Raw genomic sequence first — 54,490 nt, 5'->3', positions numbered from 1 at the left:
AGGTGGGGCCCCTGATGTCCGGTGGCCGCGTCAACGGCAAGCCATCCTGGCGTGGGCGGCTTGAGCAGATCCGCGTCGCGTCCATATAGGCGGCGTCATACACAAAGCGGTAATTGAAGCTGACCTGCTGCAGGGTTGCGATCATCTCGTCATTGCACGTTCGCAATGGCTGCGCCTCCAGGTCATCGAGGCTTTCTCGCAGTTGCCCGAACAGTTGCTCCAGGCGGGCCAGAAAGCGTGCGCCCTGGGCATTCATTTCGCGGCTTTCGTTTTGTTCGACCTGTTGGATGGCGACAAAGTAGCTGCCGGCCAGCAATAGGGAGGCGCTCAAGACAGCAGCCAGCATCGCCAGAAACCAGGGGCGATAGAACCAGCTACGGAACGTATCTCGAGCAGCGGCCATTATGGAATATCCGAAGGATTACCAATGAGTTATAGCTGCTGTTTGAGAAACCGCGTTGACCGTCGGGCGGGCGTCATTATTTTGTCTGATTGAGCACTTGCAGCAGTGCTGCCGTTTGCGCGTCCGGGGTGCCATCGAAGCGCGATGGCCTGAAGTGCATTTGAAAGGCGGCAATCACGTGACGGGTTGCTACATCCAGTTCGCCGGTTTGCGGGGTGTCATAGCCGAAGCGCGCGAGTTGAGTCTGAAACCAGCTGATGCTCGGCAGTTGTGCTTCGAATTGAGCTTGTTGCCGCGCTACCGCCTGTTCGTTCGGCCAGATGCCGATGCCTTCGTTCGCCAGGCGCTTCCATGGAAACAGCGGACCGGGATCAAGTTTGCGCAGCGGGGCGATGTCGCTGTGCCCGATGATGCTGCGAGGACTGATGGCGTGGCGCTTGCTGATGTCCTTGAGCAGGACGATCAGTGACTGGACCTGCGCTTCACTGTAGGGGTACCAGAGGCGTCCGGTTGGCGTGTCCTTAAAGCCAGGATTGACGATTTCAATGCCGATGGAGCTGGAGTTCAGCCAGGTTCGTCCTTGCCATTGGCTGTCACCGGCGTGCCAGGCGCGCTGGTTTTCATCCATCAGTTTGAAGATGGTCGCGTTCTTGTCGTCGCCGATCAGGTAGTGGCTACTGACTTCCCCGTGGGTGAGCAGTTGAAGCGAACGCTCCTGGGATGCATTGGTGTAATGCAGCACCACGAACTGAATTCTGCTGTCGTGGTTGGCGGAAGGGTGGCTGGTGTCGAAGCGGGGACCGCTGGCACAACCGGCCAACAGGATCAGCGACACGATAAGAGCGAAGTATTTCATGGCGGAGGGCGATACACGCAAGACAGTAATGCAACAGTGTAACGTACTGCCTTGCGCACGGAGACCCATCGGGCGTTTTTTAAATGATATGGAACAATTGTCCGTCAGCCCAGTTCCACCCGGTTTCGTCCTGCGTTTTTGGCGCGGTAGAGCGCCTGATCGGCTCTTTTGAGCACCAGGTCGCTATGTTCTCCCGGCCTGAACGCGGTCAGTCCCATGGAAATAGTGATCGTTACCCGTTCACCCTTGAAATGGAAAGGGCAGGCTTCAATGGAGGCGCGCAGGAGTTCCAGCAGCTTCATGCCGGCTGCCGGCACGGTGGATGGCATCAACAGGACAAACTCTTCTCCGCCGAAGCGTGCAATGAAGTCCGTGCTGCGCAAGCGCTTGCGCAGCACGCTGGCGATGAGTTTCAGTACTTTGTCGCCCGCCAGGTGGCCGTAGTTATCGTTGATGCGCTTGAAGTGATCGAGGTCCAGCATCGCCAGCATCAGCGTGTTGCCGTGGCGCTGCCAATGGCTGATTTCCTGGTCCAGGCGTTCGCTCCAGGCGGCGCGGTTGGGCAGGCCGGTCAGTGGGTCGATCAAGGCTTTCTGGCGTTGTTCTTCCAGGTGTTCGCGAAAGCCTTGGGCTTCCTGCTCCATGTGGGCCACCCGTTCGGCCAGGCTTTGCAGGCGGCCCGCCACTTCTTGCTCACGCTCATCGCGTTGCTTGCGGTGCTGGTCCATGGTGCCCAGCAGGCCTTCGAGATGGTTTTCCAGAACTCGCTTGAGGTCATCCAGGTCGGCCGCTTCATGCATGCTGCTTTGCAAGCCGTCGACTTGTTCGCGGATCTGCGTGTCCATGGCTTGCGCGGCAGAACGGTTGTCGGCATGACCGGCGCTGGCAGCCTGCAGATTGCTCTGGAACGATTCGAGTCGTTCGTTGAGTCTTTGCAGGTAAGCCTCGAATTCGTGCTGGCCGCTATCGGAGATCGCCAGCATCAAGGTGGCGAAATCGTCGAGGATCGGCAGTAACTCGTACCAGTTCAATCCATTTTTCAGGCGATCGCGCATCGATTCGGCTTGCGGACGGTGACGCTCGGGTAGCGTCAGGTCATCGAGCAGGCCCAGCAGTGTGTCTTCGATGTGTTTGGCGACCGAGCTGTACGATGGCTCGGGCGAGTCCGGCAGGGCATAGAGAATGTCGTCCTCGGATTGTTCGGGATCGATGGCCGCCAAGGCTTGGGCCATGGGCGCGGGAAGCGGCAGGGTGTCGAGAAACACCGTCGGGGTCAGCTCGTCGGGGTTGACCGCCTGTTCAGCCTCAACTGCTGGCGCGACGGCGAGAGTCACCGGGGTTTCGGGTGACGCTGAATCCGCTTGGGCCTGTGCCTCGGAAGGCAAGGCGGGCGCCTGTTGAGATCCAGGGGCTGGCGCAACAGCGGCGGTGGCCACAGGTGCTTCTTGCGTTGCGGGTAAGGCCTCGATTGCCTGTGCAGCGGTAATGGCTTGGGGCGGCGCGCAAAGCGCCTCGTGCGGCTCATCGACAGCTGGTGTGAGTTCCGCAGCGGCGGGAGGTGCGACGGAAACTGGCGCCGGGACGGCTTCGGCAGGCGATGCGATGGGAGCGTGCTCTGGGGCGGCCGCCGCTTCATCGGCTTCACGGTGGCCGAACAGCCGCTGCAGCAGGCCTGGGCGATCAGGTTCTGCCGGGGTCTCCAATTGACTCAAGGCTTTGCCCTGCAGGCCGCTGAGTTCACTGAGGAGCAAAGGGATTTCGCGGGCCTGGCTGACCCGGCTATCCAGTTGTTTGGCGAAATTCTTCAGGGGGCGCCGGACTTCTCGGGGCAGCGGCAACTTTTGCAGTTGAGTGACCAGGGCGGTCAGTGCGGCGCTGGTCTGGTTGACGCGTGTCTCCCGGCGCTGCTCGGAATCGAGCACGGCTTTTTCCAGGCGCGGGAGCAGGGCGGCCAGGCCGGCGTCCATGTCATCGGTGCGCACCACTTCGCGCATTTCCTTCATGCACTGGTCGACGGCGCGGTCGGTGCCTTCCGCCGCCAGGGTGCTTCGTACCAGGCCGCGACGCAGCAAGTCGAGCCGGGCGTCCCAGCGACGTTCGAGCTTTTCCTGTTGTTCGATGCTTTTGAGGTATTTCTCTTTCCAGCGCTGTGTTTCGTCGCTCATTCAAGGGATCCGCGAGGGGCAGGACTCAACGCGGGCAATGCATCGGCCGTGAGCGAACCCGGCAGACGAATCTCTACCGCGACCGGCAGGTGATCGGAAATGGGTTGGGCCAGCACCTCGACCTTTTCAAGGGTCAGGCTGGGGCTGAGCAGAATATGGTCCAGGCAGCGTTGCGGGCGCCAGCTGGGGAAGGTCGCTTCCAGTTGCGGGGCCAGCAGGCCGAGGTCACGCAATGGCGAGTTTTGCAGCAAGTCGCTGGCGTGGGTGTTCATATCACCCATCAGTACCTGGTGTTTATAGTCCCCGATCAGGTCGCGGATATAGGCCAGTTGCAGGCTGCGGGCGCGGGCGCCCAGTGCCAGATGCATCATGACCACCACCAGTGCTTCCGGACCTTCGCCGAAACGCACCAGAATCGCCCCGCGACCCTTGGGTCCCGGCAGCGGATGATCCTCAATCGCCCACGGGCGCAGCCGGCTTAGCACGCCATTGCTGTGCTGGCCGAGGCGACCGAGGTTTCGATTGAGTTGTTGATACCAGTAGGGGAAGGCGCCGAGCTGGGCCAGATGTTCGACTTGATTGACGTAGCCTGAACGCAGGCTGCCGCCATCGGCTTCCTGCAAGGCGACCAGGTCGAAGTCGCCGAGCAGGTTGCCGATTTTTTGCAGATTGTCGGCACGCCCGGGGTGCGGCAACAGATGTTGCCAGCCCCGGGTCAGGTAATGCCGGTAGCGCTCGGTACTGATGCCGACCTGGATATTGAAGCTGAGCAAGCGTAGACGGCTGTCTGCGGGCAAGCCCGTAGACTTCAGATGGTGCTCGTTGACCTGCGGATCATGCAGGCCAACGACGCGTTCAGTTCCCCAGCGGCGCATGGTGAGTACCGCGCTTAGTTGGCGGCAGCCTTGTTAGCCGCTCGCTCTTTGTCTACCAGTTTATCGGCCAGTTGCAGGGCTTGTTCGGCACCACCGGCAGAGCCCACGTCAAAGCGATACTTGCCATTGACGATCATGGTTGGAACGCCGGAGATTTCATATTTCTTGGCCAGTTCGCGGGCCTTGACGATCTGGCCCTTGATGGCGAAGGAGTCGAAAGTGGCCAGGAACTTGTCCTTGTCTACGCCTTGCGTGGCCAGGAAGTCGGCCATGTCATTCTTGTCGACGAGCTTCTTGTGTTCTTTCTGGATGGCATTGAACACCGCAGCGTGCACCTTGTGCTCAACGCCCATGGCTTCAAGGGTCAGGAACATTTGACCGTGGGCATCCCATGGGCCGCCGAACATGGCCGGGATACGCACGAAATTCACATCGGACGGCAGTTTTTCGACCCACGGATTGATCACCGGCTCGAATGCGTAGCAATGCGGGCAGCCGTACCAGAACAGCTCCACCACTTCGATCTTGCCAGGCACGGCAACCGGAACCGGATTAGTCAGTTCGACATAAGGGGCAGCGGGGGCTTCGGCGGCCTGGGCAGTCATGCCGAACAGGCTGGCAGCGACGAGTGCGGCGCTGATGATCAGATTACGCATGCTTTACTCCTGGACAAATTTATCGCCACGCGCGACCTGTTTTCAGACAGGTCCTGGCGGGCTTGAGTTCTGTAGTGTAACGGCAGCGGCCACAAAAAAGGGCGGCCAAAGCCACCCTTTTTATACTTGCCGCGACGGATTAATCGAGCGTTAACGTTGCAGTCGATGCAGCCCCTGCGCAGCGCCCGATTCACCGGCCTTAGTGCAGGCCCTGTATGTAGCTGGACACTGCGGCGATGTCTTCGTCGCTCAGCTTTTTGGCAATGCTCTGCATCGGTTTGGTATCGCCATCGTTGGTGCGACCACCTTCTTCCTTGCGGAATTCGGTCAGTTGCTTGGCGACGTATTGAGCGTGTTGGCCGCCCAGGTGCGGGAAGCCGGCTGCCGCATTGCCCGCGCCATTTGGCGAGTGGCAACCGGTGCAGGCTGGCAGGCCTTTAGCCAGGTCGCCGCCGCGGAACAGATTCTCGCCGCGCTTGACCAGTTTCTCATCGGCGGCACCGACACTGCCTTTCTGGCTGGAGAAATAGGCTGCGATATCGGCCAGGTCCTGATCACTCAGGTTGGTCAGCAGGCCCGTCATTTCCAGAACGGTGCGCTTGCCCGACTTGATGTCGTGCAATTGCTTGGTCAGGTAGCGTTCACCCTGGCCGGCCAGTTTTGGAAAGTTAGGCGCCATGCTGTTGCCATCCGGGCCATGACAGGCACCACATACGGCGGCTTTTGCCTGGCCTGCGGCGGCGTCACCAGGTTTTGCTGGCTCACCTGCAGCATGGGCAATGCCGGAGATCCCCACGGTCAACAGCAGACTCACGATCAATTTGTTCATCAGCTAATCCAACTACGGCTAAGGGTTAAAGAGTTATGGACCGGGATCACTCGCTCATCCAGTGGATGATGGCCTGGTAATCCTCGGCACTGCAGTCCATGCACAAACCACGCGGCGGCATCGCCTTGAAACCCTGGGTCACGTGTTGCACCAGCGTCCCCATACCTTTCGCCAACCTCGGCGTCCAAGCTGCCTGATCGCCCTTGCGGGGCGCCATGGGTAGTTGGCCGGAATGACAGGCACCACAAACACGGTTGTACACAGCTTCCGGATCCTGTGTAGCCTGAGCGCTGTAAAGTGGCATCAAGACACCGGCAACTAGCAGCCATTTCGTCATAAAACGACCTTTTCAGGGTTGAGAGCGTGTTGCGTTCTGATGCGCAATCAAGGTCTGTCGCTCTCATGAACTTCATCCTACGCTGGGACAAAGCGCACACAAAATCTGCGGCATTATATACTGGCGTCAGTGAAACGGAAGCGACACCGCTTGCCGCGCCCATTCCCGGCGCCGCCCACATCGGAAATCCCATGCAACTCAAGAATCCCATTCTCGGTCTGTGCCAACAGTCCACCTTCATGCTCAGCGCCGCCAAAGTCGACCAATGTCCGGATGACGAAGGCTTTGAAGTGGCCTTCGCCGGTCGTTCCAACGCCGGCAAGTCCAGTGCGCTTAACACCCTGACTCACGCAAGCCTGGCGCGGACCTCGAAAACGCCGGGTCGCACACAGTTGTTGAACTTCTTCAAGCTAGACGATGAACGCCGTCTGGTCGACCTGCCAGGCTACGGATACGCAAAAGTACCCATTCCGCTCAAGCAACACTGGCAGCGTCACCTGGAAGCGTACCTGGGCAGTCGCGAGAGTCTGAAGGGGCTGATTCTGATGATGGATATCCGTCATCCAATGACCGACTTCGACCTGCTGATGCTCGATTGGGCCGTGGCCAGCGGCATGCCCATGCATATCCTGCTGACCAAAGCGGACAAGCTCACCTACGGGGCAGCCAAGAACACGCTGCTCAAAGTGCAGTCGGAAATCCGCAAGGGTTGGGGCGATGCCGTGACCATTCAGCTTTTTTCGGCGCCAAAACGCATGGGCCTGGAAGACGCCTACACTGTATTGGCGGACTGGATGGAGCTGGCGGACAAGGGCGCCGAGGCGACCGAGTAAAGCTACAGGCAAAAAAAACCCCGGACATCTATGGGGAGGGGGAGGTCCGGGGTTCAAGTTCTAGACCGCTAGGGCGGGGTCCAGATATCTGCCAACACTTAACACAACATAGGAGCATCGAAGGGCTTCACCAGCCATTCAGTATCTCTGAGTGGTGTTTTGGCCGATTAGTTCAGAATTTTTTCGAATACCTTTGGAATAACCCTAAGCGCCTTCCGGAATAAATACCCTTCGCTTGCTCTGCTGCGGCACTACGCCGCAGCAGGAGAGCAGTGTCTCGTCAGACGGCTCAGTGAGCCTCATCCCAGTTGTTGCCTACGCCCACTTCCACCAGCAACGGAACATCCAGCTTCGCCGCGCCGCTCATGTGCAGGCGAATTTCATTGCTGACCTGATCGATCAGGTCTTCACGCACTTCCAGCACCAATTCATCGTGCACCTGCAGGATGACTTTGGCATCGAGGCCGGATGTGGCCAGCCAGTTATCCACCGCGACCATGGCTTTCTTGATGATGTCCGCCGCCGTGCCTTGCATCGGTGCGTTGATCGCCGTGCGTTCAGCGGCGGCGCGCTCCTGCGGTTTGTTGGAGTTGATCTCCGGCAGGTACAGCCGTCGCCCGAAGAACGTCTCCACATACCCTTGGTCCGCCGCCTGCGCACGGGTGCGGTCCATGTATTGGCGAACGCCGGGGTAACGGGCGAAGTAAGTATCGATGTAGGCCTTGGCGGTCTTGGTGTCCACGCCAATGTCCTTGCCGAGCTTTTGCGCGCCCATGCCGTAGATCAGACCGAAGTTGATCGCCTTGGCGCTACGGCGCTGGTCGGAAGTGACGTCGGCCAGTTCGACCTTGAACACCTCGGCGGCGGTCGCGGTGTGCACGTCCAGATTGTGACGGAAAGCGTTCATCAAGCCTTCATCACGGGACAGGTGAGCCATGATCCGCAACTCGATTTGCGAATAGTCGGCCGCCAGTAACTTGTAACCGGCCGGGGCCACGAAAGCCTGGCGGATGCGACGCCCTTCAGCGGTGCGCACCGGAATGTTCTGCAGGTTCGGATCGCTGGAGGACAGGCGTCCAGTGGATGCCACGGCCTGATGGTAAGACGTGTGGATGCGCCCGGTACGCGGGTTGATCTGCTCCGGCAAGCGGTCGGTGTAGGTGCTTTTCAGCTTGCTCATGGAACGGTATTCCATCAGCACTTTCGGCAGGCGATAGTCATCCTCGGCCAGTTTGGCCAGTACTTCTTCAGCAGTGGATGGCTGGCCCTTGGCGGTCTTCTTCAGCACCGGCAGACCGAGCTTCTCGTAGAGGATGGTCCCGAGCTGCTTGGGCGAGCCAAGGTTGAACTCCTCGCCGGCAATCTCGAAGGCTTCGCGCTCCAGCGCCACCATCTTGTCGCCCAATTCAATGCTCTGTACGCCCAGCAGCGCGGCATCGACAAAGGCGCCCTGGCGTTCGATACGCGCCAGCACGGGCACCAACGGTATTTCGATATCGGTCAGCACGCTGGCCAGGCTCGGGATGTCGTTGAGCTTCTCGAACAGCGCCTGGTGCAGACGCAATGTGATGTCGGCGTCCTCGGCGGCGTAAGGTCCGGCCTGCTCAAGGGCTATCTGGTCGAACGTCAGCTGCTTGGCACCTTTACCGGCAATGTCCTGGAAACTTACGGTGGTGTGATCCAGATACTTCAGTGCCAGGCTGTCCATGTCATGTCGGGTCGCCGTGGAGTTGAGCACGTAGGATTCAAGCATGGTGTCAAAGGCTACGCCGCGAACGGTGATGCCGTTGGCCTGATCGCCACCGATGGCGCAGTTGGCCAGGATATTCATGTCGAACTTGGCGTGCTGGCCGACCTTGAGTTTGTTCGGGTCTTCCAGAATCGGTTTGAGGGCGCGCAGGACGGTGTCGCGGTCCAGTTGCTCGGGCACACCGATGTAGGAGTGGGTCAGCGGGATGTAGGCCGCTTCGTTGGCCTGCACGGCGAACGACAGGCCCACCAGTTGCGCCTGTTGCGCGTCGATGCCGGTGGTCTCGGTGTCGAAGGCGATCAGTTTTGCGTTGTGCAGTTTCTCTAGCCAGACGTCGAACCGTGCTTGATCAAGAACGGTTTCGTAGCGGGTTTCAGAGCTGACCGCTGGCGCTTCGGCTTCGGCGGCGCTGAACAGATCGACGACCGGCGCTGGCTCGGCGGCAGCGCTCAGCTCGATGCGTTTGGCATCGCGTTGCAGATCGTTCAACCAGCTCTTGAATTCCAGCAGGGTGTAGAGCTCGTAGAGTTTTTCCGGATCTTCGGCCCCCATTCGCAGGTCATCGAGGCCGATGTCCAGCGGCACATCGACCTTGATGGTCGCCAACTGATAGGACAGGAACGCCATTTCCTTGTGCTCTTCGAGCTTGGCCGGCAGGGTCTTGGCGCCGCGGATCGGCAGGGTCGGCACGATATCGAGCTGCGCGTAGAGCTCGGTCAGCCCGCCATTCACACCGACCAGCAAGCCGGAAGCGGTTTTCGGACCGATGCCCGGAACCCCCGGAATGTTGTCGGAAGAATCGCCCATGAGCGCCAGATAATCGATGATCTGCTCGGGAGCGACGCCGAATTTCTCCTTCACGCCCTCTACGTCCATGCTGCTACCGGTCATGGTGTTGACCAAGGTAATGTGCCCGTCGACCAGTTGCGCCATGTCCTTGTCGCCGGTGGAGATGATCACCGGGCGATCGGCGGCCGCGCTGCTGCGGGCCAGGGTGCCGATCACGTCATCGGCTTCGACGCCTTCAACGCACAGGAGCGGGAAGCCCAGAGCGATCACGCTCTGATGCAGCGGCTCAATCTGTACGCGCATGTCGTCGGGCATGCTCGGACGGTTGGCCTTGTATTCGGCGTACATGTCATCGCGAAATGTCCCACCCTTGGCGTCGAACACCACGGCGAACGGGCTGTCCGGATATTGCTTGCGCAGACTCTTGAGCATGTTCAGTACGCCCTTGACCGCACCGGTCGGCAGGCCTTTGGACGTGGTCAGTGGCGGCAGCGCGTGAAAGGCGCGGTACAGGTACGAAGAACCGTCGACCAGGACGAGGGGGGCTTGGTTCATGAGCAGGATCAACCTTTTCGGCGGGTCCGGCGCTAGAATAGCGGGACCGTTGACGACAAAGGGACAAGGTTATCATGTGCACACTAAATCGCCTGTTGCTGGCTGGCTTGTTTGCAATTGCACCATTAGCCGCCATGGCGGCGGATGATGCACCGACACCGGAACCGCAAGTCACGATCCACACGGAAGGGGACAAAATTATTCAGGAGTACCGCCAAAACGGTTTCCTGTACGCGATCAAGGTCACGCCGAAGGTGGGTAAACCGTACTTTCTTGTACGCGCCGATGGCACCGATGCAAACTACATCCGCTCGGATCAGCCGGATATGCTGATACCGGCGTGGAAGATCTTTGAGTGGAAATAGTTTCTTAATTTCAATCGGCGCTGGCTCACTGGCGGCGCCCGTACTGGCAGTTCAAACATGTCTGTGTTCACTCCCCTGGCTCGGCCCGAGCTGGAAGCTTTTCTCGCCCCTTATGGCCTCGGCCGCCTGCTTGATTTCCAGGGGATCGCCGCCGGTAGCGAAAACACCAATTTCTTCATCAGCCTGGAGCAGGGTGAATTCGTCCTGACCCTGGTCGAGCGTGGTCCGGTTCAGGAGATGCCGTTCTTCATCGAACTGCTCGACGTGCTGCACGAAGCCGATCTGCCGGTGCCTTACGCCTTGCGCACCACCGATGGGGTTGCCTTGCGCGAACTGGCCGGCAAGCCAGCGCTGTTGCAACCACGCCTGGCCGGCAAGCACATCAAGGAAGCCAATGCGCAACATTGCGCGCAAGTCGGCGAATTGCTCGGTCATCTGCATCTGGCGACTCAGGCCAACATGATCAAGCGCAAAACCGATCGCGGCCTCGACTGGATGCTGGAAGAGGGCACTCAGTTTCTGTCGCACCTCGATGCCGGGCAGAAAGATCTGCTGCAACGGGCACTGGAAGAAATCACTCAGCAAAAAGAGAAAATTCTGGCGCTGCCGCGAGCCAACATCCACGCCGATCTGTTCCGCGACAACGCGATGTTCGAAGGGACACACCTGACCGGGTTGATCGACTTCTACAACGCTTGCTCGGGGCCGATGCTCTACGACGTGGCGATTGCCTTGAATGACTGGTGTTCGGACGAAGAGGGGTTGATCGATGGGCCTCGCGCCCGGGCCTTGTTGGGGGCTTATGCGGCCCTGCGGCCATTCACTGCTGCCGAAGCCGAGCTATGGCCGACCATGCTGCGGGTGGCTTGCGTACGGTTCTGGCTGTCACGCCTGATCGCTGCGGAGTCGTTCGCCGGGCAGGACGTGTTGATTCATGATCCGATGGAGTTTCAGCTGCGGTTGGCGCAGCGGCAGAAGGTCAATACGCCGTTGCCTTTCGCGCTCTAAGTTGTGGTGAGGGGCATGCCCCCTCACTACAGGTTTTGGGTCAGTTAAAGCGACTCCAGGCACCCTGCCAGATCATTGCCCAACTTTTCCAGTACTTGCTCATACCCCTGGGCCGTCGCTGGGGTGTACCCGCCCAGCGCATCCAGTTCCGCCAGTTTCACCGGCAAGCCGGCTACCAGGGTTTCCGCCAGGCGCGGACGCAGCGGCGGCTCGCTGAATACACAGGTCTTGCCCACTTCCTGCAGCCGCGCACGCATCGCCGCGACATGCTGGGCGCCAGGTTGCACCTCAGCTGCAACACTGAAAACGCCGGTGTGCTTGAGCCCGTAGGCGTCCTCGAAGTAATCGAAGGCTTCGTGGAACACGAAGTAAGGTTTGCCTTCAATGCCTGCCAGCCGTTTCTTCAGGCGCAGATCCAGCGCATCGAGACGTTCATCGAACGCCTTGAGATTGCTTTGATAGCGCGCGGCGTTGTCGGGATCGGCTGCGCTGAGGTCAGCCGCCATTTTCGTCGCGATGACGCGGGCGTTGATCGGCGACAGCCACAAATGCGCGTCCAGGCTACCCGGGCGATGATCGTGGTCATGCTCGTCGGCTTCTTCGGCGTGGGAGTGGCTATCTTCGGCGAAACGGCGCAGCTTCATGCCCGGCAGATCCTGCACGGCGACGCTCGGCAACGTCCGGCCATTGAGCACGCGGGGCAGGAAACCTTCCATGTCTGGACCGATCCAGTACAGCAAGTCCACCGATTGCACTTTCCGTACGTCGGAAGGGCGCAAGGCATAGTTATGCGGTGAGGCGCCCGGCGGCAACAGCACTTCCGGAATCGCCACGCCGTCCTGCACCGCAGCGGCAATCAATTGCAGCGGTTTGATGCTGGTGAGGACTTTGACTTCGGCGTGGGCCGAACCGGCCAGCAGAAAACTGGCGACAAATGCGACAAAAAAAGAAAAAAGTCGGGACACGATGACCACTCGAAGAGGCGAGAACGGGTAACATAATAACGTCTCTCACCATACGCGTCGCCGCTCATGTCTAAAACACCGATTGCCAGCCGTCCCCACGACCACTCTCATTGCGTTCACAGCGCTTTGTCCGAGGCCGATGCGCTGTGCGCGCGCCAGGGCCTGCGCTTGACCGCCTTGCGCCGTCGGGTGCTTGAACTGGTGTGGCAAAGCCACAAACCGCTGGGCGCGTACGACATTCTCGCGGTGCTGAGTGAGCAGGACGGCCGCCGCGCCGCACCGCCGACCGTGTACCGCGCGCTGGATTTTCTATTGGACAACGGCCTGGTTCATCGAATCTCTTCGCTCAACGCCTTCATCGGCTGCAATCATCCGGAGCACGCGCATCAGGGCCAGTTTCTGATTTGCCGAGATTGTCACGCGGCCATTGAGCTCGAACAGAAATCCATCAGCGACGCGATCATCGCCAGCGCTCAAGAGGTCGGGTTTGTCGTCGAAGGCCAGACCGTCGAAGTGATTGGTCTCTGCTCTGGTTGTCAGGGGGCTTGATGAGCAACGCGCTGATCCGCCTCGAGCAGGTTGCCGTCACGTTCGCCGGGCAAAGTGTGCTTGACAACATCGAGTTGAGCGTCGAACCGGGCCAGATCGTCACTTTGATCGGCCCCAATGGCGCGGGCAAGACGACGTTGGTGCGCGCCGTGCTCGGTCTGTTGAAGCCCGACAGCGGCAGCGTCTGGCGCAAACCCAAGCTGCGCATCGGCTACATGCCGCAAAAACTTCACGTTGATCCGACGCTGCCGCTCTCAGTCCTGCGATTCTTGCGTCTGGTGCCGGGTGTGGACCGTGCGATGGCCCTGGCGGCACTTAAGGAAGTGGGTGCCGAACAGGTGATCGACAGTCCGGTGCAAAGTGTTTCCGGCGGTGAAATGCAGCGTGTCCTGTTGGCGCGGGCCTTGTTGCGCGAACCGGAACTGCTGGTGCTCGACGAACCGGTGCAAGGTGTCGATGTGGCCGGTCAGGCCGAACTCTACAGTTTGATTACCCGTCTGCGTGACCGTCACGGTTGCGGTGTGTTGATGGTGTCGCACGACCTGCATCTGGTGATGAGCACCACCGACCAAGTGGTTTGCCTCAATCGCCACGTTTGCTGCTCCGGTCACCCTGAGCAGGTCAGCGGCGATCCGGCTTTCGTCGAGCTGTTCGGAAAAAACGCACAAAGCCTGGCGATTTATCACCACCATCACGACCACGCCCACGATCTACATGGCTCGGTGGTCAAGGCGCCCGGATCGGGCCATACCCATGTCCATGGAGATAGCTGCAAGCATGGCTGATTTTCTGCTCTACGCCCTGCTTGCAGGTCTGGCTCTGGCGGTGGTTGCGGGGCCGCTGGGTTCCTTCGTGGTCTGGCGACGCATGGCTTATTTTGGCGACACCCTATCTCACGCGGCATTGCTGGGCGTGGCGTTGGGCTTTTTGCTGGATGTCAGCCCGACCGTTGCAGTGACCGTGGGTTGCTTGTTGTTGGCGGTATTGTTGGTGACCTTGCAACAGCGTCAGCCGCTGGCGTCTGACACGCTTTTGGGAATTCTCGCACCCAGCACGCTCTCTCTGGGCCTGGTGGTACTAAGCTTCATGCACGAAGTGCGGATCGACCTGATGGCGTATCTGTTCGGCGACCTGCTGGCGATCAGTCCGACTGATCTGGCCTGGATTTTGGGTGGTAGCGCGGCTGTTCTGGCGCTGCTGGTTGCCTTGTGGCGGCCGTTGCTGGCCATTACCGTGCACGAAGAGTTGGCCAGGGTCGAGGGCTTGCCCGTAGCCGGATTGCGCATGGCGCTGATGCTGTTGATCGCTGTGGTGATTGCCGTGGCGATGAAAATCGTCGGTGTGTTGCTGATCACTTCGTTGCTGATCATCCCGGCGGCTGCGGCACAACGTCACGCCCGCTCACCGGAGCAGATGGCACTGGGTGCGAGCCTGCTGGGCATACTCGCCGTGTGTGGCGGATTGGCGTTGTCCTGGTTCAAGGACACACCGGCCGGCCCGTCAATTGTGGTGGCAGCCGCCGCGCTGTTTCTGCTGAGTTTTGTTCTGCCCCGTCGAGGGGTGTAGACTTGCTCGTTTTTTGCGCAAATAGAGAGTCGCAGGAATGAAGTCGTTCGCCTCCCGTTATCTGCTCCTTGTCGCATTTTCTGTGCTGCTGGGCGCTTGCCAAAGCACGCCACCGGCGGCCACCGAAGCCCCCGATGCGCGGGCCGCGGCCATTGCACAGCTTGAGCAAAGTCTGGCCAGCAGCGAACTGGCCACGGCGGAAGATCAACTGGCTGCCTTGCAAGCCGAATCGCCCAACGATCAATCCCTTGAGCAATACCAGCGTCAACTGGCCGAAGCCTACTTGATGCGCAGTCAGATCGTGCTGCAAAAAGGCGATGTCAACGCCGCAGCCACCGCCCTGAGTCGCGCCCGCGCGCTGATGCCCAAGGCGCCGGCGCTGACCGGTGGGGTCAATGGTGCCATCGCCCAAGCGCGCAAGGCTGAACTGGAAAAGGCTGAAGCTGCTCTCAAGGCGGCCGAAGCCCAGCCAAAAGCCAAGGTTATCGACCCGACGGCTGAAAGCACCACGGTTGCGCTGAATATCAACGATATGGGCAAATTGCGCCGACAACTGGACGCGATCGCCGCCGATGTGGTGAATTTTCAGTGCGATGTGAGCATTCAGGCTCCGCGCACTGAAGATTATCCGTGGTTGGCTAATTTGCTGAGCAAGCGGGTGAAGAAGCTCGATCCGGAGTTTGACCTGAAGCCTGAGCGACAGATCCTGCGCAGTGTTCCGGCGCAGATGGTGCTCAGCCCTCGCAAAAAACCTTAAAAGCATCGCGAGCAGGCTCGCTCCCACGTTCGATTTGTGTTCACTGCAAATCAACTGTGGGAGCTTGCTCGCGATGGCGGCCTTTCAATCGCTAAAAACTTTCAGGCCGGAACAGCCTTGGCCTTCGGCTCCCTGTCCCACACCCGATGCTGCCCGATGGCCGCAAAAAACGGCTTGATCAGCTTGGCATCCGCACCGACGATCAACCCCGCATCCGCCTCCAGTTTCAACACATCCAGCAATTGCTTCGCCTCGCCATGCAGCGCGATCGCTTTCAAGTGTTTGTAGGCTTCGAGCACGTAATGCAGGGCGACGCCGTCCGTGCTCAAGGCCTTGATCGATGCGGCGCCTCCGGGCACGAACACGGCGTCGAAGGCCACTGAAGGCAAGCCTTCCATGGACGCATCCACCGTTAATGTCTTGCCATCGGCGGTCGTCACGGGGGCGGAAGTCGGGCCAAGCAGTTTGGCGTGCGCGCCTTCGGCTTCCAGCGCTTTCTTCATGGCATCAATCGCTGAGCCATCGACACCGTTGGCTGCAAGGATGGCGACTTTTCGCGTCTTGATATTGCCCGGTAGCAGATTGGCCTGGCTCAGGGCCGGCGAACGCTCAAGGGATATTTTCGGCACATCGACCGTTCCGGCCTTGGGTGCCGGCAAGCCGAGGTTCTGCGCCACACGCTTGGCCAGATCCAGGTCGATGTTGGCGAGGATCTCGTTCACTTGCCGTGCGCGGATGAACTCCCGTTCAACCTTGCCCAGCTCGAAGCTGTACGCCGAAATGATGTGCTCCTGCTCATGCTTGCTCATGCTGTGGAAAAACAGCCGTGCCTGAGAGAAATGGTCGCTGAACGACTCGCTGCGCTGACGGATCTTGTTGGCGTCGATGCGTTCGGGATACGTCTCGAAGCCACCGTCCTGCGCGGCAGGTGGTGTTTCTTTCGGCCAGCCGCCATCGATTGAGTTTGGTTCGTAGGATGCGCGGCCCTTATCAATCGTCGTGCGGTGTAACGCATCCCGCTGGCCGTTGTGGAACGCAGAGACCGGACGGTTGATAGGGATCTCGTGAAAATTCGGTCCGCCGAGTCGGCTTATTTGCGTGTCGGTGTAGGAAAATAGCCGGCCTTGCAGCAGCGGATCGTTGGAGAAATCGATTCCCGGCACAATGTGGCCCGGACAGAAAGCAACTTGCTCGGTTTCGGCAAAGAAGTTGTCCGGGTTGCGGTTGAGCACCAATTTGCCCAGTGGTGTGATGGGCACCAGTTCTTCCGGAATCAGCTTGGTGGGGTCGAGAATGTCGAAGTCAAAAGCGTGTTCGTTTTCTTCCTCGATGACCTGTACACCGAGCTCCCATTCCGGGTAATCCCCCATCTCGATGGATTCCCAGAGGTCGCGACGATGGTAGTCGGTGTCTTTGCCCGCCAGTTTCTGCGCTTCATCCCACACCAGCGAACAAGTCCCGGCCGTAGGGCGCCAGTGGAATTTGACGAAGCGTGATTTTCCTTCAGCATTGATCAGGCGGAAGGTGTGCACACCGAAACCCTGCATGCTGCGCAGGCTTTTCGGAATCGCCCGGTCGGACATGGCCCAGATCACCATGTGTGCCGATTCCGGTTGCAACGAGACAAAGTCCCAGAACGTATCGTGGGCTGAGCCGCCGGTGGGAATCTCGTTATGCGGTTCAGGCTTCACTGCATGCACGAAGTCAGGAAACTTGATGGCGTCCTGAATGAAAAACACCGGCATGTTGTTGCCCACCAGATCGAAGTTGCCTTCGTCGGTGAAAAACTTCACCGCGAAGCCTCGTACGTCCCGCACCGTATCGCCCGAGCCACGAGGGCCTTGCACGGTGGAAAAGCGAACGAATACCGGCGTCTTTTGGCTTGGGTCCTGCAGGAAACCCGCCTTGGTCAGCACGCTATGGTTCTCGTAGGACTGAAAGTAGCCATGGGCACCCGTGCCCCGAGCGTGGACGATGCGCTCGGGAATGCGTTCATGGTCAAAGTGCGTGATTTTTTCACGCATGATGAAATCTTCCAGCAGCGAAGGCCCGCGAGCCCCGGCCTTCAGGCTGTTCTGATTGTCCGCCACCTTCACACCCTGATTGGTGCGCAAGGCCTGGCCGGTGGCGTCGGAGCGGAATTTTTCCAGGCTATCGAGTTTGGCGTTGGTATTGCTGCGGTCCAGGGTATCGGTCCCGGCCAGTGCGCTCTTGTTGGCGGCAGGCTTCTTGGTACTCATCAGGCATAACTCCTCGGGCTGTTTTCGAGTGGCCTAACTAATGACTGATGACGTTTTTAGCCGTTCCTTTTATCTGACCTTTGATCGCGTTATTGCCAAATGGCTGGTTGAATGCGAAATAAATGCTAAGAACCTCTATACGGACAGGCTAAAATGCGCGCCCGGCTAACCGCTGATCCTTTTCTAACGCGCCCCACAAGGTTCGCTACGTGATCGAGTTCCAAAACGTCCATAAAACCTACCGCGTCGCCGGTAAGGAAATTCCCGCCCTGCATCCGACCAGTCTGACGATTGAGAACGGTCAGGTCTTTGGCCTGATCGGCCATTCCGGTGCGGGAAAAAGTACCCTGTTGCGCCTGATCAATCGCCTGGAAAACTCCAGCGGCGGCAAGATCATTGTCGACGGCGAAGAAGTTACCGCGCTCGATGCCAATGGTTTGCGCCGTTTCCGCCAGCAAGTCGGGATGATTTTCCAGCACTTCAATCTGCTGGCCTCCAAGACCGTTGCCGACAACGTCGCGCTGCCACTGACCCTGGCCGGCGAACTGTCGCGTGCTGACATCGATCAACGTGTGGCCGAATTGCTGGCCCGGGTCGGTTTGTCCGACCACGCCAAAAAATACCCGGCGCAATTGTCTGGTGGTCAAAAGCAGCGTGTCGGCATTGCCCGCGCCCTGGCGACCAAGCCGAAAATCCTGCTGTGTGACGAAGCCACCAGCGCCCTGGACCCACAGACCACGGCCTCGGTCCTGCAATTGCTGGCCGAGATCAATCGTGAGCTGAAGCTGACCATCGTGCTGATTACCCACGAGATGGATGTGATCCGTCGTGTCTGCGACCAGGTGGCGGTGATGGACGCTGGTGTGATCGTCGAGCAAGGCTCCGTGGCCGAGGTGTTCCTGCACCCGAAGCACCCGACCACCAAGCGTTTCGTGCAAGAAGATGAACAAATCGACGAAAGCGAACAGCGTGACGACTTCGCTCATGTGCCGGGCCGCATCGTGCGTCTGACGTTCCAGGGCGAAGCGACCTACGCGCCACTGCTGGGTACCGTTGCTCGCGAAACGGGCGTGGACTACAGCATCCTGGCCGGTCGTATCGATCGCATCAAAGACATTCCTTACGGGCAACTGACCCTGGCTGTGACCGGTGGTGACATGGAAGCGGCCTTCGCCCGCTTCACCGCTGCCGACGTCCACATGGAGGTGCTGCGTTAATGGAAGCCCTGACAAGTTTCTTCGCCAATATCGACTGGTTCGAAATCTGGCTGGCCACGGGCGACACCTTGCTGATGCTCGGTGGTTCGCTGTTGTTCACCGTGCTCCTGGGTCTGCCATTGGGTGTGTTGCTGTTCCTCTGCAGTCCGCGTCAGTTGCTGGAAGCCAAAGGCATCTACGCGATGTTGTCGCTGGTGGTGAACATCCTGCGTTCGCTGCCGTTCATCATTTTGCTGATCGTGATGATTCCATTCACCGTGTTGATCACCGGAACGTCCCTCGGTGTCGCCGGTGCGATTCCGCCACTGGTGGTGGGCGCCACGCCGTTCTTTGCCCGTCTGGTGGAAACCGCGTTGCGTGAAGTCGATCGCGGCATCATCGAAGCGACCCAGTCCATGGGTGCGACGACGCGGCAGATCATCACCAATGCGTTGCTGCCTGAAGCCCGTCCGGGCATCTTCGCGGCGATTACGGTGACAGCCATTACACTGGTGTCCTACACGGCGATGGCGGGTGTGGTCGGCGCGGGCGGGCTGGGTGACCTGGCGATTCGTTTCGGTTACCAGCGTTTTCAGACTGACGTGATGATAGTCACCGTGATCTTGCTGCTGGTACTGGTTCAGGTACTGCAGACCGTCGGCGACAAGCTGGTTGTCCACTTTTCTCGTAAATGATCAATGAGCCGGCCATTTGCTGGCAGGCGCTGGTTCAGGCGTCGCAAGCGAGTACTCACAAGGAGTTAGCTGAATGAAAAAACTACTGGTCGCATTCGCTGCCGTTGCAGCCTTTTCCGCTCACGCTGCCGAGACCCTGACGGTCGCGGCAACCCCGGTTCCCCACGCGGAAATCCTCGAATTCGTTAAACCGACCCTGGCCAAAGAAGGCGTGGACCTTAAGGTCAAGGTCTTCACCGACTACATCCAGCCGAACGTGCAGGTTGCGGAAAAACGCCTGGATGCCAACTTCTTCCAGCACCAGCCGTACCTCGATGAATTCAACAAGGCCAAGGGCACCAACCTGGTTTCGGTAGCCGGTGTGCACCTTGAGCCGCTGGGCGCTTACTCCAGCAAGTACAAGAAACTGGAAGAGCTGCCAGGCGGCGCGAACGTGGTGATCCCGAATGACGCCACCAACGGCGGTCGTGCCTTGCTGTTGCTGGCGAAGGCGGGCCTGATCAAGTTGAAGGATTCGAACAACATCCTGTCGACCGTCAAGGACATCACCGAGAACACCAAGGACCTGAAATTCCGTGAACTGGAGGCCGCGACCATCCCGCGCGTGCTGACTCAGGTCGACCTGGCCCTGATCAACACCAACTACGCGCTGGAGGCCAAGCTCGATCCCTCCAAGGATGCGCTGGTCATCGAAGGCAGCGACTCGCCATACGTGAACATCCTCGTTGCCCGCCCGGACGACAAGGACAGCGATGCGATGAAGAAACTGGTTGCTGCACTGCACAGCCCGGAAGTGAAAGCATTCATTCTCGAGAAGTACAAAGGCGCGGTGGTGCCAGCGTTCTGATCTGAAGTGTTAACAAAAAATGGGGCGCATTGAATGCGCCCCATTTTTTATGCCTGAAAAACGGACTCTGTGGGAGCTTGCTCGCGATAGCTGACTCACATTCAACACTTGTGTTGGCGCTGATTGCCTTATCGCGAGCAAGCTCGCTCCTACAGGTTCCGTGGTGTTTTCACTGACGTTTGAGCATCACCGGCAACTGCGCCACCAGCTTCGCATTGTTCAACGGCGCCCGGATAAAACCGCGCTGTGTCCCGTCCGGCCCGATCACCGCCAGGTTGCCGCTGTGGTCGACGGTGTAGTTGGGCTTGCTGGTGTCCGCCGGAATGAACGGAATGCTCACCGCATTGGCAACTTTTTGCAGTTCTTCGATCGATGCCGGGGTCAGGCCGATGAACTGTGGATCGAAGTAGCCCAGATACTGCTTGAGCTGCTTGGGCGTGTCGCGATTCGGGTCGACGCTGACCAGTATGATTTGCAACTTGGCCACCGCCTCGGGTGGCAGTTCGCTTTTGATCTGGCGCAGTTGGGCGAGGGTGGTCGGGCAGATGTCCGGGCAGAAGGTATAGCCAAAGAACAGCAGGCTCCATTTGCCTTTCAACTCGTTGATCGTGACCGGTTGACCGTCCTGGTTAGTCATCGTCACGCTCGGCAGGCTGCGGCTTTGCGGCAGCAGGATGATCCCCGCATCGATCAGCGCCGTCGGGTCGCCCTGGCCTTTGCCCGACAGCACTTTATTGATGGTCAGGCCCAGTACCAGTGCGATCAGGGCGACGAGGATGAAGACGGTTTTCTGGGTTCGAGTCATAGGTTCAACAATAAGTAGTGATCAACGAGCAGGGCGATGAACAGCAGGAACAAGTAGTAAATAGAGTACTTGAAGGTGTTGATCGCCGCGTGCGGCCGAGTGCCACGGTACAGCACCACCGACCATTGCAGAAATCTGGCGCCCAGGCCGATGGCGCAAATCAGGTAGAGCAGGCCACTCATGTGAATCACGTACGGCATCAGGCTGACGGCCAGCAGCGCGCCGGTATAAAGCAGGATATGCACCTTGGTGTAATGCTCGCCGTGGGTCACCGGCAGCATCGGAATATCGGCCTTGGCGTATTCCTCTTTGCGGTGAATGGCCAGGGCCCAGAAGTGTGGCGGGGTCCAGGCGAAGATGATCAGTACCAGCAATAGTGGTTCGGCACTGACGTGACCTGTGGCGGCAGTCCAGCCGAGCAAGGGCGGAGCGGCGCCGGCCAGTCCGCCAATGACGATGTTCTGCGGCGTCGCGCGCTTGAGGAAACCGGTGTACACCACGGCATAGCCCAGCAAGGAGGCGAGGGTCAGCCAGGCCGTCAGCGGATTGGTGAAGGCCAGCAGCAAGGCCTGGCCGAGCACCGCCAGCACTAGGGCAAAGGTCAGCGCGGCGGCCGGTGAAACCCGGCCTTCGGCCAGAGGTCGTTTATGCGTGCGGGCCATCACCGCGTCGATGCGCCGGTCCACCACATGGTTGACCGCAGCCGCGCCGCCCGCGCACAAGGCGATCCCCAGATTACCGAACAGCAATACGGTCCAGGGCACGCCGGCGCGGGTCGCGAGGAACATCCCCACCAGCGAGGTGATGAGCATCAGCACCACCACTTTCGGTTTGGTCAGCTCCAGGTAGTCACGCCAGATCGCCTGACTGGGACGTTCGCCGATCAGAATCGCCATGGCATCTCTCCTTTTATTGTTATGGGCCCGGCTGTTTGTTTACGCGGACTGAAGCGCCAGCGAGTCGGCTGCTTGACCCGAACCAGGCTGGTTCGGGCGTGATAATTGACCAAGACCATCGTCAGCAGCAGCGCAGCACCCCCGGCGTTGTGCGCGACGGCCACTGGCAGCGGCAAATGAAACAGCACGTTGCTGATACCGAGGCTGATTTGTGCGGCGAGGGCAATCAGTACGAGGCCGGCCAAGCGCGTCATGCCGACCGCCTTCAGTTGCCACGCCAGACCCAGTAGCACGAGGGTGACCAGCAACGCGCCGATGCGATGCGTCAGGTGAATCGCGGTGCGGGCATCGCTGTCCAGTTGCCCGCCGAGGTAATTCGGGCCGATGTGTTGGGTCAGGTGAAAGCCGTTGGCGAAGTCGGCGGGGGGTAGCCATTGACCGTGGCAGGTCGGGAAGTCGATGCAGGCCACGGCGGCGTAGTTGGAACTGACCCAGCCGCCGAGGGCGATTTGCAGGATCACCAGCAGCAACCCGGCCGTCGCCCAGTGCTGCAAGCGCCGTGGCACCGTCAGCGCCGGCAGCACGCCGGACAGGCGCAAGGTCAGTAGAAACAACAGGCTCAGCGTGGCAAAGCCGCCCAGCAAATGCCCGGTGACCACCTGCGGCCAGAGTTTGAGCGTCACCGTCCACATGCCGAACGCCGCTTGGCCAAACACCACCGCCAGCAGGAACAATGGCAGCTTCAGCGGTTGTCCCGGATGCCGGCGATTGATCCAGGCACGTGCGGCCAACACCGAAATCAGCATACCGAGGGTGCCGGCAAAATAGCGGTGGATCATTTCGTTCCAGCCCTTGTGGGCCTCTACTGGTGCGTCAGGGAAATGCAATTCGGCATGGGCCAGTTGGGCTTCGCTTTTTGGCACGCTTATAAAGCCGTAGCAGCCGGGCCAGTCCGGGCAGCCGAGGCCGGCGTGGGTCAGGCGGGTATAGGCGCCGAGCAACACCACAATCAGTGCCAGCAGAGTGGCAAACAGCGCGAGGCGAAATCCAGGTTTGGCCATGTCGATGCCCTTATCCGATGTTCGACAGTTTCAGCAGTTGGCGCAGGTCGTTGAGCAAGTCCTTGCCCTTGACCGACGGGTCGTAGCGCAACACCAGATTGCCGTGTGGATCGATGATCCACAGTTGCGGAGCAGCCTTGTCGCCTGTGGCCTTGCTGAAGGTGCTCAAATCCAGCGGATAGCGCTGCAGCTGTGGATATTCCCGAGTCAGCTTGGCGTCGTACTCGGACGTCAAGGGTTGGGCGGTGGCGAGTGCGTGGCTGGCACGAGAGGCGTCGCGACCAAGGCCGATCTGGATTTGCCGCGCCAGATACACCAGTTGCTGGCAGTCCACCGCGCAATCCTTGGGCGCGGTGACCAGCATCTGCCAGCGGTCCTCTTGCGCCTGCACGCCGATGTCGGCGCGGGTCTGGCCGTTGCCGATCAGTTCGCCGTGATAACTGCGGCCCTCCGGCACCCAGAACTGCAGTTTGTACATGCCGGTGGCGAGGATCATCGGACCGATCACCCCGAGCAGGATCAACAGCAACTGCAAGCGACCCTTGCGCCGACTCGCCGGCGTTTTCGCCTCAGACATGCTGGGTGGATTCATGGCCGCTCCCATGGTGTTTCTCCTTTGCGTTTTGCCAGCCGAGGTAGAGATAAAGGCCGAACAGGGCAATCGCCATGGCGAACCACTGCACGGCATAAGCGATGTGTTTTTCCGGGCCCATGGCGACGACGGGCCAGTCGGCCCGGTAGGACGCGGGGCCGCTTTCCTCACGTAATTCGTAGGCAAAGCCTTCGCGGCCGAGGGTTGACCAGAGTTTTGTCGGGTTAACCGCCGTCACCAGTTGAGGCCAGGTTGTTGCGTCGGGGTCGGCGTGGAGCTGGAAGGTTGCGCCGGGAGAGATATACACCCAGGCGTCGAGGCTCAAGGCCTCGGCAGGGGTGGTGAATTGTGGGGGTGTGCGTCGGTCCGGCCATGGCAGCCAGCCGCGATTGACCAGCAGCCAGAGCCCTGTTGCCTGATCCTGAAACGGTTGCAGCAACTCGATCCCGACCTTGCCGTCGCGCTGCCGGTTATCCAGCAGCAGACTGTGGGCGGCATCGAACCGGCCGTGCAGACGTACCCGGCGAAAGGCCGTGTCTGCGGTATGTTGCAGCTCGGTGCTGGCCATCGGCTCGGCGGCCCGGCGCTCGGTGTAGCTTTGCAGCAGCGCGCTTTTCTCGGCGCCCCGGCTCAGTTGCCAGAAACCCAGGGACACCAACAGCGGCAACAACAGCGCCACCACCAGCGTCGGCAAGATGCCCGGCCGGTAGCGCTTCATGGCGTCGCCAAAAAGTCGGTCATCGCGATAGCTATACTCAAGTGCATCGCTTGTCCCCCCGGAGTCTTACCCATGCTCAAAGCAGCCATCGTCCTGATGCTGATTGCCACGGTTGTCAGCCTGTTCAGCGGCCTGTTTTTTCTGGTCAAGGACGACAGCAGCTCAAACCGCCTCGTCATTGCCTTGAGTGTCCGTGTCGCACTGGCCGCCATTACCGTCGGCTTGATCGCCTGGGGTTTTTTCAGCGGCCAGTTGGTGTCGCATGCGCCGTGGTAAGGCCTAGAGCACGTAGACGAAAACGAACAGCCCGATCCACACCACGTCCACGAAGTGCCAATACCAACTCGCCGCCTCGAACCCGAACTGGTGATCGGCGTCGAAGTGCCCGCGCATGATCCGCATCAGCATCACGAACAGGATGATGGTGCCGATGGTCACGTGGGCACCGTGGAAGCCGGTGAGCATGAAGAACGTCGCGCCATAGATGCCCGAACCCAGGGTCAGGCCCAGTTCGTGGTAGGCGTGCATGTACTCTTCGGCCTGGAAGGTCAGGAACGCGCAGCCAAGCAGCACGGTGATCGCCAGCCAGAGTTTCAGCGCGCCGCGATGGCCTTTTTTCAAGGCGTGGTGGGCGATGGTCACGGTCACGCTGGAGCTCACCAGCAACACGGTATTGAGCAGCGGCAGGCCCCAGGGACTGATGACTTCCTTGGGCGGCGGGAAGAGATTGGAATCCGGGTTGTGCAGCAGCGGCCAGGTGAACTGGAAGTTCGGCCAGAGCATATGGGCGATGCCCTTGGTGCCTTCCCCGCCCAAAGCCGGGCCGGAGACGTGACGCACGTAAAACAGCGCGCCAAAAAAGGCGATGAAGAACATCACTTCCGAGAAAATAAACCAGCTCATGCCCCAGCGGAACGAGCGATCCATCTGCGGGCTGTAGAGTCCGCCGCGACTTTCCTTGATCACCGTGCCGAACCAGCCGAACAGCATGTAGGCCAACAGTAGGCCGCCGACGAAAAAGATCAGCGGGCCATGGGATTCCGGCCGCGCGGCTTTCAGGTCGTTGAACCAGGTGCCCAGGCCGAACACGGTGGTGAGCATGCCGAGCGTGGCAATGATCGGCCACTTGCTCTGGGCGGGAACGTAATAATGTTCATGAGTTGCCATTTATTGTTCTCCTTATCGGGCACGCTCAACCGCCAGTGTGTGCAACGACTACCGGTGGATGTCGGGCGGTGATATCGAACAGCGTGTAGGACAGCGTCAGGTGCTTCACATCCTTGGGCATGTCACGGTCAACGATGAAACGTACCGGCATCTCGATCCGTTGACCGGGCTGCAGCACTTGCTGGGTAAAGCAAAAACATTCGGTCTTGTGGAAATACGCCGCCGCGGTGCTGGGCGCGATGCTCGGGACGGCCTGGGCGCTCATCGGGCGGTCAGTGGGGTTACGCGCGATGAAGATCATCTCGTTCACCGCCCCCGGATGGGCCACCAGATCATCGCCCTTTGGATAGAACTCCCACGGCATGTCGGCGTTGTTCATCGACAGAAACTGCACGCGTACCTGCCGCGAGGTGTCGACCGTTTGCTCGCCCTCATATTGCCCGGCGGTCTTGCCATTAATGCCGAATGCCTTGCACATCACGTCGTAGATAGGCACCAGGGCAAAGCCGAAGACAAACATCGCTACCACCACCAATAACAGGCGGGTGACCAGTTTCTTCATCGAAATCGAGTCAGCCATGTTTTACGACCTCAACGCATAACCCCGCCGGAACGCGGCCTTGTGTGGCGAGGGAGCAAGCTCCCTCGCCACACAAGCTCGCTCCCACAGAAGGGCAGGTGTTCATTTCACTTCCGGCGGCGTGGTGAAGGTGTGATACGGCGCCGGTGACGGGATGCTCCACTCCAGGCCCTCGGCCCCTTCCCACGGTTTGGCCGGTGCTGGCGGGCCGCCGCGAATGGTCTTGATCACGATGAACAGGAAGAAGATCTGTGTGGCGCCGAACATGAACGCGCCGATCGACGACACCATGTTGAAGTCGGCGAATTGCAGGTTGTAATCCGGAATCCGCCGCGGCATGCCCGCCAGCCCCACGAAGTGCATCGGGAAGAAGGCCATGTTCATGCCGATGAATGACAGCCAGAAATGCAGCTTGCCGAGGGTTTCGTCGTACATGTGGCCGGTCCATTTCGGCAACCAGTAGTAGGCCGAGGCGAAGATCCCGAAGATCGCCCCTGGCACCAGCACATAGTGGAAATGCGCGACCACGAAGTAGGTGTCCTGGTACTGGAAGTCTGCCGGGGCAATGGCCAGCATCAACCCGGAGAAACCGCCGATGGTGAACAGGATCACGAACGCCACGGCAAACAGCATGGGGGTCTCGAAGGTCAGCGAGCCCTGCCACATGGTGCTGACCCAGTTGAACACCTTCACACCCGTCGGCACCGCGATCAGCAGCGTGGCGTACATGAAGAACAATTCGCCCACCAGCGGAATGCCGACCACGAACATGTGGTGCGCCCAGACGATGAACGACAGGAACGCGATGCTCGCCGTGGCGTAGACCATCGAGGTATAGCCGAACAGCGGTTTGCGCGAGAAGGTCGGGATGATCGAACTGACGGCACCGAAGGCCGGCAGAATCATGATGTACACCTCGGGATGACCGAAGAACCAGAACACATGCTGGAACAGAACCGGGTCACCACCACCGGCTGCGCTGAAGAAGCTGGTGCCGAAGTGGATGTCCATCAGCATCATCGTCACGCACCCGGCCAGTACCGGCATGACCGCGATCAGCAGAAACGCGGTGATCAGCCAGGTCCAGACGAACAGCGGCATTTTCATCAACGTCATGCCGGGGGCGCGCAGGTTGAGGATGGTGGCGATCACGTTGATCGCGCCCATGATCGAACTGATGCCCATCAAGTGGATGGCGAAGATGAAGAAGGTCACACTTTCCGGTGCATAGGTCGTCGACAGTGGGGCGTAGAAGGTCCAGCCGAAGTTCGGTCCGCCACCCGGGGTGAACAGGGTCGAGACCAGCAGGATGAATGCCGCCGGCAGCAACCAGAAGCTGAAGTTGTTCATCCGTGGCAGGGCCATGTCCGGTGCGCCGATCATCAGCGGGATCATCCAGTTGGCGAGTCCGACGAACGCCGGCATCACCGCACCGAACACCATCACCAGACCGTGCATGGTGGTCATCTGGTTAAAGAATGCCGGTTCGACGATTTGCAGGCCCGGCTGGAACAATTCAGCGCGAATCACCATCGCGAACGAACCGCCCAACAGGAACATGGTGAATGCAAACCACAGGTACAGCGTGCCGATGTCCTTGTGGTTGGTGGTCAGTACCCAGCGCATCAGGCCTTTGGCGGGGCCGTGGGCGTGGTCGGCATGACCGTGGTCATCGATAACGGCGCTCATGGCCTGTCTCCTGTCAACAGATGGGCTGGGCCGGTCGGGGCGCTTTGCCCCGACCGGTTCCTTACGTGCGCAATAGACCGGGTCATTTGCTTTCCGCCTGTTTCAGCTCCAGCACTTCTTTAGGAGTGACCATGTCGCCTTTGTTGTTGCCCCAGGCGTTACGTTCGTAGGTCACGACCGCCGCGATATCGACTTCCGACAGCTGCTTGCCGAACGCCGCCATGGCGGTGCCAGGTTTACCGAAGAACACGCGGTGCAGGTGGTCTGCCTTGGGTCCTGTGGCAATCGGCGAGCCCTTGAGCGCTGGGAACATCGGTGGCAAGCCCTGGCCTTCGGCCTGGTGACAGGCCACGCACGTGGTGTGATAGATCTTGTCGCCACGATTCTTGAGCTCGTCGAGGGTCCATTCCTTGCTGGTCAGTTCTTTGAGCTGAGCGGCTTCGGCTTTGCGATCGGCCAGCCACTTGTCGTAATCGGCCTTTTCCTTGACCTCGACCACGATCGGCATGAAGCCGTGATCCTTGCCGCACAGCTCGGCGCACTGGCCACGGTAGATGCCGGGTTTATCAATGCGGGTCCAGGCTTCGTTGACGAACCCCGGGATCGCATCGCGCTTGACCGCGAAGGCCGGCACCCACCAGGAGTGGATCACGTCGGCGGATGTCACCAGGAAGCGCACCTTGGCGCCGGTCGGCAGCACCAGCGGCTTGTCGACCTCGAGCAAGTAATGCTCGCCCTTGGCTTCCTTGTTGTGGATTTGATCGGCGGGGGTGGCCAGGTTGCTGAAAAACTCGACGTCCTGGCCCAGGTATTTGTAATGCCACTTCCACTGGTAACCGGTGATCTGGATATCGATATCCGGCTCACTGGGGTCGTACATCTTGATCAGGGTTGCCGTCGCGGGAACTGCCATGGCCACCAGAATGATGAAGGGCACGATGGTCCAGAGGATTTCGACGGTGGTGCTTTCATGAAATTTTGCGGCCACCTGCCCGGTTGAGCGGCGATGCAGAATCATCGACCAGAACATGGCGCCAAAGACGATGATGCCGATCACCACACAGATCCAGAAAATGGTCATGTGCAGGTCAAATACAGCGTGACTGATTTCAGTCGCTCCAGGCGCCATATTCACAGTCCAGGCGGCTTGCGCCTGGCTGAATATCGACCACAACAGGAGGCCCATCCAGACATGTGGATGTCGCATCATTGCGGGTTCCCCTTATCGTTCTTGTTATCCCGCCGGCTTTCACCTGCGGCAAGGGAGCGGCTGCATCAGACTACGAACTTGAATCGCCGAGCCTTGCTGCATTTGCAGTCGGGCGTCATCAGCTAACTCCATTCAAGTCCGAGTATAGACAGCGACTCTCACCTCGCAATGCGAAGGCGTAAATGATCTGAAACAGCATTAACTTGCGTTGCAGGTCACGAATGGAGAAGGATGCAGACGAGTGGTGGCAAATCGATATAACGCGGGCGTCTCAAGGATGAAATAATTATGACAAATGCGTCTTAGCATTTTTCGTCAGCCAGCTAAGTTATGTCTTCCCTATTTCATTGCCTTGTTTCCTGGAGTTTTCATGAACACCGCCGCATTGCGCGAGCAGATCCAAAAAGCCCAACAACACGAAGCCGAAACCGGCCTGCTGACTCGTCAGCTGGAAAGCAAGCTGCCTCACCTGCACCCATCGATCCAATTGCCCGACGCGGACGCCAAAGGCGTACTGACACGTTTTGTCGCCGCCTACATCGACGAAGTGCCTGAGCTGCTGGATGCAGCCAATGAAGTTGCCAGGGAAGCGGGTATCGAATCGCAGATCAAACCGGTGCTGACCATTGCCGAACAGTACTTCCTCCAGCCACCAGCGATCATGGCCGGGCACGTCGGGCTCGACAGCCTGCTGGACGAGGCCTACCTGGCACATCGGTTTGTCGAAGAGGTCAACGACCTGTACATCAAGCATTTTGGCCAGCCACTGATCCCCCTGGACATGACTGTCGCCAACCTGATTGCCCACCAATTGATCGGTGAGGAATTCGCCAACCAACTGGACGAGGCAGTGCATCACGCCATCGACGAGATGCTCCACGAGGAAAGTTTTGCGCTGGAGTCGGTAGAGGCCTACCGCGAGAAGCTCAGCAGCCCGGACACCGGCGTCGCGTGGAAGCGCTGGCCATGCATGTCCCGCCGCCTGGGCGTGGGCCTGGAGCTGGAGGCCTGATCCACCTCCGTCCACTGTGTAGCGAGCCTGCTCGCGATGGTCGACAACGATTACGCGGGTATCCTGACACCCCGCGGTGTTCTTTTGCCCATCGCGAGCTCGCTCCTACAGGGGGATTCAGCCAGATGCACCTATACCGCTGTTGGTCCGCACCCGTCCTTCCAACCGGCGCTTCAATCCCCAGGCCTCGATCAACAATTTCGAACCCTTCGCCGCATTCGCCCGACCCCACTCCTCCAGCAACTCCAGACACGCATGATCGATGTAGCTCAGGTGATTGAGCGGCACGTGCACCGTTGCGCCGGCAGGAATGCTTGCCAGTACACGGGTCAGCGCCGGCACTTTGAGAAACGTGGCCGCCCCCACCAGCCGCAACTCCATTTCACCCTCTTTGGGCAGGTCGATCAGGCTGACCTTCAGGCGTGAGGCTTTCCAGGCCAGTTTGGCCAGGGTCAAGCCGAAGCCGATCAGCACGCCGGTCAGCAGGTCGGTGAAAACGATCGACAGCGCCGTCGCGGCATAAGTGAACATTGGCATGCGACCATAACGCCCCAGGCTGCGAAACGCTTTGAGATCGACCAGTTTGAAACCCGTGTAAACCAGCACACCGGCCAGGCTGGCCACGGGAATGCTTTGCAGCATATTCGACAGCAGCATCACGAATGCCAACAACCACATTCCGTGGAAAATCGTCGAGTAACGCGTGGTGGCACCGGCCTGCACATTGGCCGAGCTGCGAACGATCACGCCGGTCATTGGCAGCGCGCCAAGCAGGCCGCAGAGCATGTTGCCGACACCTTGTGCGGACAGTTCACGATCAAAGTCCGAACGCTGGCCACTGTGCATACGGTCCACTGCGGCGGCGGACAGCAAGGTTTCGGCACTGGCGATAAAGGCCACGGCAAACGCGGCTATGAGCAGGGTGGGATCAGCCAGGTTGAGCAGGTCGGTCGGTCGCAACCAATCAATGGCTTCAGCCAGGTTGGCCGGGACTTCCACGCGTTTGACCTGCAAGGCCATCACCAGGCTGGCGACCGTTGCAAGACTTACCCCAAGCAACGCGCCGGGAATGAAGCGCAGGGACTGCGGGCGCAGCCGTTCCCATAGCCACATCACAACGATTGTCCCTACGCCAAGTAAACCGGCCTGCCAGCCAAAGGAAGGCAAGGCCTGGGCCACGGCAGCCGGGAATGCCGCCAGATTATCCAGCCCTGAAGGCTTGGGCGCGGCATCGAGCATCACATGCAGCTGTGACAGGATAATCAACACCCCGATCCCGGCGAGCATGCCATAGACAACGGCGGGCGCCGTCACCCTAAACCAGCAGCCGAGTTTCAATCGACCAGCCACCAATTGCAGAAATCCCGCCAACAACAGGATTGGCCCGAGCATGGCCATACCATGCTGGCGTACCAGTTCGAACACCAGCACCGCCAAGCCTGCCGCGGGGCCGCTGACTTGCAAGGGTGAACCGGCCAACCAGCCCACCACCAAACCACCGATGATCCCGGTGATCAGGCCTTTGGCTGGTGGGAGTCCTGACGCGATGGCAATACCCATGCACAAGGGCAGGGCGACCAGAAACACCACCACCGAAGCCAGCAGCTCACGTGGCAGAACAGCTTTGAGTTGTGCAGCACGCATGTTGATTCTCCCGAAGTTTTCTTCAGGCATGGCAAAGCCAGACTGCCTGATCGGCAGCCTCGGCTAAACCACGCGGGGATTTAGGAGTATTTAGAAGCGCGCTTTGGGCGTCGCCACAGGAATCGGCAGGCTGCCATTGAGGGGCAGGAAACAACCTTGATCTGCGTCGTAGGCTTTGATTTCGCTGGTTTCGATGTTGTAAACCCAACCGTGGATGAACAACTGACCATTGGCCATGCGCGAAGCCACTGACGGGTGCGTGCGCAAATGCTGCAGTTGGGCGATCACATTTTCCTCGGTGAGGATGTGCATGCTTTCGCTTTCATTGGCGCAGTTACAGTTGTCCTGAACCATGGTTTTCGCCACTTCGGCATGTCGCAGCCAGGCTTTGACCGTCGGCATTTTTTCCAGGCTCTGCGGATTGAGCACCGCACGCATCGCGCCACAGTCGGAGTGCCCGCAGATAATGATGTGATGCACGCCAAGAGCCAGCACGGCGTACTCAATAGCCGTAGAGACACCACCGTTCATTTGCCCGTAAGGCGGTACGACGTTGCCGACGTTGCGGGTAACGAACAGATCGCCGGGGGCGCTTTGGGTGATTAATTCAGGAACGATGCGCGAATCCGCACAGGCGATGAACATGGCTCGCGGCCGTTGGGCGGTAGCGAGTTTTTTGAAGAGTTCTTCCTGTTGCGGAAAGATCTCATGATGAAAATGCAAAAAGCCGTCAACGATATGCTGCAGCGCCGCATCGGCGGTTTCCGCCTCCGGTTGGGCAGACGCCGACGCAGCCAACGGCTGTTTATCCTTGTCACTCATGATTCATCCTCTTTTGCGGAATCAGGGAATTTCCCTTTTTGTCCGGTATGAAGCCAGTGGCTGTTAAAAAACATCCAGGTCAAAAAATCTCGACCCATCAGTCACTCGATGAACAAGGTAGCTGCCGAATCTTAACTCAAACTGAATCAAGCGCTCTAGAACGTGTGTTCCAGGTCACAAAAAACGTGACCAGCCTAATGCCTGCGTGCGTTTCCCAGAACTCAACCGTAGGTTATTTGTCCTTAAATCAATGACATTTGGCGACCTGGTGGACAAAAGGCTTCACAGTCCAGGTTAAAACCTTCCCGTTGATCAAGCCCCAGGCGCCGGATGGTTTTGGTGAAACGCTGTGCCAACAGGTCGGCAAAGGGACCTTCGCCGCGCATCCGGGCGCCAAAACGACTGTCATACAACTCACCGCCACGGCTCTGGCGAATCAGACTCAGGACATGGGCCGCCCGCTGCGGGTAATGGGCGTCCAGCCACTCCTCGAACAGCGGTGCCACTTCCAGCGGCAAACGCAGCATCATGTAAGCCGCACTCTGTGCTCCGGCTGCATGAGCCTCGGTCAACAGGCTTTCGAGTTCGCTGTCATTGATCATGGGAATCATCGGAGAGCACAGCACTCCCACCGGAATTCCCGCCTCGCGCATGACCCTGATCGCCCTTAGCCTGGCCTTGGGCGCCGCCGCTCGGGGTTCAAGGATGCGTTTGAGTTCGTCATCCAGGGTGGTCAGGCTGATCATCACCGCCACCAGCCTTTGCCGGGCGAGTTCGGCCAGCAGGTCCAGATCGCGAAGGATCAACGAGCCTTTTGTAATGATGGTCACCGGGTGGCGATAACGCAGCAGCACTTCCAGGGTTTGCCGGGTGATCTTGTGTTCGCGCTCGATCGGCTGATACGGGTCGGTGTTGGAGCCTAGATTGATGGGCGCGCATTGATAGCCGCGCTTGGAGAGTTGTTCCTCCAGCACCTGAGCGGCGTTGGTCTTGGCAATCAGGCGCGTTTCGAAATCCAGTCCCGGGGACATGTCCCAATAGGCGTGGCTCGGTCGTGCATAGCAATAAATGCAACCGTGCTCGCAACCGCGGTAAGGATTAATCGAACGATCAAAAGGCAGATCCGGCGAATTGTTGCGGGTGATGATGGTTTTCGCCGTCTCGATGCGCACCTCGGTGCCTTGCGTGACTGGTACTTCCTGATACCAGCCGTCGTCCTCGGCCACCGAACGATTGGGCGCGAATCGGTTGTGCGGGTTGGTCGCGGTGCCGCGGCCACGTGGGGGCAATGGCGATTGCATGGGCGGGTCCTGTTAGCTGTATGTTTATACAGTACACCCCTGTGCCGCGGACGACCAGTGCCGTTCGGCATTTTCCTGTTTTTCATTATTTAAAACGGAGCGGGGTAAATAATAGATACATGTGTATTCTGGTTTGCATGTAAGAGGTGTCGTTATTATTTTTCTCGCAGCAAAGCATAATTATGAATTTCACTTAAAAGGATTTAATCATGTCGTATTTCAATCGTCGTGGAATTTTTCTTCAGAAACTTGGCCCTACCGTAGTCGATCCGAATGAAGTGCTGGTTTCCATGCAGTTTTCTCTGAAAGAACCTACGCAGGATGAAGAGGGAGCGCTCACTGAAAAGTTGCTTGATTCCACCCTTTTCATTGCGTCCTCTAATGATGGCGGTCAATCCTTCAGTATTGACAACGCCAAAGATGTGGATGGTGATGGCGATATCGATAATGATGACAGGGCCAAGTTGCTGGCGCTTGCCAAAGCTTATGCAAATATCGTCCGTCCCTGAGTCATGATTGCCACTCACCTTCGACACGTTCAGCTGCCGAAAGTGAGTGGCGTGCTGCACATACGAGCTGTGCGCAGCGGCAGATAAGGATGTCTATCATGTGGAATCCCGCAAGCACGGGTGTGTTCTTACAGCGAATAGAAACACCGGAAAGCAACAAAATAGTTCTAAAAATTCTGAGGAAGTCATCGGGTGCCGGTTACGGAGATCTTGCTGAAGAAACAATCACGGTTTTGCATTTCAATCCGAACGACAATAAAGACTACACTCTTCAGTTTGATCCGTGGTCCAACTTGGATGTCGTTGCTGATGACAGTATTGATGAGGAAGATATTAATGTAATCACTCGGCTTGCTCTGGAGTTTCGAGATCAGACAACAATCAGTTCCGAGTATGGGATTTTTCTTGCAGTCATTCCTTTCAACGATAAATTGCTTCTGGTGCGAATTAAAGTATTTGATCTGGAAAATGACGAGCCGGAATTCCTTTATGTGTTAAGCGCGCTATCTCAAGATAACGGTGAAAATTTCACAGTAAGAAGGATCAATCCTCATTCCGGCCCAGAAGTCGAAGAGACCCCCGGCCTGGAAAAATTGATAAAGGCGTTCATCAAGTTGAGTTTATGAATTCAACGTGATCCACGCACGTTTCACATTTCATTGACACCTGCCTCACGGACCTTTGACCGCTCAGGGCTGAATATAGGGAATCAATATCCAGTCTCTCTGAACGGTCAACCGAGCATGCCCCTACCGCGCATTTTTCCGGCGATGTGCCTATCGCTTGTTGCACTTTTCAACCTTACACCGGTCTTCGCAGACGACACGGCTCTGCCTCGTCCGCCAGAGTGGGCGCAACCGGTAGAGGTACAGTACAACCTCTTTCAGATGAGCCCGACGCTCTATCGCAGCGCGCTGCCCGACAGTGGCGCTGTCTCGCTTCTGGAAAAACTCAAGATCGGCACGGTGATCAGTTTTCTCCCGGAGCCCGATTCAAGCTGGTTGTCCACACCCGGTATCGCCCAGGTACAGCTGCCCTATCGCACAAATCATGTAGATGACGCAGACATAATCAAGGCCTTGCGCACCATTCAGACCGCCGAAGCCAAAGGCCCGGTATTGATGCACTGCAAGCATGGCTCTGACCGAACCGGTCTGATCGCGGCCATGTATCGGGTTGTAGTGCAGGGCTGGAGCAAGGAAGACGCGCTGAATGAAATGACCCGTGGTGGCTTTGGTGACAGCACCCACTTCAAGGACGGCATTCGTTACATGATGCAGGCCGATGTCGACAAACTTCGTACTGCGCTGGCCAATGGCGATTGCAGCACAAGCCCGTTCGCGGCGTGTTCGATGAAAAGTTGGTTCAAGTCAGCGCATGTCGAGTAACCATGCCTTCCACTGCATTGCGCAGTGGAAGGCGGTTTATGTCACTCAGTGCTGCTCGTCTGACTTTTTCTTCAGCTTCGGGTTCGGGAAGAACTGCACTGCCTGAACCTTGGCATCCGGTGCTTTCAAGGCGGTGGTGTTGACCCGGGTGCCCAATTCCTTGGGTACTGACAAGCCTTGCTCATTCAGTGTGTCGGAGTAACCGCAAGCCACACATTCACGGTGTGGTACGTCATCTTCGCTCCACATCATCAATTTGTCCGGCTCGCTGCAAGCCGGGCAAACTGCACCGGCGATAAAGCGTCGTTTGGTAACCACTGGACCCTCACTCATGCTGCAGCGTCCTCACTCAGGCCGCTGTGACGCAAGAGTGCGTCAATCGATGGCTCACGACCACGGAAGTCGACGAACAGCACCATCGGCTCCTCGGACCCGCCGCGTGCCAGGATGGCCTCGCGGAATGCACGACCGGTGTCGGCGTTGAGCACGCCTTCTTCTTCAAACTTCGAGAAGGCATCGGCCGAGAGCACTTCAGCCCATTTGTAGCTGTAGTAGCCCGCCGCGTAACCTCCGGCAAAGATATGCGCAAAGCTGTTGGGGAAGCGGTTGTAGGCTGGCGGACGCATGACTGAAACCTCATCGCGCACGCCTTCGAGCACTTGCAGCACGCTACGACCGTCGCCATGGGTGGCGTGGAGTTCGAAGTCGAACAGCGAGAACTCCAGTTGACGCACCATCATCAGGCCGGACTGGAAGTTTTTCGCTGCGAGCATTTTGCCCAACAGGTCCTGAGGCAGTGGCTCGCCGGTTTCATAGTGGCCGGAAATCAGCGCCAGGCCTTCAGGTTCCCAGCACCAGTTTTCCATGAACTGACTTGGCAACTCGACCGCATCCCACGCGACGCCGTTGATACCCGACACGCCAGCGTGTTCGACACGGGTCAGCAGGTGATGCAAGCCATGACCGAATTCGTGGAACAGGGTGGTCACCTCATCGTGGGTCAGCAGGGCAGGTTTGCCGCTGTCGGCCGGGGTGAAGTTGCACACCAGATTGGCCACCGGGCTTTGTAGGACACCGCCAGCCGTACGGCGACGGTCGCGGGCGCCGTCCATCCAGGCACCGCCGCGCTTGTTGGCACGGGCATAGAGGTCGAAGAAGAAACGGCCGACATGCTGACCATTTTCCTTGATCTCGAACAGGCGAACGTCCGGGTGCCAGGTGTCGAAGCCTTTGAGTTCGGCGATCTCGATGCCGTACAGGCGTTGCACGATGGCGAACAGCCCGCTTAGCACTTTATTGATCGGGAAGTAGGCACGCAGGGCTTCCTGGGCAACGCTGTAACGCTGCTCGCGGAGTTTTTCACCGTAGAAACCGCTGTCCCAGCTTTGCAAGTCCGGGCAGCCTTGTTCCGCCGCGTAAGCCTTGAGCTGCTCCAGGTCCTGCACGGCAAACGGCTTGCTGCGCTTGGCCAGGTCGCGCAGGAAGCTCAGTACCTGATCGCTGGATTCGGCCATTTTGGTGGCCAGGCTCAGCTCCGAGTAACTGGTGAAGTCCAGTAGTTTTGCCAGCTCCTGACGCAGATCGAGGATTTCCTCCATCACCGGGCCGTTATCGTTCTGACCGGCATTCGGGCCTTGGTCCGACGCACGGGTGCAGTAGGCGGCATAGACTTCTTCGCGCAATTTCCGGTCTTGGGCGTAGGTCATCACCGCGTAGTAGCTCGGGAACTCCAGTGTAATCAGCCAACCGTCCAGGTCTTTGGCCTGGGCAGCGGCAGCCATTTGCGCCTTGGCCGAGTCGGTCAGGCCGGCGAGGGCGGTTTCGTCGGTGATGTGCTTGGTCCAGGCCTGGGTGGCGTCGAGTAACTGGTTGGAGAAGCGGCTACCCAGTTCGGACAGCTTGCTCTGCACTTCGGCATAACGCTTTTGTTCGGCTTCCGGCAGGTCGATACCCGACAGACGGAAATCGCGCAGGGAATGTTCCAGAATGGTTTTCTGCGCCACGTCGAAACCGGCGGCTTCCGGGCTGTTGGCCAAGGCTTCGAAGGCCTGGAACAGTTCACGATTCTGACCCAGCTCGGTGGCGTAGGCGCTCAAAGCCGGCAGGCAGGACTCGTAGGCCTCGCGCAGTTCGGCGCTGTTGCACACGGCATTGAGGTGGCTGACCGGGCTCCAGGCAGCACCGAGGCGGTCATTGAGCTCGTCCATTGCCAATACCAGACCGGCCCAGGTCGGCTGTTTGCCCTGGGTTTTGAGGATCTCGATAATGGCGGCACGGTTGTCAGCCAGGATCTGTTCAATGGCCGGTTGCACGTGCTCGGCACGGATCGCGGAGAACGGGGGCAGGTCGTAGGGTTGCAAAAGAGGGTTGTTCACGCTCACGGTTGATACCTTGGCTGGAGAAACATGCAGCCATCTTAATTACAATCGACACTCACCGCAGCTATCAGCGACAGAGAGAGAACCTATCGTGTCCCTTCGCAAGTATCAGAACCATACACCTCGGCTCGGCAAAGGCGCTTTTGTCGACCGCTCGGCGGTGGTGATTGGCGATGTCGAAATCGGCGAAGACAGCTCCGTCTGGCCACTGACGGTGATCCGCGGCGACATGCACCGCATCCTCATCGGTGCGCGCACCAGCGTGCAGGACGGCTGCGTTCTGCACATCACCCATGCCGGGCCATTCAACCCCGAGGGTTTCCCCTTGCTGATCGGCGATGACGTGACCGTCGCCCACAAGGTCATGCTGCACGGCTGCACCGTGGGCAGCCGCGTGCTGATCGGCATGGGCAGTATCGTCATGGACGGTGCGGTGGTCGCCGACAATGTGATCATCGGTGCCGGCAGTCTGGTGCCTCCGGGCAAACGCCTGGAAAGCGGTTTCCTTTATGTGGGCAGCCCTGTGAAGCAGATCCGGCCGCTGACTGACAAGGAACAAGCCTTTTTCATCTACAGCGCGGCGAACTACGTGAAGCTCAAGGATCTGCATCTGGCGGAAGGCTACGACCAGCTCTAAGCCCCGGATAACGGACAGCGCCCCACGATTGCCCAGGAATTTTCATGCATTACCAGACCGTTTTGTTCGACCTCGATGGCACCCTGACCGACCCACGCGAAGGCATCACCCGTTCGATTCAGTTTGCCCTGGGCAAACTGGGCATCGATGAGCCCGACCTGAGCAAACTCGAACACTTCATCGGCCCGCCGTTGTTGCAAGCGTTCATGCAGTTCTACGACTTCGACGAGGCCAAGGCCTGGGACGCGGTCAATTTTTACCGTGAGCGCTTCAAAGTGACCGGTCTCTACGAGAATCGCGTCTTCGACGGTGTCACACCCTTACTGGAAACACTCGGCGGACAAGGGCGACAGCTTTACATTGCGACATCCAAACCCTGGGTGTTCGCCAGGGAAATCGCCCGGCATTTCGACTTCGCCAAGCACTTCAAGGTGATTTACGGCAGCGAACTGGATGGCACCCGTACCAACAAAGTCGAGTTGATTGCTCATTTGATCGCCGAAGAAGGTCTGGACCCGGCCAATACTCTGATGATTGGCGACCGCAAGCACGATTTGATCGGTGCGCGAAGCAATGGACTGGATGCGGCCGCTGTCGGTTATGGCTTTGGCAGCCGGGAAGAGCTGAGCGCTGAGGCGCCGACCTATCATTTTGAAACCCTGGATGAGATGCATCAGGCGTTTTTGCAGCGCTGATTGGTACGTCATCGCGAGCAGGCTCGCACAGCTTGCTCGCGATGAGGGCCATCGGATCACCGTGATGAAGAATCTACCAAGGCTTTTAACGCTGATTTGCGTTCCCGAACCGGTAGTTCTCCCAGCCTTTCCACCGCCGCATAAAACTTCACCCAGTCTCCATCTTCCTGTCGGAACAGCGCCGCAAACGCCGGCACCCACTGATCGTACAGGCCAAACGGAAGCAATCGCGCATTGTTCATCGGCGCGTTGATCCAGGCGTCATAACGTTTATCTCCAGCCCATTGGTGGTCGCGCAACTGGCGGTATTCGGTGCGTAACCGCTCGAACTCCGCGGCTTTATGCTGGCGCATCTGCTCAGGCGGCAGCGGCAGGGCGTAAAGATTTTCAAGGCGTGTGCGTGTGTTCAGAACCAATTGAATGAACGCATCCCGATGTTGGGCCTGAGTGTCGTCCTCCGGTGGCAGGCTGCGGAATGCGCGCCATTGGCGGGTGCCTTCCTGCTCGACGAAAGTGGCGAACGATTCGTTGAACTCTGTGTCGTCCTTCACATAAAAGCGCTGATGCGCCAGTTCGTGAAAGATCAGTGTGGCCAGGCGCTCGTCGCCCCAGCCCATCATCGTATTCATGATCGGATCGTTGAACCAGCCCAAGGTCGAGTACGCCTCGACTCCGCCAATCGATACGTCCATGCCTTGCAGACGTTGCAGCGCAGCCTCGCCGCGTGCAGCACTCTGGCTGTAGTAACCGCGATAAGCCACGCAGCCGGCAATGGGGAAGCAGTGATTTTGTGGCTTCAGGGAAAATTCCGGCGTGACGAACACATTCCAGACCACATAGGGCCGACCGATGTCGGCATACAAGCGGTAGCTCTGGTTATCCGGCAGATGCAGCTGCTGGCTGGCGAATGTGCGGGCCCTTTGTGATTGGGCCAGGCGCGCACGCAGTTTTTGATCGCGCTGAGGATCGGCGATCACACTGGAAACCGGCTCTCGCGCCCGCAGCAATTGCAATTGACCACTGGCCAGCTGGCTGTAGTAGCTGACGTTGGCACAACCGTTGAGCAACAAAAACAACACACCCGGAAACAAAACGCGCAAAACGCGATCAAGTAACCCAAGGCTTGGACGCGGCCTGATCAAAATAAAAAATCCCCGGAAAGTCTGCTCGCAAGACTATCCCGCTTGACTGGAGCTCCGCTATGCGCAAGTTGATGCTGACGGGAGGCCTGCTGATGCTGGCCGGTTGTGCTGGTTTCGGAATACCACGCCAGGATCCGACACAGGCATGGATCGACCTGGAATCGCAGCAGGAAGATACGGCCCTGCAAGCGTTGGCAGTGGATAAACAGGCTGCCAACGATAAACGCTATTTCGAGGTGCAACCCGGCAGTCATGAGCTGAAGGTTCGCTACCAGTTCCCGGTTCAACCCAGCAACATCGGTCCCAATGCAGAGACGCTGTGGCGTGATTGCCAGATAAAGGTGAAATTCAATGACTTCAGCGCGGGTGAGCGTTATCAGCTGCAAGCGGGAAATATTGGTTTCAGGCCGTGGGTCAGGCTTTACGACCAACAGCGAAAAGTGATCGGCAAGGGCATACCGGCGGGCTGCCAACGCACCTGATCGGCGCTATGCTGAACACCTGATATTCGGGACGTTCATCATGCGCAGATTGGTGCTGATACTCGCTGCAAGTGTGGTCGCTGGTTGTTCGAGTCCTTTGCCAGCGGTCGATCCGCAGATGGCGTGGGTCGATTTCTCTACGCCTTTTCCCAATGACAAATTGCTGATGGCCGAGCGGCTCGACAAGTTGCGCTTGCGTGACGGGCGTTTTTTTCAGGTCACTCCAGGCAGCCACGAGCTGATTGTTCGCTTCGACTTTGAGGTGCCGGGAGGAGGTTCTGACATGCTCAGCGATTCCACGGAGCGGCTGTGCTACATGACCATCAAGTACGATCATTTCGTCGCCGGTCAGCGTTATCTGCTGGAAGGCCGTTCCATGGCGTTTACTCCCGAGGCCCGTTTATACAACGCCAATCGTGAAATCGTCGCCGAAGCAAGCCAGTTCTACTGTTTGCTTTGAGACCGATCAGCGATCGTTCTTCTGGTAGATGATTTTTTTGGTTCCGTATTCGCACGAGCCAACGACCATATTCTGATCGTGCACTTCTTCGTTTTTCACGATTTCCAGCGTATAGGAAGTAACCCCTCTAGCCTGGATCTTGGCTTCGATCTCGGCCTTGAGTTCTTCACAGGGTTTCGCTGCTGCCAGGGCTGAAGTGGCCAGTGCGCTACAGATAACCGCCAAGGCAAAACGTTTCATGGTTGAAGCTCCCTTGAGGCAGCGCGCATGTTCATGGGTTTTCGGCTGCTGTCATTTATTCGACCACAGTTTTACCGGGCAAATCTCTGTGCTTGTAAAAAAGCTCGCAGCCCATGGCTGCGAGCTTTTCATTTCAGCGCGAATTTAGCTGACCAATGTCGCATCCAGGCTGATGCTGGCATTCAGCACTTTGGACACCGGGCAGCCTTCTTTCGCCTTGTTACTGAGTTCTTCAAATTGCGCCTGGCTGGCCCCGGGGATTTTCGCCCTGAGGATCAGTTTCACAGCAGTGATTGCAAAGCCGCCGTCCACCTGGTCGAGGGTGACTTCGGCCTGGGTATCGATGCTGTCGGCCTTGAGACCGGCGTCGCCGAGGATCATGGAAAACGCCATGGAGAAACAACCGGCATGGGCGGCGCCAATCAATTCCTCAGGGTTGGTGCCCTTGCCGCCTTCAAAACGTGCCTTGAAGCCGTAGGGCGCTTCTCTGAGGACGCCGGTTTCCGTGGATATCGAACCGATGCCGGTTTTCAGGTCACCTTCCCAATGAGCCGATGCTTTTTTGATGATAGCCATGCTTGTCTCCTCAAGAGCCGGCGCGGAGCGTCGCGCCTGCGTGATTTGCCTCGCTAGGGTTCTGAGGATAGACCGCGGTGCAAAGTTCACCTGATCTGGTCACTCCATCAATTCGGCAGGAATTTTCACCCTGCTATTGAAACTCGGGTATATGCCCTCATTGCATGAAACACGCTTTTGGATTCGGCAGGTTTTCGTTCGCGAGAAAAAACCTGCGCCCTCAATTGGAGAAGCAGGTTTATGAAACGACTGTCCGATATCAAGTTTTCGACCCTCGATCTGGTGCCTGTGCGAGAGAACGGCAGCGCAGCCCAGTCGTTACGCAACTCGCTGGACCTGGCGCAACACGTCGAAAAATTCGGCTACAACCGCTTCTGGGTCGCTGAACACCACAACATGGACGGCATCGCCAGTTCGGCCACCTCGGTTTTGCTGGGCTACCTGGCCGGTGGTACTTCGACCATTCGCGTCGGTTCGGGCGGGGTGATGTTGCCCAACCATGCGCCGCTGGTGATCGCCGAGCAGTTCGGCACCCTTGAAAGCCTGTATCCGGGCCGGATCGACCTGGGCCTAGGTCGTGCCCCCGGTTCCGATCAGATGACCGCTCGCGCGCTGCGCCGTGAACGCTCCGGCAGCGCCGATGATTTCCCGGAAGACGTCGCAGAGCTGATGCGTTACCTGGGACCGCGCACTCCGGATCAGCGAGTCATCGCAATGCCGGGCACCGGTACCCAGGTGCCGGTCTGGCTGCTGGGCTCAAGCCTCTTCAGTGCGCAATTGGCCGGTGAGCGTGGCTTGCCCTACGCGTTCGCATCACATTTCGCACCGCGCTACATGCATGAGGCGATTCGCGTCTATCGCAACCATTTCAAGCCTTCAGCCGTGCTGGACAAGCCCTATGTGATGCTCGGGGTGCCTCTGGTGGCTGCCGACACCGATGAGCAGGCCGACTATCTGGCTACTTCGGTGTTCCAGCGCATTCTTGCCCTGATGCGTGGCCAGAGCCTTGTACAGCGGCCACCGGTGAAAACCATGGATGGTCTGTGGCTGCCCCATGAGAAAGAAGCCGTCAGTGATTTCCTGGGCCTGGCGATGATCGGCAGCCCGCAGAAGATTCGCGCCCGGTTGGAGGTGCTGATCGAGCAGACTCAAGCCGATGAGCTGATTTTTACCTGCGACCTGTACGAACATTCCGATCGGGTCCATTCCTATGAACTGCTGGCGCAGGTCATGAAGGGCTGAGGTTCAAGCCGCGGCTACAAAAAAACCGACGCCATGGCGTCGGCTTTTTAATGGGTAAAGGAATTGCCTACCGTTTGTAGACAATGACCTTTGCGCCGCTCTCGCATTTACCGACGACTTTCCCGCCGGCAGCAGCGCCTTTATCGACGATCTCCAGCGAATATCCGGAAACGCCCTTGGCATCGAGCTTTGCGGCGATTTCGGCTTTGAGCTCTTCACACGGTTTGCCGGCCGCTAATGCGCTGCCTGCAAGGCTCAATAAACCTACCGCCAAAATAAACTTCTTCATTGGTCGCATTCCCTGGTCGGATAAAAGGATCGTCCGGCCATCCGCCGGACGCAGTCATGTAGCGCTTTGCCACCTCCATGTGGCACTCGGCCAGCGCACAAGTTCAGAAGTCAGGATCAAACTCAGCTACTGGCAATCCGGAAACCGACTTTGAGCGTCACCTGGAAATGAGCAGCCTTGCCATCCTTGATATGCCCACGGGTTTCCGTCACTTCAAACCATTCCATGTACTTGAGACTTTTACTGGCCTCGGCCAGTGCGTTGTTGATCGCGTCTTCAATGCTGCTGGTGGACGAGCCAACCAGTTCGACTTTTTTATAGGTGTGATGGTCAGACATGGCGTTCTCCTTAGGGTGTGAAATACAGCCTAGCAGCGATTTTCTGTCTTACTTCTGTCGCCCGGTCTGACAAGCAGGTTCACATTTACTGCACTTTCTCCAACCCCTGGAGTCCCAACCAACACACGCCACTCATCAACAATGCAGGAGAGCCACCATGGCCAACAGCTCGTTACGTAAAGCCTCATTGCAGAGCATGGAAGCGGAGATCGAGAGTCTGCTCAAATCCCTGGAAAACCTGAAAGACGACGCCTCGGACGAGTCACGTAAGACCCTCAAGGTACTCAAAGGCAACGCCGAGAACGCGCTGAGGCATTCGCGCCATCTGCTGGCCGATGCCTACGAAGAGGTCAAGGTGAAAACCCGGGAAACCGGGATCGCCACCCGGGACTACGCCCAGGAGCACCCTTGGACCACGGCGGGTGTTGCCGTGGGTGCGTTAGGCCTGCTGGCCGCGTATCTGTTGTGCAAGCGTGGTGACTAACTGGTTTGGCGCAGCTCGTTTTTAAGCCATTGCGCCAGTTGCCGGGCGCGTCCGTCCGCGGCGCGCTTGGGTAGCCACAACGCCAGTTTTGCCGGGGTTTCGCTGAAACCCCAGGGGGCGACCAAGCGGCCAGCCTTCAAGTCCTCGGCTACCAATGGCTCGGGGGCAATCGCCACGCCCAGCCCGGCGACGGCCGCTTCCAGCAAGTAATACAGATGCTCGAAACCCTGTCCGTACTTCAATGCCTTGGCATCGAGGCCACTTTGCTGCGCCCAGCTGGGCCAGGCTTGCGGGCGCGAGGTGGTGTGCAGCACGGACTCCTGCAGCAAGGCGGTGGCGGGCGCATCTTTCAGTCGTTCATAACCGACGAATCGCGGGCTCAAGACCGGTCCTATCCGTTCACTGGCCAGTTCGAACACCTGCATATCCGTCGGCCACGGCGGTTCGGCAAAGACCAGTAAGGCATCGAGGCCGGGGCGACGTGGATCAAGATCGCCTTCCCCGGCAGACAAGTGCAGGCGCAGGTCTGGCAGATCGGCATTCAACCGCCCCAGGCGCGGAATGAACCAGCGTGCAAGCAGGCTTCCCGAACAACCGAGGACGAAGGGTGCATCGGCAGTGCTTTGCGTGAGTTCGGCGCAAACCGTACGCAGGCGCTCAAAGGCCTCAGTACTGGCATCGCGCAAACGCATACCGGAATCTGTGAGTTTCAGGCCACGTCCGTCCTTGATGAACAGGCTCACGCCAAGGTGTTCTTCGAGCACCTTCAGTTGCCGGCTGACTGCGCCGTGAGTGACGTGAAGCTGCTCGGCTGCCTGACTGACGCTGTTCAGGCGAGCCGTGGCTTCAAAGGCCCTGAGGGCATTGAGCGGTGGGAGGTCGTGGCTCATTGATCTGTGAGTTTTCCTGACAGGTTGCGGCGATCTTATCGGTTTTCAGTGCGGGGCGTCAGGGGTACAGTTAAGCCCACTGTCTCTTTACTCATTACTTCACGCATCCAACTGGAGCGCTCCATGACCCAGACTAATCTGCGCAACGGCCCAGACGCCAACGGCCTGTTCGGCGCGTTTGGCGGCCGTTACGTCGCCGAAACCCTGATGCCGTTGATCCTCGATCTGGCCCGTGAGTACGAAGCTGCCAAGGAAGATCCTGCATTCAAAGAAGAATTGGCCTACTTCCAGCGTGACTACGTCGGACGTCCGAGCCCACTTTATTTCGCTGAGCGTCTGACCGAGTTCTGCGGCGGCGCAAAGATCTATCTCAAGCGTGAAGAGCTGAACCATACCGGCGCGCACAAGATCAATAACTGCATCGGCCAGATCCTGTTGGCGCGACGCATGGGTAAAAAACGCATCATCGCCGAAACCGGCGCCGGCATGCACGGCGTGGCAACGGCCACCGTGGCCGCGCGTTTTGGCCTGGATTGCGTGATCTACATGGGCACCACTGACATCGAGCGTCAACAAGCCAACGTGTTCCGCATGAAGCTGTTGGGCGCCGAAGTGATCCCGGTGGTATCCGGCACCGGTACTTTGAAAGACGCCATGAACGAAGCCCTGCGTGACTGGGTGACCAACGTCGACAACACCTTCTACCTGATCGGCACTGTGGCCGGTCCGCACCCTTATCCAGCGATGGTTCGCGACTTCCAGGCCGTAATCGGCAAGGAAACCCGTGACCAGCTGCAAGCCCAGGAAGGCCGTCTGCCGGACAGCCTGGTGGCTTGCATCGGCGGTGGTTCCAACGCCATGGGCCTGTTCCACCCGTTCCTCGACGACAAGAGCGTCGAGATCATCGGTGTCGAAGCGGCCGGTTATGGCATCGAGACCGGCAAGCATGCGGCCAGCCTGAACGGCGGCGTACCGGGCGTGCTGCACGGTAACCGTACCTTCCTGCTGCAGGACGACGATGGGCAGATCATCGACGCTCACTCGATCTCCGCTGGCCTGGATTACCCGGGTATTGGCCCGGAACACGCCTGGTTGCATGACATCGGCCGCGTTCAGTACACCTCGGTGACGGATGACGAAGCCCTCGCGGCGTTCCACCAATGCTGCCGTCTGGAAGGGATTATTCCTGCCCTGGAAAGTGCCCATGCCCTGGCTGAAGTGTTCAAACGCGCGCCGAACCTGCCGAAAGATCACCTGATGGTGGTGAACCTGTCGGGCCGTGGCGACAAAGACATGCAAACCGTGATGCACCACATGGAACAATCCAAGCAGGAGAAACACTGATGAGCCGCCTGCAAACGCGCTTTGCCGAACTCAAGGAACAGAACCGCGCCGCCCTCGTGACCTTCGTCACTGCCGGCGACCCGAGCTACGAGACTTCCCTGGCGATCCTCAAGGGCTTGCCGGCGGCGGGTGCTGACGTGATCGAATTGGGCATGCCTTTTACCGATCCGATGGCCGATGGCCCGGCGATCCAGCTCGCCAATATCCGTGCCTTGGCAGCCAAGCAGAATCTGGCGAAAACCCTGGAAATGGTTCGCGAGTTCCGCAAGGACAACAAAGAAACACCGCTGGTGCTGATGGGTTACTTCAACCCGATCCACAAATACGGCGTGCCGCGTTTCATTGCCGAAGCGAAAGAGGCCGGGGTCGATGGTCTGATCGTGGTCGACATTCCGCCCGAGCATAACGAGGAGTTGTGCGATCCGGCGCAGGCGGCGGGCATCGACTTCATCCGTCTGACCACGCCGACCACGGATGATGTGCGTCTGCCAAAAGTGCTCAATGGCAGCTCCGGCTTTGTGTATTACGTGTCGGTGGCCGGGGTGACCGGTGCTGGCGCAGCGACCCTGGAGCACGTCGAAGAGGCGGTCGCGCGTCTGCGTCGTCATACCGATCTGCCGATCAGCATCGGTTTCGGCATTCGTACCCCGGAGCAAGCCGCGAATATCGCGCGTCTGGCCGATGGCGTGGTGGTGGGGTCGGCGTTGATCGATCACATCGCCAATGCCACGACGCCGGAGCAGGCGGTGGATGGCGTACTGAGCCTTTGTTCGGCGTTGGCCGAAGGCGTGCGTAAAGCGCGCGTCAGCTGAAGGTAAAGTTCCTGATACAGAGGAATTAGCGCCCTCCGGCACAGACTAATGAGCAAGACCCAGGGCTTCAGGACCTCGTTCTGAAGCCCTTTTTGCTGCGTGTGCCGTGAGGAAAAAACCGATGAACATGTCGAAGCGTCTGATTGCCAGCCTGGGCGTTCTGATGCTCAGTGCTACCCCATTGTTGCCGGCCAGTGCAGATCAACACGATGATCACGGTCATTACGATAACCGTGGTGACTATCATGGCGATGATCATCGCGACCATGACAACCATTGGGGTGGCCCTCCACCGCGGGACTTCGGACCGGTGCGCCAGACCATTCACGACAATCACGGCTACTTCGTGCGAGGTGCACCGCCGCCACCGGGTGTCATTGTGGTGCGTGGACGGCCGCTGCCCCGAGGTTATTACGGCGAGCGCCTGGATAACCGGGCGCTGAGCCACTTGCCGTATTACCCCGGTTACGAATGGCGGCGTGCTGGCGCGGATGTTGTGCTGATCGCTGTGGGAACGGGAATTGTCTATGAGGTTTTGCAGGGGGTTCTGTACTGAAAAGCCAGCAGGTTGAAGGTCGAATATCCTGAACCTGTGGGAGCGAGCGGGCTCATTCCCACAGGTTATGGAATTAAGGTAACTCCAGGCCACCCGCTGCCTTGTGCAACTTGCGCAAGTGCTCACCAATCTGTTTCACGTTGGCTTCATTGGCCGCCATTTCGGCTGCGCGACTCGGTTCAAGCAGTGCTCTGACTTCCTTATCCAGATCGCCGGACAGTGCCAGCAGTTGTTTCTGTCGCTGGCTGCTTTCCGATTCCAGATGTTGCGACTCACTGGGTTGTGGCAAGCCATATCCGCCGCTGCCGAGCAGTTCTGCCGGACGGCTGAGAAAGCCGCTGTTATCGAGAATCTGCCTCAGTGTTTCGTTCGCCTTGTCCATTCCACCGTTTTTCAATTCTCGAGCGCCCAGGTAACGCTGTTTGACCTCGTCCTGGGCCAACAACAACTGGCGGCGAAAGCTGGCTTGTTCCAACAGGAGCAACGCTGCGCTCGTACGCAAATCAGCCTGTTCGAACCATTTGCGGCGCTCTTCGGCTTTCAAGTCGAGCCAGTCTTCTACTTTTTCCTGTTTGATCGGCAAGTGTTTTTTCAACACGTCAAACATGGCTTGATAACGATCGCGGAAGGAGTCGAAGCGATAGCCCAAACGCAGTGCTTCCCGAGGGTCGTCCAACACGCTGGTATCCGCCAGTCCGCGCCCTTTGAGCACTTCCAGCAGACCGTTTGGCATGATGTTGTCCAGAGCAACCAACTTGGGATTGTTTGTGCCGCCACGCAGTAACTTCAACTCCTCCACAGCACAGTTATTTGAAAGGAAGAAGTAGTTACCGTCGTAGCTCCAGTGCATCTCGGCGGCACGTTCCACCACATCTTCAATCTCGCGGCGCGACAGGTTCAGCGGCACCGAGGCCAGGCTGCGCAATTCGGTCTTGGTGTATTCGTCGATCACTTGGGCCAAAGGCAGGACAAACAGACGTGACGGGTATTTGCCCACCAAGCCATCCCAACTCGACAGTTGGACGTCGCCGACGAAGGCGCGGTAGGACAGCACAAGGTGCTGATCCAGGTCCAGTCGACAATCCGGCCCGCGCGGCCGGCCCGGTGCACAGATCACCAGCCGCAACATGCTGTGACCCCAGCGGCTGACCCAGTTCTGGTTGGCCTCTGCCAGCAGGTAGTCGACAGCGTAAACCCGCTCCGGATCTACCTGCCCCAGAGGTGTTTTGGCGAAGTCGTTACCGGCATTCAGGAAGGCGAAGGTCTTGCCGCAATCATCCTTGGCGGCGGGTGCCCAGCCGAAGTGCTCTTTGTAGTAGCGGTACAGCGAGGGGCGGCGACAGGCATAGCTCGGGTCAAGGAGGAAGTACTCCATGTTGACCGCGACGAACTCCTTGGGGCTGGTTGTCTCGTAAATATCCGGACTGCGGGCGATCTGGCGATTGTGCTGTTCGCGTTCACCGCGACGGCCTACGTATTGCTGCCATCCGGCGAGGTCGAGCAGGCGCGGGTCGTCACTGAGGGTAAAGCGGCGATCGGACTGGCCACGACATTCGTCCGGGATACCAATCAGCCCCGAGCTGCTTTGGTGCCGGGAGCAGCGCTGAATCAGTTTGCGTTCCGTCGTTGACCACAGGCGTGAACGGTCATAAATGTGGGTCAGTTCGTGCAGCACCGTCGCCAGCATCTCCCGGCGTACGGTGCCGTGGGGGCGATAGGTTTTCTTGGTTGCGGCACTGCCGTCAGTGAGGCCTGCCAGCAGGTTGCGATTTAGGGCGAGTTCCGACACCAATGACGCCTCGCCGTAGGCGTTGGCGGGCATGTCGTCGGTCCAGCTGACGTCGATACGCCGGTCGAGTTGCTCGATGAAGCGCGGCGGCAGCGCCTGCATGGCTTCATCGAGCAAGGCTTGGCTGGCTTGCTGTTGGGCGGGATTCAGGCCGTCGGTCTTGAGGTGTAGTTCAAGGCCGGCATGGGCGGCGTTGCCGAACAGCAATAGTGCTCCGGCCCACAGCCAGGCAGCTGGAAGCCTCACAGCGCGAGAATGGCTTCGGCGAGAACCTGGTCACTGGCGTCGCGGGCTTCCGGTACGCGGGTGCGCAACATATCCAAGGCTGCTTCCAGGTGTGCTCCACGAATGTCGCCGTTGCTGGCAACGAAACTGGCGGCGTCGTCCTGGGCTTCGCGGACGATTTTCGAATCACGGATGGAGGTGGTGGTATCGGATGTGAAATCAAGTGTGCGCTGGGTGGCACGAATCAGCATGTTACTGGTGGCAACCAGGGTATGGGCCTGGGCCACGTCGGCGAGCAGCAACAGGCCAAGGGTGGCGGCAATCAGCGGGTTACGCATGGAACGACTCCGGAGAAACTTGGGATAGCTATTGGACGAGAATTGCCTGTGCCAGTTCAAGGTCGCTGGCATGAAGTTTTGGCTGGGTTCGGCGCAGATAATTCAGGGCCGATTCCAGCTGTGCGCCTCTCAATTGGCCGTCACTGGCGATGAATGCCGCAGCGTCATCGTGGGCGGCGAGCAGCAGTTTATGGTCGAAGGGCGCCGAGGTCACCATGCTTGTGGCGTAACCACTGGCGACAGCGCCTTGTGTAGAGAGGTTGAAGGCATCGAAAGCGTGGGCCGAACCAGAGTGGATGGCCGCGAAAAATACCGTAGAGATCAACAGTTGTGAATGAAAGCGCATGAGACTCGACAGTTGCAAGTGAGTCCCAAGGCTAGCGCAAGCCCCGGTTTAGAGCCAGCGTCGCAACATTGGGACACGACTGGCGTGTCCCGCTCCAGGCCAGTCGCTTTAGATGGTCAGAATCGCTTGCGCCAGTTGAGCGTCGGTTGCATTCAGTTGTGGCGCCTGATGGCGGATGTAGTCGAGTGCACTTTCCAGTTTTACGCCGCGGATCGCGCCGTCAGTGGCAACAAAGCTCGCCGCGTCGTCACGGGCAGCGAGGATGATCTTGTGATCCTTGAACGACGACGAAACGACATCGGTGGTCGCATCGGACGTGGCCTTGAGCGCGTTGACGACAGCATCGGTGGTTGCGATGAAGCTGGAGGCATGGGCATTGGCAGCCACGGCAAACAGGGCTGCAGCGCTGAGCAGACGAAGACGGGACATGGTGAAACTCCTTTGGATAAATGCATTAAAAAGTGGCGCGGTGTCTGGACATTCAATTGCAAGACACTCGTTCGTCACCTGCTGGTTTTGATATTAGGCCCGTGCATAGACATTCGAACAGTGCCGTCTGTTCGGGTGGGAGGTGCTACCAGGCATACTGTACTGGTTATATTCTATTTATAGAAAACTGTACTTGTCTGCAACATTATCTACTTTTTGACCCGTTGAATGGCCTGAAACGACAAAACCCGTCGCGGTTTCCCACGACGGGTTCTGTTTGTTCAATTCGGGTTGCTGGCGGTGGACCTTAAGGTCAGAGCCAGCGACGCTAACTTAGCGCCAGAACGGCTTGCTCAGCTCTTCGTAGCGTTGTGCTTCGCTAATACCGGCATCAGCCAGCAGACGCGAATCCAGACGAGCCAGTTGATGGCGGCTGGAGATGCGGCGCTGCCACAGCATCAGGTTGGCGATAACGCGCAGAGGCATGGAAGCCTGGGTTTTTTCAGCAGTGTTGTCGAAGAACAGATCGGAACTGAGTGTACGTTCCATGGTGGTCATCCTTCCGCTTGTGGCGGGATTAGGTAGTGGTTTAACTGGTGCCCATGATCCTCTTGTTTGCCTAGTCTCTGTAGATACAGTTCACCTGTATTGTGAGGGCTCAGTTAACTGTTTATAGGGGGTGTACTGGTCGAAATTGAGGCAACTGTACCTGTCCGCACTAATTAGGTGCATTTTTGCCGATTTCTCTTAGGGGTGTAGGCAAATGCCGTAGAAAATGACCGGTACAGCAGTACAGTTTTTGAAAGGATATCGCTGGAAGATAGCTAGCTGACGAAATTGTGTTTCCGTCAGCTGCCATCTGTACCAATTACACCGCGAGCATTTTCCCGGTTTCTTCCAGGTTCATGTGCCAGCTCAGTGCATCACGCAGGATGTGTGGCGTATGACCGCCGAGGGCGCAAGCGGCGCAGAAGTAGTCGTTGAGTGCCTGGCGATAGTCCGGGTGCACGCAATTATCGATGATCACGCGAGCACGCTCCCGAGGCGCCAGGCCGCGCAGGTCTGCCAGGCCGACTTCGGTGACAAGGATGTCGACATCATGCTCGGTATGGTCAACATGGCTGACCATAGGCACCACGCTGGAAATGGCGCCGCCCTTGGCAATCGACTTGGTTACGAAGATGGCCAGGTGCGCGTTGCGCGCGAAGTCGCCCGAGCCGCCAATGCCGTTCATCATGCGTGTGCCGCAGACATGGGTTGAGTTGACGTTGCCATAAATGTCGAACTCGAGCGCGGTGTTGATTCCGATGATGCCGAGGCGACGTACCACTTCAGGGTGGTTGGAGATCTCCTGCGGACGCAGTACCAGTTTGTCCTTGTAGCGTTCAAGGTTGCCGAATACATCGGCGTTGCGACGGCTCGACAGGGTGATTGAGCTGCCTGAGGCGAAGCTCAATTTGCCGGCATCGATCAGATCGAACGTCGAGTCCTGCAGCACTTCGGAGTACATCGTAAGGTCTTCGAAGGGCGAATCAATCAGGCCACACATCACCGAGTTGGCGATGGTGCCGATACCGGCCTGCAGCGGGCCGAGCTTGTTGGTCATGCGCCCGGCATCGACTTCCTGCTTGAAGAAGCCGATCAGGTGGTCGGCGATGGCTTGGGTGTCAATGTCCGGCGGCAGCACGGTGGAGGGTGAGTCGGACTGATTGGTGATCACGATCGCGACGATCTTTTCCGGCGGGATCGGGATGGCAGTGCTGCCAATGCGGTCATCGACCTTGACCAGTGGAATCGGCGTGCGGGTCGGACGATACGTCGGGATATAAATGTCGTGCAGGCCTTCGAGGTTCGGGTTGTGCGCCATGTTGATCTCGACGATCACGTGTTTGGCGAAAATTGCGAAGCTGGCCGAGTTGCCCACCGAGGTGGTCGGCACGATATGCCCTTGTTCAGTGATCGCCACCGCCTCGATCACGGCGATGTCCGGCAGTTTCAGCTGCTGGTTGCGCAGTTGTTCGACGGTTTCCGAAAGGTGTTGGTCGATGAACATTACCTCACCGGCGTTAATCGCCTTGCGCAGCGTGCTGTCCACCTGAAACGGCATGCGCCGCGACAATACGCCGGCTTCGGTCAGCTGTTTGTCCAGATCGTTGCCCAGGCTGGCACCGGTCATCAGGCTGATCTTCAGCGGCGTGACCTTGGCTCGTTCGGCCAGTGCATGGGGTACAGCCTTGGCTTCGCCGGCGCGGGTGAAGCCGCTCATGCCGACGGTCATGCCGTCCTGAATCAGAGCGGCAGCCTCGGAAGCGCTCATCACTTTATCCAACAACGAAGGCAGGCGAATACGGTCACGGTACATGGATTGTTATCTCGGGCAACGGGTAGCAGGATGTGCAGTCTAGTGAATTTCGAAGGCCTGCGTCCCGCTACCAAGGTCGCAAAAGAGCTGTCTATTCCGGGGCTTTCAGACAAAACACCGTTACCGGATCGGTAACAAAGCTTCGATTTGTTCGACGATTTGCGCAAACAAAAACGCCCCGACGAGTCGGGGCGTCTGCGTTGCCGGCGAGGTTTACTCGACAGCCTTGACCATGTCCTCGATGACCTTTTTAGCGTCGCCGAACACCATCATGGTTTTGTCCAGGTAGAACAGTTCGTTGTCCAGACCGGCATAGCCGCTGGCCATCGAGCGCTTGTTGACGATGATGGTCTTGGCCTTGAACGCTTCGAGAATCGGCATGCCGGCAATCGGCGATTTCGGATCGTTCTTCGCGGCCGGGTTGACCACGTCGTTGGCACCCAACACCAGCACCACGTCGGCCTGACCGAACTCGGAGTTGATGTCTTCCATCTCGAACACCTGGTCGTAAGGCACTTCGGCCTCGGCCAGCAGTACGTTCATGTGGCCCGGCATACGACCGGCCACCGGGTGGATCGCATATTTCACGGTCACGCCGCGATGGGTCAGCTTCTCGGTTAGTTCCTTCAGCGCATGCTGAGCACGGGCCACCGCCAGGCCGTAGCCCGGAACGATGATTACGGTGTCGGCGTTGGTCAGCAGGAAGGTCGCGTCGTCAGCCGAACCGGATTTCACCGGACGGGCTTCCTTGGCGCCTGCGGGACCGGCGTCGGCTGTATTGCCGAAACCGCCGAGCAGTACATTAA

Annotated in this window: 61 protein-coding genes (1 of these 61 cut by a window edge); 24 read left to right on the top strand and 37 right to left on the bottom strand. The window is 58.6% G+C overall.

The window, feature by feature from the left end; all coding sequences use genetic code 11:
- From F7R06_RS28180 to F7R06_RS28145, 7 genes are all read right to left on the bottom strand, one after another.
- Positions 1-403, bottom strand: partial view of an EAL domain-containing protein gene (locus F7R06_RS28180; RefSeq protein WP_090327062.1) — the beginning only. The gene continues 1,211 nt to the left of window position 1, outside the view; only the first 403 of its 1,614 coding nucleotides appear in the window; it begins with the start codon at positions 401-403; the stop codon falls past the left edge of the window.
- Between the two features lie 76 nt (positions 404-479).
- The gene (locus tag F7R06_RS28175) at positions 480-1,259 is read right to left on the bottom strand and encodes an N-acetylmuramoyl-L-alanine amidase (protein WP_090327065.1); all 780 of its coding nucleotides are present in this window, start codon (positions 1,257-1,259) and stop codon (positions 480-482) included.
- A gap of 104 nt (positions 1,260-1,363) precedes the next feature.
- Entirely contained in the window at positions 1,364-3,424 is a 2,061-nt protein-coding gene (locus tag F7R06_RS28170) for a GGDEF domain-containing protein (protein WP_090327066.1), read from the bottom strand.
- Positions 3,421-4,299, bottom strand: a complete 879-nt coding sequence (locus F7R06_RS28165; protein ID WP_090327070.1) for an endonuclease/exonuclease/phosphatase family protein — start codon at positions 4,297-4,299, stop codon at positions 3,421-3,423. The genes F7R06_RS28170 and F7R06_RS28165 overlap by 4 nt, the downstream gene beginning before the upstream one ends.
- 14 nt (positions 4,300-4,313) lie before the next feature.
- Entirely contained in the window at positions 4,314-4,955 is a 642-nt protein-coding gene (locus F7R06_RS28160) for a thiol:disulfide interchange protein DsbA/DsbL (RefSeq protein ID WP_090327073.1), read from the bottom strand.
- Positions 4,956-5,154: 199 nt separating this feature from the next.
- Positions 5,155-5,784 carry a c-type cytochrome gene (locus tag F7R06_RS28150; RefSeq protein ID WP_090327079.1) on the bottom strand — a complete coding sequence of 210 codons (630 nt, stop codon included), beginning with the start codon at positions 5,782-5,784 and terminating at the stop codon, positions 5,155-5,157.
- Between the two features lie 46 nt (positions 5,785-5,830).
- Positions 5,831-6,121, bottom strand: a complete 291-nt coding sequence (locus tag F7R06_RS28145; RefSeq protein WP_090327081.1) for a c-type cytochrome — start codon at positions 6,119-6,121, stop codon at positions 5,831-5,833.
- Between the two features lie 191 nt (positions 6,122-6,312).
- On the opposite strand from F7R06_RS28145, the gene yihA reads away from it, so the two are divergent.
- Positions 6,313-6,954, top strand: a complete 642-nt coding sequence (gene yihA / locus F7R06_RS28140) for a ribosome biogenesis GTP-binding protein YihA/YsxC (RefSeq protein ID WP_090327084.1) — start codon at positions 6,313-6,315, stop codon at positions 6,952-6,954.
- Between the two features lie 289 nt (positions 6,955-7,243).
- On the opposite strand, the gene polA is transcribed toward yihA, so the two are convergent.
- Positions 7,244-10,048 carry a DNA polymerase I gene (gene polA, locus F7R06_RS28135; RefSeq protein WP_090327087.1) on the bottom strand — a complete coding sequence of 935 codons (2,805 nt, stop codon included), beginning with the start codon at positions 10,046-10,048 and terminating at the stop codon, positions 7,244-7,246.
- A gap of 74 nt (positions 10,049-10,122) precedes the next feature.
- Between polA and F7R06_RS28130 the strand changes: the two genes are divergently transcribed.
- Both F7R06_RS28130 and F7R06_RS28125 read left to right on the top strand, forming a co-directional pair.
- Positions 10,123-10,413: a DUF2782 domain-containing protein gene (locus F7R06_RS28130; RefSeq protein WP_090327091.1), complete on the top strand. Its 291-nt coding sequence runs from the start codon at positions 10,123-10,125 to the stop codon at positions 10,411-10,413.
- Positions 10,414-10,470: 57 nt separating this feature from the next.
- The gene (locus F7R06_RS28125) at positions 10,471-11,421 is read left to right on the top strand and encodes a homoserine kinase (protein ID WP_090327094.1); all 951 of its coding nucleotides are present in this window, start codon (positions 10,471-10,473) and stop codon (positions 11,419-11,421) included.
- Positions 11,422-11,465: 44 nt separating this feature from the next.
- Here F7R06_RS28125 and F7R06_RS28120 read toward each other — a convergent pair whose 3' ends face one another.
- Positions 11,466-12,395: a zinc ABC transporter substrate-binding protein ZnuA gene (locus tag F7R06_RS28120; protein WP_090327098.1), complete on the bottom strand. Its 930-nt coding sequence runs from the start codon at positions 12,393-12,395 to the stop codon at positions 11,466-11,468.
- A gap of 57 nt (positions 12,396-12,452) precedes the next feature.
- On the opposite strand from F7R06_RS28120, the gene zur reads away from it, so the two are divergent.
- The 4 genes from zur to F7R06_RS28100 are packed head-to-tail and all read left to right on the top strand — an operon-like array spanning position 12,453 to position 15,258.
- A complete protein-coding gene (zur, locus tag F7R06_RS28115) occupies positions 12,453-12,935 on the top strand; it encodes a zinc uptake transcriptional repressor Zur (protein ID WP_090327101.1) in 483 nt (160 codons plus the stop codon).
- The gene (gene znuC / locus F7R06_RS28110) at positions 12,935-13,720 is read left to right on the top strand and encodes a zinc ABC transporter ATP-binding protein ZnuC (RefSeq protein ID WP_090327104.1); all 786 of its coding nucleotides are present in this window, start codon (positions 12,935-12,937) and stop codon (positions 13,718-13,720) included. Before zur ends, znuC begins: the two co-directional genes overlap by 1 nt.
- Complete coding sequence (gene znuB / locus F7R06_RS28105; protein ID WP_090327107.1) at positions 13,713-14,501, top strand: zinc ABC transporter permease subunit ZnuB; 789 nt, start codon at positions 13,713-13,715, stop codon at positions 14,499-14,501. Before znuC ends, znuB begins: the two co-directional genes overlap by 8 nt.
- A 37-nt stretch (positions 14,502-14,538) precedes the next feature.
- On the top strand, positions 14,539-15,258 hold the full coding sequence (locus F7R06_RS28100) for a PA5502 family lipoprotein (protein ID WP_090327110.1): 720 nt from the start codon (positions 14,539-14,541) through the stop codon (positions 15,256-15,258).
- A 101-nt stretch (positions 15,259-15,359) separates the two neighbouring features.
- Here F7R06_RS28100 and katE read toward each other — a convergent pair whose 3' ends face one another.
- Positions 15,360-17,498 carry a catalase HPII gene (gene katE, locus F7R06_RS28095; RefSeq protein ID WP_090327114.1) on the bottom strand — a complete coding sequence of 713 codons (2,139 nt, stop codon included), beginning with the start codon at positions 17,496-17,498 and terminating at the stop codon, positions 15,360-15,362.
- 209 nt (positions 17,499-17,707) lie between these two features.
- Here katE and F7R06_RS28090 point away from each other — a divergent pair, with 209 nt between their 5' ends.
- From F7R06_RS28090 to F7R06_RS28080, 3 genes are all read left to right on the top strand, one after another.
- The gene (locus F7R06_RS28090) at positions 17,708-18,715 is read left to right on the top strand and encodes a methionine ABC transporter ATP-binding protein (protein WP_090327117.1); all 1,008 of its coding nucleotides are present in this window, start codon (positions 17,708-17,710) and stop codon (positions 18,713-18,715) included.
- On the top strand, positions 18,715-19,389 hold the full coding sequence (locus F7R06_RS28085; protein ID WP_090327120.1) for a methionine ABC transporter permease: 675 nt from the start codon (positions 18,715-18,717) through the stop codon (positions 19,387-19,389). Before F7R06_RS28090 ends, F7R06_RS28085 begins: the two co-directional genes overlap by 1 nt.
- 73 nt (positions 19,390-19,462) lie before the next feature.
- Positions 19,463-20,236, top strand: a complete 774-nt coding sequence (locus tag F7R06_RS28080) for a MetQ/NlpA family ABC transporter substrate-binding protein (RefSeq protein ID WP_090327123.1) — start codon at positions 19,463-19,465, stop codon at positions 20,234-20,236.
- Between the two features lie 169 nt (positions 20,237-20,405).
- On the opposite strand, the gene F7R06_RS28075 is transcribed toward F7R06_RS28080, so the two are convergent.
- From F7R06_RS28075 to F7R06_RS28055, 5 genes are read right to left on the bottom strand one after another with little or no spacing between them, the layout of a single operon-like run.
- The gene (locus F7R06_RS28075; RefSeq protein WP_090327125.1) at positions 20,406-21,041 is read right to left on the bottom strand and encodes an SCO family protein; all 636 of its coding nucleotides are present in this window, start codon (positions 21,039-21,041) and stop codon (positions 20,406-20,408) included.
- The gene (cyoE, locus tag F7R06_RS28070; RefSeq protein WP_090327128.1) at positions 21,038-21,937 is read right to left on the bottom strand and encodes a heme o synthase; all 900 of its coding nucleotides are present in this window, start codon (positions 21,935-21,937) and stop codon (positions 21,038-21,040) included. Before cyoE ends, F7R06_RS28075 begins: the two co-directional genes overlap by 4 nt.
- The gene (locus F7R06_RS28065; RefSeq protein WP_090327131.1) at positions 21,925-22,998 is read right to left on the bottom strand and encodes a COX15/CtaA family protein; all 1,074 of its coding nucleotides are present in this window, start codon (positions 22,996-22,998) and stop codon (positions 21,925-21,927) included. The genes cyoE and F7R06_RS28065 overlap by 13 nt, the downstream gene beginning before the upstream one ends.
- A 10-nt stretch (positions 22,999-23,008) precedes the next feature.
- Complete coding sequence (locus tag F7R06_RS28060) at positions 23,009-23,602, bottom strand: hypothetical protein (protein ID WP_090327133.1); 594 nt, start codon at positions 23,600-23,602, stop codon at positions 23,009-23,011.
- Positions 23,568-24,308 carry an SURF1 family protein gene (locus tag F7R06_RS28055; protein ID WP_090327136.1) on the bottom strand — a complete coding sequence of 247 codons (741 nt, stop codon included), beginning with the start codon at positions 24,306-24,308 and terminating at the stop codon, positions 23,568-23,570. The genes F7R06_RS28060 and F7R06_RS28055 overlap by 35 nt, the downstream gene beginning before the upstream one ends.
- A gap of 72 nt (positions 24,309-24,380) precedes the next feature.
- Here F7R06_RS28055 and F7R06_RS28050 point away from each other — a divergent pair, with 72 nt between their 5' ends.
- On the top strand, positions 24,381-24,584 hold the full coding sequence (locus F7R06_RS28050) for a twin transmembrane helix small protein (RefSeq protein WP_008064738.1): 204 nt from the start codon (positions 24,381-24,383) through the stop codon (positions 24,582-24,584).
- 3 nt (positions 24,585-24,587) lie between these two features.
- Here F7R06_RS28050 and F7R06_RS28045 read toward each other — a convergent pair whose 3' ends face one another.
- The 4 genes from F7R06_RS28045 to coxB all read right to left on the bottom strand — a co-directional run bounded on the left by F7R06_RS28045 (position 24,588) and on the right by coxB (position 28,954).
- On the bottom strand, positions 24,588-25,475 hold the full coding sequence (locus F7R06_RS28045) for a cytochrome c oxidase subunit 3 (RefSeq protein ID WP_090327139.1): 888 nt from the start codon (positions 25,473-25,475) through the stop codon (positions 24,588-24,590).
- Positions 25,476-25,500: 25 nt separating this feature from the next.
- The gene (locus F7R06_RS28040; RefSeq protein ID WP_090327141.1) at positions 25,501-26,055 is read right to left on the bottom strand and encodes a cytochrome c oxidase assembly protein; all 555 of its coding nucleotides are present in this window, start codon (positions 26,053-26,055) and stop codon (positions 25,501-25,503) included.
- A gap of 102 nt (positions 26,056-26,157) precedes the next feature.
- On the bottom strand, positions 26,158-27,744 hold the full coding sequence (gene ctaD, locus F7R06_RS28035; protein ID WP_090327143.1) for a cytochrome c oxidase subunit I: 1,587 nt from the start codon (positions 27,742-27,744) through the stop codon (positions 26,158-26,160).
- Positions 27,745-27,826: 82 nt separating this feature from the next.
- A complete protein-coding gene (gene coxB / locus F7R06_RS28030) occupies positions 27,827-28,954 on the bottom strand; it encodes a cytochrome c oxidase subunit II (RefSeq protein ID WP_090327145.1) in 1,128 nt (375 codons plus the stop codon).
- A 370-nt stretch (positions 28,955-29,324) separates the two neighbouring features.
- On the opposite strand from coxB, the gene F7R06_RS28025 reads away from it, so the two are divergent.
- Positions 29,325-29,966, top strand: a complete 642-nt coding sequence (locus tag F7R06_RS28025) for a hypothetical protein (RefSeq protein ID WP_090327148.1) — start codon at positions 29,325-29,327, stop codon at positions 29,964-29,966.
- Positions 29,967-30,083: 117 nt separating this feature from the next.
- On the opposite strand, the gene F7R06_RS28020 is transcribed toward F7R06_RS28025, so the two are convergent.
- The 3 genes from F7R06_RS28020 to F7R06_RS28010 form a co-directional block, all read right to left on the bottom strand.
- Positions 30,084-31,610, bottom strand: a complete 1,527-nt coding sequence (locus tag F7R06_RS28020) for a SulP family inorganic anion transporter (RefSeq protein WP_090327151.1) — start codon at positions 31,608-31,610, stop codon at positions 30,084-30,086.
- A gap of 90 nt (positions 31,611-31,700) precedes the next feature.
- Positions 31,701-32,432 (bottom strand): carbonic anhydrase, encoded by a 732-nt coding sequence (locus F7R06_RS28015; protein WP_090327154.1) that lies wholly within the window; start codon positions 32,430-32,432, stop codon positions 31,701-31,703.
- Positions 32,433-32,674: 242 nt separating this feature from the next.
- Positions 32,675-33,733, bottom strand: coding sequence for a PA0069 family radical SAM protein (locus tag F7R06_RS28010; RefSeq protein ID WP_090327157.1), 1,059 nt, complete (start codon positions 33,731-33,733; stop codon positions 32,675-32,677).
- A 209-nt stretch (positions 33,734-33,942) separates the two neighbouring features.
- Here F7R06_RS28010 and F7R06_RS28005 point away from each other — a divergent pair, with 209 nt between their 5' ends.
- The 3 genes from F7R06_RS28005 to F7R06_RS27995 all read left to right on the top strand — a co-directional run bounded on the left by F7R06_RS28005 (position 33,943) and on the right by F7R06_RS27995 (position 35,630).
- On the top strand, positions 33,943-34,242 hold the full coding sequence (locus F7R06_RS28005) for a hypothetical protein (protein ID WP_090327158.1): 300 nt from the start codon (positions 33,943-33,945) through the stop codon (positions 34,240-34,242).
- 98 nt (positions 34,243-34,340) lie between these two features.
- A complete protein-coding gene (locus F7R06_RS28000) occupies positions 34,341-34,868 on the top strand; it encodes a hypothetical protein (protein WP_090327161.1) in 528 nt (175 codons plus the stop codon).
- Between the two features lie 117 nt (positions 34,869-34,985).
- Positions 34,986-35,630, top strand: a complete 645-nt coding sequence (locus F7R06_RS27995) for a phosphatase domain-containing protein (RefSeq protein ID WP_090327162.1) — start codon at positions 34,986-34,988, stop codon at positions 35,628-35,630.
- Between the two features lie 45 nt (positions 35,631-35,675).
- Here the strand turns inward: F7R06_RS27995 and F7R06_RS27990 are convergent, their stop codons facing one another.
- Together F7R06_RS27990 and prlC are read right to left on the bottom strand one after the other, a co-directional pair.
- A complete protein-coding gene (locus F7R06_RS27990) occupies positions 35,676-35,963 on the bottom strand; it encodes a YheV family putative zinc ribbon protein (protein WP_090327165.1) in 288 nt (95 codons plus the stop codon).
- Entirely contained in the window at positions 35,960-38,011 is a 2,052-nt protein-coding gene (prlC, locus tag F7R06_RS27985; protein ID WP_090327167.1) for an oligopeptidase A, read from the bottom strand. Before prlC ends, F7R06_RS27990 begins: the two co-directional genes overlap by 4 nt.
- A gap of 88 nt (positions 38,012-38,099) precedes the next feature.
- On the opposite strand from prlC, the gene F7R06_RS27980 reads away from it, so the two are divergent.
- Positions 38,100-38,645 (top strand): gamma carbonic anhydrase family protein, encoded by a 546-nt coding sequence (locus tag F7R06_RS27980; protein ID WP_090327169.1) that lies wholly within the window; start codon positions 38,100-38,102, stop codon positions 38,643-38,645.
- A 44-nt stretch (positions 38,646-38,689) separates the two neighbouring features.
- A complete protein-coding gene (locus F7R06_RS27975) occupies positions 38,690-39,340 on the top strand; it encodes an HAD family hydrolase (protein ID WP_090327171.1) in 651 nt (216 codons plus the stop codon).
- A 56-nt stretch (positions 39,341-39,396) separates the two neighbouring features.
- Here the strand turns inward: F7R06_RS27975 and F7R06_RS27970 are convergent, their stop codons facing one another.
- Entirely contained in the window at positions 39,397-40,482 is a 1,086-nt protein-coding gene (locus F7R06_RS27970; protein ID WP_090327174.1) for an aminopeptidase, read from the bottom strand.
- A gap of 59 nt (positions 40,483-40,541) precedes the next feature.
- On the opposite strand from F7R06_RS27970, the gene F7R06_RS27965 reads away from it, so the two are divergent.
- Both F7R06_RS27965 and F7R06_RS27960 read left to right on the top strand, forming a co-directional pair.
- Positions 40,542-40,964 (top strand): PA0061/PA0062 family lipoprotein, encoded by a 423-nt coding sequence (locus F7R06_RS27965; protein WP_090327177.1) that lies wholly within the window; start codon positions 40,542-40,544, stop codon positions 40,962-40,964.
- A gap of 40 nt (positions 40,965-41,004) precedes the next feature.
- Positions 41,005-41,424 (top strand): PA0061/PA0062 family lipoprotein, encoded by a 420-nt coding sequence (locus F7R06_RS27960; RefSeq protein WP_090327179.1) that lies wholly within the window; start codon positions 41,005-41,007, stop codon positions 41,422-41,424.
- Positions 41,425-41,430: 6 nt separating this feature from the next.
- Here F7R06_RS27960 and F7R06_RS27955 read toward each other — a convergent pair whose 3' ends face one another.
- Entirely contained in the window at positions 41,431-41,664 is a 234-nt protein-coding gene (locus F7R06_RS27955; RefSeq protein ID WP_090327182.1) for a DUF1161 domain-containing protein, read from the bottom strand.
- Positions 41,665-41,808: 144 nt separating this feature from the next.
- A complete protein-coding gene (locus F7R06_RS27950; RefSeq protein WP_090327185.1) occupies positions 41,809-42,240 on the bottom strand; it encodes an OsmC family protein in 432 nt (143 codons plus the stop codon).
- A 240-nt stretch (positions 42,241-42,480) separates the two neighbouring features.
- On the opposite strand from F7R06_RS27950, the gene F7R06_RS27945 reads away from it, so the two are divergent.
- Positions 42,481-43,482: an LLM class flavin-dependent oxidoreductase gene (locus F7R06_RS27945; protein ID WP_090327189.1), complete on the top strand. Its 1,002-nt coding sequence runs from the start codon at positions 42,481-42,483 to the stop codon at positions 43,480-43,482.
- Positions 43,483-43,549: 67 nt separating this feature from the next.
- On the opposite strand, the gene F7R06_RS27940 is transcribed toward F7R06_RS27945, so the two are convergent.
- Positions 43,550-43,771: a DUF1161 domain-containing protein gene (locus F7R06_RS27940; protein ID WP_090327191.1), complete on the bottom strand. Its 222-nt coding sequence runs from the start codon at positions 43,769-43,771 to the stop codon at positions 43,550-43,552.
- A 122-nt stretch (positions 43,772-43,893) separates the two neighbouring features.
- On the bottom strand, positions 43,894-44,109 hold the full coding sequence (locus F7R06_RS27935; RefSeq protein ID WP_090327193.1) for a dodecin: 216 nt from the start codon (positions 44,107-44,109) through the stop codon (positions 43,894-43,896).
- Between the two features lie 157 nt (positions 44,110-44,266).
- Here F7R06_RS27935 and F7R06_RS27930 point away from each other — a divergent pair, with 157 nt between their 5' ends.
- Complete coding sequence (locus F7R06_RS27930; RefSeq protein WP_047535917.1) at positions 44,267-44,593, top strand: ElaB/YgaM/YqjD family protein; 327 nt, start codon at positions 44,267-44,269, stop codon at positions 44,591-44,593.
- On the opposite strand, the gene F7R06_RS27925 is transcribed toward F7R06_RS27930, so the two are convergent.
- On the bottom strand, positions 44,590-45,483 hold the full coding sequence (locus F7R06_RS27925) for a LysR family transcriptional regulator (RefSeq protein ID WP_090327195.1): 894 nt from the start codon (positions 45,481-45,483) through the stop codon (positions 44,590-44,592). The genes F7R06_RS27930 and F7R06_RS27925 overlap by 4 nt on opposite strands.
- 123 nt (positions 45,484-45,606) lie before the next feature.
- Here F7R06_RS27925 and trpB point away from each other — a divergent pair, with 123 nt between their 5' ends.
- From trpB to F7R06_RS27910, 3 genes are all read left to right on the top strand, one after another.
- Entirely contained in the window at positions 45,607-46,827 is a 1,221-nt protein-coding gene (gene trpB, locus F7R06_RS27920; protein WP_090327197.1) for a tryptophan synthase subunit beta, read from the top strand.
- The gene (trpA, locus tag F7R06_RS27915) at positions 46,827-47,639 is read left to right on the top strand and encodes a tryptophan synthase subunit alpha (protein ID WP_090327199.1); all 813 of its coding nucleotides are present in this window, start codon (positions 46,827-46,829) and stop codon (positions 47,637-47,639) included. Before trpB ends, trpA begins: the two co-directional genes overlap by 1 nt.
- A 121-nt stretch (positions 47,640-47,760) precedes the next feature.
- A complete protein-coding gene (locus F7R06_RS27910) occupies positions 47,761-48,195 on the top strand; it encodes an anti-virulence regulator CigR family protein (protein WP_090327201.1) in 435 nt (144 codons plus the stop codon).
- A gap of 73 nt (positions 48,196-48,268) precedes the next feature.
- On the opposite strand, the gene F7R06_RS27905 is transcribed toward F7R06_RS27910, so the two are convergent.
- The 7 genes from F7R06_RS27905 to F7R06_RS27875 form a co-directional block, all read right to left on the bottom strand.
- Positions 48,269-50,230 carry a DUF7844 domain-containing protein gene (locus F7R06_RS27905; RefSeq protein ID WP_090327204.1) on the bottom strand — a complete coding sequence of 654 codons (1,962 nt, stop codon included), beginning with the start codon at positions 50,228-50,230 and terminating at the stop codon, positions 48,269-48,271.
- Positions 50,227-50,547: a DUF2388 domain-containing protein gene (locus F7R06_RS27900; RefSeq protein WP_090327208.1), complete on the bottom strand. Its 321-nt coding sequence runs from the start codon at positions 50,545-50,547 to the stop codon at positions 50,227-50,229. Before F7R06_RS27900 ends, F7R06_RS27905 begins: the two co-directional genes overlap by 4 nt.
- Before the next feature lie 28 nt (positions 50,548-50,575).
- Positions 50,576-50,893: a DUF2388 domain-containing protein gene (locus tag F7R06_RS27895; RefSeq protein WP_090327211.1), complete on the bottom strand. Its 318-nt coding sequence runs from the start codon at positions 50,891-50,893 to the stop codon at positions 50,576-50,578.
- A gap of 108 nt (positions 50,894-51,001) precedes the next feature.
- Complete coding sequence (locus F7R06_RS27890; RefSeq protein ID WP_090327213.1) at positions 51,002-51,322, bottom strand: DUF2388 domain-containing protein; 321 nt, start codon at positions 51,320-51,322, stop codon at positions 51,002-51,004.
- A gap of 333 nt (positions 51,323-51,655) precedes the next feature.
- Positions 51,656-51,871, bottom strand: coding sequence for a DUF1127 domain-containing protein (locus F7R06_RS27885; RefSeq protein WP_090327215.1), 216 nt, complete (start codon positions 51,869-51,871; stop codon positions 51,656-51,658).
- 319 nt (positions 51,872-52,190) lie between these two features.
- Positions 52,191-53,684: a succinyl-CoA:acetate CoA-transferase ScpC gene (scpC, locus tag F7R06_RS27880; RefSeq protein ID WP_090327217.1), complete on the bottom strand. Its 1,494-nt coding sequence runs from the start codon at positions 53,682-53,684 to the stop codon at positions 52,191-52,193.
- Positions 53,685-53,897: 213 nt separating this feature from the next.
- The coding region (locus tag F7R06_RS27875) for an NAD(P)(+) transhydrogenase (Re/Si-specific) subunit beta (protein WP_151149678.1) at positions 53,898-54,490 on the bottom strand (593 nt) is incomplete at its 5' end.

Origin of the sequence: Pseudomonas moorei (assembly GCF_008801475.1) — a bacterium.
Classification (GTDB): domain Bacteria; phylum Pseudomonadota; class Gammaproteobacteria; order Pseudomonadales; family Pseudomonadaceae; genus Aquipseudomonas; species Aquipseudomonas moorei.
The sequence above is the reverse complement of the archived record's forward strand: the minus strand, read 5'-3'. Positions and strand labels throughout refer to the sequence as shown.

Bases quoted from the DNA above. Each gene is read 5' to 3' on its own strand.
- F7R06_RS28175 (WP_090327065.1), bottom strand. From the start codon at position 1,259: ATGAAATACTTCGCTCTTATCGTGTCGCTGATCCTGTTGGCCGGTTGT.
- F7R06_RS28170 (WP_090327066.1), bottom strand. From the start codon at position 3,424: ATGAGCGACGAAACACAGCGCTGGAAAGAGAAATACCTCAAAAGCATC.
- F7R06_RS28165 (WP_090327070.1), bottom strand. From the start codon at position 4,299: ATGCGCCGCTGGGGAACTGAACGCGTCGTTGGCCTGCATGATCCGCAG.
- F7R06_RS28160 (WP_090327073.1), bottom strand. From the start codon at position 4,955: ATGCGTAATCTGATCATCAGCGCCGCACTCGTCGCTGCCAGCCTGTTC.
- F7R06_RS28150 (WP_090327079.1), bottom strand. From the start codon at position 5,784: ATGAACAAATTGATCGTGAGTCTGCTGTTGACCGTGGGGATCTCCGGC.
- F7R06_RS28145 (WP_090327081.1), bottom strand. From the start codon at position 6,121: ATGACGAAATGGCTGCTAGTTGCCGGTGTCTTGATGCCACTTTACAGC.
- yihA (WP_090327084.1), top strand. From the start codon at position 6,313: ATGCAACTCAAGAATCCCATTCTCGGTCTGTGCCAACAGTCCACCTTC.
- polA (WP_090327087.1), bottom strand. From the start codon at position 10,048: ATGAACCAAGCCCCCCTCGTCCTGGTCGACGGTTCTTCGTACCTGTAC.
- F7R06_RS28130 (WP_090327091.1), top strand. From the start codon at position 10,123: ATGTGCACACTAAATCGCCTGTTGCTGGCTGGCTTGTTTGCAATTGCA.
- F7R06_RS28125 (WP_090327094.1), top strand. From the start codon at position 10,471: ATGTCTGTGTTCACTCCCCTGGCTCGGCCCGAGCTGGAAGCTTTTCTC.
- zur (WP_090327101.1), top strand. From the start codon at position 12,453: ATGTCTAAAACACCGATTGCCAGCCGTCCCCACGACCACTCTCATTGC.
- znuC (WP_090327104.1), top strand. From the start codon at position 12,935: ATGAGCAACGCGCTGATCCGCCTCGAGCAGGTTGCCGTCACGTTCGCC.
- znuB (WP_090327107.1), top strand. From the start codon at position 13,713: ATGGCTGATTTTCTGCTCTACGCCCTGCTTGCAGGTCTGGCTCTGGCG.
- F7R06_RS28100 (WP_090327110.1), top strand. From the start codon at position 14,539: ATGAAGTCGTTCGCCTCCCGTTATCTGCTCCTTGTCGCATTTTCTGTG.
- katE (WP_090327114.1), bottom strand. From the start codon at position 17,498: ATGAGTACCAAGAAGCCTGCCGCCAACAAGAGCGCACTGGCCGGGACC.
- F7R06_RS28085 (WP_090327120.1), top strand. From the start codon at position 18,715: ATGGAAGCCCTGACAAGTTTCTTCGCCAATATCGACTGGTTCGAAATC.
- F7R06_RS28080 (WP_090327123.1), top strand. From the start codon at position 19,463: ATGAAAAAACTACTGGTCGCATTCGCTGCCGTTGCAGCCTTTTCCGCT.
- F7R06_RS28075 (WP_090327125.1), bottom strand. From the start codon at position 21,041: ATGACTCGAACCCAGAAAACCGTCTTCATCCTCGTCGCCCTGATCGCA.
- cyoE (WP_090327128.1), bottom strand. From the start codon at position 21,937: ATGGCGATTCTGATCGGCGAACGTCCCAGTCAGGCGATCTGGCGTGAC.
- F7R06_RS28065 (WP_090327131.1), bottom strand. From the start codon at position 22,998: ATGGCCAAACCTGGATTTCGCCTCGCGCTGTTTGCCACTCTGCTGGCA.
- F7R06_RS28060 (WP_090327133.1), bottom strand. From the start codon at position 23,602: ATGGGAGCGGCCATGAATCCACCCAGCATGTCTGAGGCGAAAACGCCG.
- F7R06_RS28055 (WP_090327136.1), bottom strand. From the start codon at position 24,308: ATGAAGCGCTACCGGCCGGGCATCTTGCCGACGCTGGTGGTGGCGCTG.
- F7R06_RS28050 (WP_008064738.1), top strand. From the start codon at position 24,381: ATGCTCAAAGCAGCCATCGTCCTGATGCTGATTGCCACGGTTGTCAGC.
- F7R06_RS28045 (WP_090327139.1), bottom strand. From the start codon at position 25,475: ATGGCAACTCATGAACATTATTACGTTCCCGCCCAGAGCAAGTGGCCG.
- F7R06_RS28040 (WP_090327141.1), bottom strand. From the start codon at position 26,055: ATGGCTGACTCGATTTCGATGAAGAAACTGGTCACCCGCCTGTTATTG.
- ctaD (WP_090327143.1), bottom strand. From the start codon at position 27,744: ATGAGCGCCGTTATCGATGACCACGGTCATGCCGACCACGCCCACGGC.
- coxB (WP_090327145.1), bottom strand. From the start codon at position 28,954: ATGATGCGACATCCACATGTCTGGATGGGCCTCCTGTTGTGGTCGATA.
- F7R06_RS28025 (WP_090327148.1), top strand. From the start codon at position 29,325: ATGAACACCGCCGCATTGCGCGAGCAGATCCAAAAAGCCCAACAACAC.
- F7R06_RS28020 (WP_090327151.1), bottom strand. From the start codon at position 31,610: ATGCGTGCTGCACAACTCAAAGCTGTTCTGCCACGTGAGCTGCTGGCT.
- F7R06_RS28015 (WP_090327154.1), bottom strand. From the start codon at position 32,432: ATGAGTGACAAGGATAAACAGCCGTTGGCTGCGTCGGCGTCTGCCCAA.
- F7R06_RS28010 (WP_090327157.1), bottom strand. From the start codon at position 33,733: ATGCAATCGCCATTGCCCCCACGTGGCCGCGGCACCGCGACCAACCCG.
- F7R06_RS28005 (WP_090327158.1), top strand. From the start codon at position 33,943: ATGTCGTATTTCAATCGTCGTGGAATTTTTCTTCAGAAACTTGGCCCT.
- F7R06_RS28000 (WP_090327161.1), top strand. From the start codon at position 34,341: ATGTGGAATCCCGCAAGCACGGGTGTGTTCTTACAGCGAATAGAAACA.
- F7R06_RS27995 (WP_090327162.1), top strand. From the start codon at position 34,986: ATGCCCCTACCGCGCATTTTTCCGGCGATGTGCCTATCGCTTGTTGCA.
- F7R06_RS27990 (WP_090327165.1), bottom strand. From the start codon at position 35,963: ATGAGTGAGGGTCCAGTGGTTACCAAACGACGCTTTATCGCCGGTGCA.
- F7R06_RS27975 (WP_090327171.1), top strand. From the start codon at position 38,690: ATGCATTACCAGACCGTTTTGTTCGACCTCGATGGCACCCTGACCGAC.
- F7R06_RS27965 (WP_090327177.1), top strand. From the start codon at position 40,542: ATGCGCAAGTTGATGCTGACGGGAGGCCTGCTGATGCTGGCCGGTTGT.
- F7R06_RS27960 (WP_090327179.1), top strand. From the start codon at position 41,005: ATGCGCAGATTGGTGCTGATACTCGCTGCAAGTGTGGTCGCTGGTTGT.
- F7R06_RS27955 (WP_090327182.1), bottom strand. From the start codon at position 41,664: ATGAAACGTTTTGCCTTGGCGGTTATCTGTAGCGCACTGGCCACTTCA.
- F7R06_RS27950 (WP_090327185.1), bottom strand. From the start codon at position 42,240: ATGGCTATCATCAAAAAAGCATCGGCTCATTGGGAAGGTGACCTGAAA.
- F7R06_RS27945 (WP_090327189.1), top strand. From the start codon at position 42,481: ATGAAACGACTGTCCGATATCAAGTTTTCGACCCTCGATCTGGTGCCT.
- F7R06_RS27940 (WP_090327191.1), bottom strand. From the start codon at position 43,771: ATGAAGAAGTTTATTTTGGCGGTAGGTTTATTGAGCCTTGCAGGCAGC.
- F7R06_RS27935 (WP_090327193.1), bottom strand. From the start codon at position 44,109: ATGTCTGACCATCACACCTATAAAAAAGTCGAACTGGTTGGCTCGTCC.
- F7R06_RS27930 (WP_047535917.1), top strand. From the start codon at position 44,267: ATGGCCAACAGCTCGTTACGTAAAGCCTCATTGCAGAGCATGGAAGCG.
- F7R06_RS27925 (WP_090327195.1), bottom strand. From the start codon at position 45,483: ATGAGCCACGACCTCCCACCGCTCAATGCCCTCAGGGCCTTTGAAGCC.
- trpB (WP_090327197.1), top strand. From the start codon at position 45,607: ATGACCCAGACTAATCTGCGCAACGGCCCAGACGCCAACGGCCTGTTC.
- trpA (WP_090327199.1), top strand. From the start codon at position 46,827: ATGAGCCGCCTGCAAACGCGCTTTGCCGAACTCAAGGAACAGAACCGC.
- F7R06_RS27910 (WP_090327201.1), top strand. From the start codon at position 47,761: ATGAACATGTCGAAGCGTCTGATTGCCAGCCTGGGCGTTCTGATGCTC.
- F7R06_RS27900 (WP_090327208.1), bottom strand. From the start codon at position 50,547: ATGCGTAACCCGCTGATTGCCGCCACCCTTGGCCTGTTGCTGCTCGCC.
- F7R06_RS27895 (WP_090327211.1), bottom strand. From the start codon at position 50,893: ATGCGCTTTCATTCACAACTGTTGATCTCTACGGTATTTTTCGCGGCC.
- F7R06_RS27890 (WP_090327213.1), bottom strand. From the start codon at position 51,322: ATGTCCCGTCTTCGTCTGCTCAGCGCTGCAGCCCTGTTTGCCGTGGCT.
- F7R06_RS27885 (WP_090327215.1), bottom strand. From the start codon at position 51,871: ATGGAACGTACACTCAGTTCCGATCTGTTCTTCGACAACACTGCTGAA.
- scpC (WP_090327217.1), bottom strand. From the start codon at position 53,684: ATGTACCGTGACCGTATTCGCCTGCCTTCGTTGTTGGATAAAGTGATG.